Here is a 56,536-nt window from a genome sequence, read left to right on the forward strand (position 1 = left end):
CCTGGGCACGGGCAAGGAGCAGAAGATGACCGTCACCGGCGGCTCCTCGCTGCCGAAGGACGAGGTCGACCGGATGCGTGAGGAGGCCGAGCGCTACGCGGACGAGGACCACCGGCGCCGCGAGGCCGCCGAGACCCGCAACCAGGGCGAGCAGCTCGTCTACCAGACCGAGAAGCTGCTGCGCGACAACCCGGACAAGATCCCCGAAGAGATGAAGACCGAGGTCGAGACCGCCGTCGGCGAGCTGAAGGAGAAGCTCAAGGGCGAAGACACCGCTGAGATCCGCACCGCCACGGAGAAGGCCGCCGCCGTCGCGCAGAAGATCGGCTCCGCGATGTACGCCCAGGCGCAGGGCGCCGCCGGGGCGGGAGCCGCAGGCGGGCACACCGCGGGCACGGGCGACGGGGCGAAGACGGGCCCGGGCGGCGAGGAGGACGTCGTGGACGCGGAGATCGTCGACGACGAACGGAAGGACGACACCGGATGACCTTCCCCCGCGACCCCGCCGCCCCGGGCCTTGGGACCTCCGCCCCGGCCGGGCCGCCCCCCGAGCCTTCCGCCGGGACGGACCGGCTGCGGCGGCGGCTCGCCGAGCGGACGGCAGACCTGAAGCGCGTGAAGGCCGAGTACGACAACTACCGCAAGCGGGTGCACCGCGACCGGCTGGCGATACGGCAGATCGCGGTCTCCAATGTGCTGACCGCCCTGCTGTCCGTCCTGGACACCGTCGAGCAGGCGCGGGCGCACGGCGCGGACGACCGGGCCTTCGCCCTCGTCGCGGACTCACTGCGGCGGGAGACCGCCGCGCTCGGGCTGCTGCCCGTCGGGGAGGAGGGGGAGCCGTTCGACCCCCGCAGACATGAAGCGCTGGTCTACACCCCGTCCCACGACGCGACGGCGGCCGTGTGCACACGGGTGCTCCGGCGCGGCTACCGCGTCGGAGACCATCTGCTGCGGCCCGCGGAGGTCGCCGTCACCGGCCCGCCGAACGCAGCCGCGCGGCCTGCGCCGCCTCCCGCGGGGCGACGGTTCGGCGCGGTCGGCCCGGGGCAGGGCGCTGCACATCCGCTCCGTTGACCCGGGCCGCTCCGTTGACCCGGGCCGCTCCGTTGACCCGGCCGGCGGCCCACAGGCCGTGTGCCGCGACCGGCAATGTCTTCCCGTCGAGGAGCGTCGTCCGGTGCTGGGGGCGCTCCCACGCCCGAAGGACTGCGGGGGGAGATCGCAGGGCGGCCGGAATCCTCGCAGCGGAGCTGCTCGGGCTTCTGGCCAACGCATCGTGGGGGTGCCCCCACGCCCTCCCGGGCCTGCAGGGCCCAGGGGGTGGGGTCACGCCCATGCCGGAGGCTGTGGGGGAGCGTGCAGGGCGGCGCGAGTGGGCAAAGCCTGCCGGGAGGGGCACTGGTCCGCGGGCGCGGCGGCGTACTCGGCGTGGCCGCCGTGCACGTCCCGGCCCGGGTTCCCGGAAGCGGCACGGCAGCTCGGCACGCTCCACGGTTTCGGAGAGGCAGGCGGGTCCACCCGGGCCGCGTCGTCGTCGGAATCACGCCACGCGCCGTCGCCGTCTCCGCTCACCAGGCCCCTACCTTCAAGTAACTAACGAACCGGCCTCACTGGCATCTCGTTCGCGCCATCGATCTTGACGCCCCCTCCGGGGAAGGGTTGGCTTCCAGCCACCTCGGCCGTACGGCGCGGCCATGTCAGGGAGGCTGATTTCAACATATGAAGGCACATCTGCGACGGGCGGTCACCGCACTGGCTGCTTCCGCGCTGGCTCTGCCCCTCGCCGCCTGTGGCGGCTCCGAGGATTCGGGCGTACGGATGAGCGACGACATCACCGTCGGCCTGCTGCTGCCCGAGAACCAGGCGGCCCGCTATGAGAAGTTCGACAAGCCGGTCATCGAGGAGAAGATCGGGCAGCTGACGAACGGCAAGGGCAAAGTGGTCTATGCCAACGCCCGGCAGGATGCCGCTCTGCAGATGAAGCAGCTAGAGACCATGGTCGACGACCAGGTGGACGTGGTGATCCTGGGCGCCGTGGACGCCAAGGCCATCGCCGCCGGTGTCGAGAAGGCCGACAAGGCGGGCATCCCGGTCGTCGCCTTCGACCGTCTCGCCGAGGGCCCGATCGACGCCTACACCTCCTTCGACAACGAAGAGGTCGGCCGTGTCCAGGGCGAGGCGCTGCTCAAGGCGCTGGGCGACAAGGCCAAGGACGGCCAGATCGTGATGATGCACGGCGCGGTCACCGACCCGAACGCCGCGCTGTTCAAGAAGGGCGTCAAGTCCGTCCTCGACGGCAAGGTCAACGTCGGCAAGGAGTACGACACCAAGGAGTGGAAGCCGGAGAACGCCACCGCCAACATGGAGGAGGCGATCTCGGAGCTCGGCGCCGACGCGATCACCGGCGTGTACTCGGCCAACGACGGCATGGCGGGCGGCATCGTCACGGCCCTCAAGGCCGGGGGCCTCGGCAAGCTCCCGCCGATCACCGGTCAGGACGCCGAACTCGCCGGAGTGCAGCGGATCGTGGCGGGCGAGCAGTACATGACCGTCTACAAGCCGTACGCCCCCGAGGCCGCGGCCGCCGCCGAGATGGCCATCCTGCTGGCCCGCGGCATTTCCCTCGGCGCCATCGCCCAGGCCGACGTGGACAGCGCCACCGCCCAGGACGTTCCCTCGGTGCTGGTGCCCGTGGTCGCCCTGACGCAGGACAACATCAAGGACACCGTCCTCCAGGACGGCGTCTACTCCGTGGACGAGATCTGCACCGAGAAGTACAAGGACGACTGCGCGGCCCTCGGCCTCGCCTGACATCCCCGTCCTCGCCCGGCCCGAACCCGAGCCGGGCGACAGCCGCGTGCCGTGCGCCATCACCCCCGTGGCGCACGGCACGCGCGTCCCGTGACGGCCCTCGCAGCCTGGCGGGACCGTCCGCAGGACGCTCGGCGAACGCACCCGGCGCGGGCGGCGCCGCGGCGTCGGCGTATGAGCGCGCGCCCGCTCCCCGCCCGCGTGGACGGCGAGGCCGCCGCACCGCGCGCCGCCACTCCGCCGCCGACCGGGCGGCACGCTCACCGGTATTCGCTCGTGTCCTGCTCTCCGCTTCCGGCGCGGGATCTGTCCGGGGCGTGCTGTTCGGCCTCCCCGAAGCGAGCCAGGGCGAGCGCACCCGCGATCGACAGCACGAACCCGGTGACGGCGAGCGGCTCGAGTCCGGAACGCGTGGTGTCACCGAGCCAGACGACGCCGAAGAGAGCGGGCCAGAGCGTCTCCCCGATCACCATCGTCGCGGTCACCGCGGTGACCGAGCCCGACTGCAGCGCGTCGATCAGATAGACGAAGCCGGTGACGCCAGACAGGGCCAAGGCGTACGCCGCCGGCTCGGCGAGCACACCCGGCACCTCCAGATCCGGCATCATGCGCGCGCTGACCGCGACCACCCCGAAGCTGAGCCCGGCGACGCCGCCGAGGGCGACCGCGCGGCCCCGGCGCACAAACCGCCCCACGGCCCACCCGACCAGGGCCAGCCCGGCCGACGCCGCGAGCACTCCCAGACGCAGCGTCAGATCCCCTTCGCCCTCGCCCTCCCGGCCGGCCGCGAGGGCGAGCAGGGCGAGTCCACAGCACACCGCCGCCACCGCGACGACCTCCACGCGGCGCAACCGGATGCGCAGCACGACGGCGGCGACGACCGCGGTGACCGCGAGCGACGAGGCCAGCGCGGCCTCCACGGCGAAGATGGGCACCGAACGCAGCGCTGCCAGCTCCGCGACAAAACCCAGCATGTCCAGCCCGACCCCCGCGACGAACGGCCAGCGCCGCAGGGCGAGGAGCACCGTCCCCACGCCGGTGGTCGAGGACTCCTCGGCTGCCATCCGTGCACCCATGGCCTGCATCACGGTCGCCGTGCCCATGCACACGGCCGCGCCGAGCGCGAAGAGCATGCCGATTCCCATACCAGGACATTAGCGACCGAAGCTCTCTGAGGCGAGCGCACAACCCTGACCCGGCCTCATGGCTCTTGTCTGCTGAACACCGGATAGATTCCGTTATGTCAGGAAGCAGAGTGAAGTGCATGGTTCACCCCGCCGCCCTCCGCATCCGCCCCCGTCGGGACCATGTGCCGCCGCGGAGTCACCGCCACCGCCTCGCCGCATCCGCCGCGGTCCTCGGCTGGCGGCCTCACGCTCGCCGCAGCCGCCGACCCGGGAGTGCGGAGCATATGGGGCCGTCCCCGCCGCCACGGCGGGGACGGCCCCACCCCTCACATCAGCACTCGCCGCCCCACTTGGCGTGGTTCAGCGTGACGCTGCCGCTGACGGTGATCGAGTTGCCGGAGTCCGGCGGGTAGTGCAGGCACCCGGAAGCGGTCTGACCATTCGACCAGGTGACCTTCCACCAGATGTGGTCGGCGCCCGGATACCTGACGCCGTTGTTGAAAATCGACAGCCCGCCGGACGACTTCAGGTTGGCCAGGTTCCCCTTCGACTTCCACGTCGGCTTTCCCGAGTACGACGTGTTGTTCCACACGCAGACGTACTCCCTGGGACAGTCGCTCTTCGCGGCGTGGGCCGACGGCGCCACGGCCACACCCGCGGCCGTCAGAGCCAGTGCGGCCAGGCCGGTGCCTGCGCTGGTGCGGATACGAGATGTCACGGTTCACTCCCTGCTGGTCGGTGGAACGCTGTTGCGATGTCGGTGGCCGGACCCTGCGCCGGCCGGCGCAGTGTGTGTGGGGGGCGCGCGAAGCCCAGATATAGCCCCCGCCGGCTGTTCGGCGTCAGCGCCCTGGCAGCGAACAAACAATTCCTGAACAATCGCGAAGGGGGCGCGGCACCGTACGAAGGGAGCACAGGCGGCATGGCGCGCAAGGAGACCCCGCTGGACGGAGGCGACGGGCCCTTACTGCGTTTCGCCCACGATCTGCGCCGGCTGCGACGGTCGGCGGGAGCGCCCACGTACCGGATGCTGGCCGCCCAGGCGCACTACTCCATCGCCACCCTCTCCAGCGCCGCCTCCGGACGGCGGCTGCCCAGCCTGGACGTGGCGCTGTCCTATGTGCGCGCCTGCGGCGGCGACGTCGACGCCTGGGAGCGGCGATGGCACGAGGTCGCCGCCGAACTGTCCGCGGAACAGCGCGGCGCACCCGCCGGCGGCCGCCCTGCCGGCACGGCCCCCGGCGGCGACGCCGCGCACACGACCACGCAGGACCGGCCGCCCTACGCCGGCCTGGCCCCGCTCGACGCCGATGACGCGGACCGCTTCTTCGGCCGGGAACGGCCGCTGGAGGATCTGCTCGCCCTGCTGCGCCGGCACCGCCTGGTCGCGCTGCTCGGCGCATCGGGAGCGGGGAAGTCCTCGCTGCTGCACGCCGGCCTGCTGCCGCGGCTGCACGCCGAGAACCCCCGGCGCACCCTCCGGGTCATCACCCCCGGACAGCGCCCGCTGACGCGGCTGGCCGAGCTGCCGACGGACCCGTCCGGCCACTCGCCAGACGATGAAGGCCTTCTGATCGTCGACCAGTTCGAGGAGATCTTCACCCTGTGCCGCAGCGAGCAGGAGCGCCGCGCGTTCATCTCCGCCGTGGTGGAGGCGTCGCGCGGGCCGGACGCCCGCTGCCGCGCCGTTCTCGGCGTCCGCGCCGACTTCTACGGGCACTGCGCCCGCCACCCCGACCTCGTCGAGGTCCTGCGGGACGCACAGCTGCCGCTCGGCCCGATGCGCGCCGACGAACTGCGGCGAGCCGTCGTCCAGCCCGCCCGCCACGCCGGCCTGCATGTGGAAGGCGCGCTCCAGGCGACCCTCGTCGCCCATGCCCACGGCCGGGCGGGCGCGCTGCCGCTGCTCTCCCACGCCCTGCTGGAGACCTGGAGCCGCCGGCGCGGCACCACCCTCACACTGGACGGCTTCCGGGCCGCCGGAGGCCTCGACGGCGCACTCGCCCAGACCGCCGAGAGTTTCTACACCTCCCTCGCACCACGGCGGCAGCGCCTCGCCCAGGTGATCTTCGTGCGATTGGTCGCCCTCGGCGAAGGCACCCAGGACACCGGGCGCTCGCTCGCCCCCGGCGGACTGGACGACGACCCGGACACCGCCGCCGTGCTGGAACGCGCCGTCCACGCCCGGCTCCTGACGGCGGACCGCGGGCGGGTGCAGCTCGCCCACGAAGCCCTCATCGGCGCCTGGCCCCGTCTGCGCGGCTGGCTGGCGGAGGACCGCGACCGGCTGCGGATCCAGCACCGGCTGAGCGAGGCCGCACAGGCCTGGGAGGATGTGCGGCGCGACGCGGGCGCCCTGTACCGGGGCGTGCGCCTGGAGCTCGCCCGCGAACTCCTCACCGGCGCACGGCCCGGGCTCACCGCCAGGGAACGGGAGTTCATCGAGGCCAGCGCGGCCGCGGAAGCCGCCGCGAGCAGTTCGGCCCGCCGCCGCGTGCGGGTTCTGCGCAACCTCGTCGCCCTGCTCGCCGTGCTGGCGGCCGTCGCCGGGCTCGCGATCGTCCGGGCCGAACGCGCCCAGCACGAAGTCACCCGCCAGCGGGACAGCGCCGCCGCACGCGACCTGAGCGCCGCCGCCACCGGCCTGTACCACAGCGACCCGGGCCTGGCGGTCCAGCTTGCCCTGGTCGCCCATCGCCTCGCGCCCGGCCCCGCCACCCGCGACAGCCTGCTCAGCACCCTTGCGGCGGCTTGGACGGCCCACCCCAGCGAGGTCGGCTGGCTGGCGTTCGGGCCCGCCCGGGCAGACGGGACGCTGCTGGCGACCGCGAGCGGCGACCACACGGCACGGCTGTGGCGCCTCCGGGGCGCCCGCGCCCCCGCGGCCCCGGCCGGCACGCTCACCGGTCACCGCGACGACGTGCGCTCGGTGGCCGTCAGCCCCGAGGGGCGCACGGTCGCCACCGCGAGCGCCGACGCCACCGTACGGCTGTGGGAGGTGTCCCGTCCCGGCGGCCCGCGGCCGCTGGCGGTGCTGACCGCGCACCGCGACGATGTGCGCACCGTCGCGTTCGGCCCCGACGGCCGCATCCTCGCCACCGCGGGCGAGGACAAGACCGTACGGCTGTGGGAGGTGTCCCGTCCCGGCGGCCCGCGGCCGCTGGCGGTGCTGACCGCCCATCACGACACCGTACGCTCCGTGGCCTTCAGCCCCGACGGCCGCACTCTGGCCACCGCGGGCGAGGACAAGACCACCCGCCTGTGGGATCTGGCCGACCCCGGCAGCCCGACCGCCCTGGCCACCGTCGGCGGCCACACCACCACCGTGTTCTCCGTGGCCTTCAGCCCCGACGGCCGCACCCTGGCCACCGCCGGCGGACTGGACACCCCGGCGCGGCTGTGGGACATCACGCGCCGCTCCCACCCCGCCCCGCTCGCCACACTCACCGGCCACACCGACGTCGTCGGCTCTGTGGCCTTCAGCCCCGACGGCCGCACTCTGGCCACCGCGAGCGACGACCGGACGGCCCGTCTGTGGGACGTCACCCGCCCCGCCGGCCCCGAGCCGCTGGCCACCATCGGCGGATACACCACGGCCGTGGGCGCCGTGGCCTTCAGCCCCGACGGCGGCGCCCTGGCCGCCAGCGGCTACGACCACACCGTCCGGCTGCTGGACCTCGACTTCGAGCGGCTCGTCGCCCATGCCTGCACCCGCGCCCGCCCCACGATCACCCGCGCCCAGTGGGCGGCGCACGCCCCTTACCTCGACTACGACCCGCCCTGCGCGCAAGCCCCCTGAGCCGCACCGCAGCCGGGCCCGCCCCTCAGTACCAGATCGCGATCGGCCTGCCGTGCCGGTCGCGCTCCGGCGGATCGGGCAACGGACTCGCCGACCCCTGCGCGATCCGGTGCGCGCTCCACGCCGCGGCCGCCGCGTCCAGGACGTCGTCCGGCGGGACCCGGCCCGCCTCCCCGAGAGCGTCGGGCAGCGCGACCCCGGCGGCCTCGAGAAGCGACCGCCGGGCCATCTGCCCCGCCCAGCTCTTCTTGCGGAGCCCGAGCGGCGTCTTCCCGGCCAGCGCCCAGAACGAAACCTCGGGATGCACTTCGAAGAGACGCCCGCCGTCCTCCGCGCCGTCCCGGCACGCGTTCGCCTCGCGCAGCCTGGCGGCGAGCCCCCAGGTCTGCCGGCTCAGTCCGGCGCCGGTGAGCTCCCGGCACAGCCGGCCCGCGGCCTCATAGCTCTCTTCCCGCCACACCGCTCGGGGAGGCACCCGGAACACGCTGCTCCGCAACCCGCCCAGAAGTGCCGCCGCTTCGGCGTCCGCACGCCGCCACCCCGACTCCACCAGCCCCAGCGGCATGTCCACGCCCACTGTGCCGACCCCGCGGCCCACCGCGTCGGACAGCAGCGAGCGCAGTCCGGCGCTCACCGTCGCGCCGGCGAACCGCCCGTCGCACAGCTCCACGGCCACCCATCCGTCCCGGAACGCGTCGACCCCCAGCACCCTCACCCGTCCGCCGCCCATCTCAGTCGAGGCCGACGACCAGCCGGTCGGGGTGATCCGGCTTGCCCGCCATCTTCTCCGGCCGGCTGACCTCGACGGTCAGCCGGCCGGCCCGGATTCTCCCGGTGCTGGTCATCACGGTCTCCCGACTCCTTCGGACTCCTCCGGCGGACGGCGGCGGGCTGCAAGCGGCTCACCCCTTGCGGGCGGTCTGCCCGAGCGTAAGCCCGGTCCGCGGCCGAGCGGGCCCGGCGCGGGGCGGGAGCACCCCTGCGCGGTACATGGTCGCCCGCCTGACTGACCAGCAGCCGTACGGCCCGCTCCCCGCCGCGGCTGCCGGTGCGGATCCGCCCTCCCCCCCCAGATGGTCACGGTGCCGGCGCCGCACCGCCGCACCCCGGGAGGGCCGACGAGATGTGCCGGACGCCGGGCTGACGCACGCTGGATGGCATGACCGAAGCGCATGGACCAGACGCCACCCCCGCCCCGATCGTCGTCCTCGGCATCGTGCCGACCGACCCGCCGTTCAGGGTGGTGGAGATCCACGGAAACGTGGCCGGCACCGCTCACGACATCACCGATGTGATCAGACTGGCCCACCAGGCCGGGCTGACCCATGTCGACCTCGACGACCCGGCGGTCGTCCGCTGGGTCGGCGGCGGCAAGTACAAGTGGGCGCACTGACCGCTGCACGGCCCGCCGCCCCGGCCCGTCCGCCCGCCGCCTTGGCTCGTCCGGGCGCCGCCCGCGCCCCGGGCGGCGGCCCGGATGCCGTCGAACACCACGCTGCCCGCCTGCTCCGGCCGTGCGGCCGGGATGCGGCCGCCGCGGCCGTCGGAGACCCGCAGCCCGGCGGTCGTCCGCTCGGCCTGCCCCCCCCCGGTACGCGCGGTTCTCGGCCGACGCACGTCACCCCGGCCGCGCACCCGGCGGGCATGTGCCGCGCACCGGCCGTCAGCCGGCCGCTGCGGCCCCCACCGCGTCCAGACGCGCCTCGGCAGCCGCCGCCCCCGCCGTCCGTCCGGCCCCGAGTACGGCCGCGACGCTTTCGGCCAGATACGGAATGCGGTGGGCGGAGACGCCCGCGATGTTGATGCGCCCCGACGTCGTGCCGTACACGGCGAACTCCTCCCGGAGCCGCCGCATCTGGTCCGGCGTGAGCGGCATCGTCGAGAACATGCCCTTCTGCCGGGCGAGGGTCTGTGCGGCGACCGAGTGCCCCAGCGCGCGCAGCCGGCCGGCCAGATCGGACCGGTTGTCCGTGATCCGGGACCGCATGGCGTCCAGTTCCGCCCGCCACGCGGACCGCAGGCCGGGGTCCTCCAGCACCGCGGTCACCACGGCCGCGCCGTGCTCCGGCGGCATGGAGTACAGCGTCCGCGCGATGTTCTGCAGTGAGGTCTCCGCGTGGCGCAGCGCCTGCCGGGAGCGGCCGAGGACTATCGCGCAGCCGGTACGGTCGCTGTACAGGCCGAAGTTCTTCGAGCAGCTGACGGCGACCAGCATCTCCGGGACCCGCGACGCCAGCATCCGCGTGGGCCGCAGGTCCGCGTCCAGGCCGTCGCCGAGACCGTGGTAGGCGAGGTCGACGAAGGGAACCCAGCCGCGCCGCTCGGCCAGGTCCGCCAGCGCCTCCCAGGCCTCGGGCGACGGGTCGACGCCGGTCGGGTTGTGGCAGCAGCCCTGCAGCAGCACCACGTCGTCCCGGCGTGCCTCGCGCAGATCCCGCAGCATCCCCGGCAGGTCCGCGCGCCCCTCGGGGTCGCTCCAGCGGTACGTGCGCACCGTCAGCCCGGCGCCTTCCATGATCGGGCGGTGGTTGACGTAGGCGGGATCGCTGATCCAGACCGTGGCGCCCGGCCGCGTCTGCCGCACGAGGTCGGCCAGCAGCCGCAGCGCGCCGGTTCCTGCCACCGTCTGGACCGCGGCGGCCCGCCCGTCCACCTCGGAGCCGTCCGTCCCCAGGACCAGCGACACCATGGCCCGGTTGTAGGCGAGGTTGCCCGACAGGCCCCGGTACTCCTTGGACGCGGAGCCCTCCGCGAGTCGTATCTCGGCCTCCCGGACGGCCCGCATCACCGGAGTGACGCCGCTGTCGTCGCGGTAGACGCCGAGGACCAGGTTGAGCCGCTCGGGACGGGTGTCCGCGCCGAACGCGGCGGCCAGGTCCCACAGCGGGTCGGCGGGCGGGGGAGTGAGCAGCTCAAGCATCGGCGATGACCTTGCGTCGGAGGGAACGGAGTTGTCGGGGCCGTCGGTTGGCGAGCACCACGCCCGCGGTGATCAGGGGTACGCCTGCCAGCACGGCGAGCGTCGGGACCTCGTCCAGCAGCCAGACGGCGAGGAGGACGACGAGCACGGGGCTGAGGCTGCCCGTGACCGAGGCGCGCTCCGCGCCCAGCCGGCGGATCGCGAACGCGTACAGCAGCCCGGCGGCCAGCCCGACGCCCAGGCCCTGGACGACGGCGAACAGCGCGATGTCGCGCGCCGCGGCGTCCGCGAGCCCGGTGGGCAGCGCCCCGCTCAGCACCAGCAGCGCCAGCACGGCGAACGACGGCAGGCACAGCACGCCGATCGACCCGACCGGGTCAAGGCCGACCTCCTTGAGCCCCACCGTGTACAGCGCCCACAGCCCGCTGGCGACGAGGAGCACTCCGCTGCCGAGGAGCACCTCGGCGTCCAGCGCCACGGTATGGCGGCCGACCAGTGCCACGGCCCCGGCCGCGATCAGGACGAGCCCGACGGCCTGGGTGCCGCGGGGAGCGCCCCGGCCGCCCGCGACCATGATCGCGGAGACGAAGAGCGGGACCATGCCCGGGATCAGCGACCCCACGAAGGCCGCGGAGGTCAGCGCGCCCCCGTACATGGCCGCCAGGAAGAACGGCACCCCGGCGCCGCAGACGATCTTCAACGCGGCGGCGGGCCGCACGGCGGCGAGCTGCCGCCGTCGCCGCCACAGCGCGGGCGCCAGGATCAGGAGCGGCAGACCGAATCGCAGCAGCGCCGCGTCCGCGGGCAGCAGGGTGGAGGAGCTCAGCGCCCGTGCGCTGAGCGCGAAGCCGGCCCAGATGGCCACCGTGAGCAGCAGCGCCGCCACGGCCGCGGCGTTCGGGGGGAGAATGCGCCGTACCCGCGGTCGGGACGCCTCCGCCGCCGCTGCCGGAGGCGCACTCTGCGTCCCCATGGTGTTCGTCGCCGCCACCCGGTCTCCTCGCAATCGCTGATCCAAGCGGGGAGCAGCACCCGTGCTTGCCGGCTGGAAATCGCCCCCCACATTCACGGCAACGCTAGGTCAACCAGCGAGGCAGCCGATTGCTACTTCTGTCTTCCAGAGTTACCGTCGGGGCAGAATCTGCCAAGAATCGGCGAGGAAGAGACGATGGACGCAGTCGACCTCCAGATCATCCGCGAGCTGCAGGCGGACGGCCGGCTGTCCAACCAGGACCTTGCCGACCGCGTCCGCCTGTCGCCCTCTCCCTGTCTGCGCCGCGTCCGCCGGCTCGAACAGGCCGGTCTCATCAGCGGCTACACGGCGATGGTCGACCAGGTGGCCTTCGGGCTGCCCATCACCGTCTTCGTCCGCGTCCGCCTGGAGCGCCACACCGCCGAGGCGGTGAACGTCTTCGAGGAGCACGTCGGGCTCATCGAGCACATCCAGGACTGCTACCTGATGGCCGGCAGCAGCGACTATCTGCTGCGGGTCGTCATCGAGAGCCTGGAGGCCTACGAGATCCTCGTCCGCACCAGAATCCACGCCATTCCGGGCATCGCGTCGATCGAGTCCAGCTTCGCCTTCGGCAGCGTCAAGCAGTCCAGGACCTACCCTCGTCCCGTCGCCGCGGGCTGACCCGGCCCGTCCGTCGGGACCGCTCGGCGGGTCCGGTGAAGTCCGTCGCGGTTCGGCGGCGCACCGAAGGGGCGCGGGGCTGTACCGATACGCGGCTCCCGCGGCGTGGGCGCGACATGCCACGGCGTGCCCGCACGCTCTTGACGCCTGGTCGCGGCAGCCCCAGCGGGGCGAGCGCTCAGCAGCAGGCCGGCGCATCCCGTCCGCTGGTCGCCCCGTAGTACTGCAGATCCTGCACCTCCACCCGGTGCTCGACCGCGTACGGCAGCTCCACCCGCGCCGTGGTCCTCCCGCCGCGCAGCGCCTGCGCCGAACTCGTGCCGGGGCGCAGCGGCAGCAGCTCGGCGTGCACCCCGGCGGGTGCGTCGTACGCGGAATCGGCGGCCCCGACCTGAGTCCGGACCGAGGCGCGACCGGTCAGGAAACTCAGCACCTCCACCGTGTCCCGGGCAGCCGCGCTGCCTTTGCGCAGGGACATCACCCGCGACTGCCCGCCGGTCGGCCGCGCACCGGCGAACTGGGTGCGCGAGGTCAGATAGAGCGTGTCCCGGACGATCCTCGGCCAGGCGCCCGTCTTGAAGCGGGTGAGGTAGTACGAGGTGAGGTCCAGATAGGTGTGGCCGTTGTGCAGCGACGGTGCGAAGTGGGTGCCCTCGGAGTAGTCGTTCCAGGTGGTGAGCTGCACCCAGTCCGCGCCGTCCGCGATGGCGCGGTTCCAGGTGGTGCGCAGCGTCGCCGTGTTGCCCGCCTCGTCGTAGACGCCCTGGTTGGGCCGGGTGTCCTGGACGGACACCGGCTGCATCCAGATCTTGCCCGCCTCGTGGGCGCGCCGCACATCCCGTGCGGCGCCCTGCTGGCCGACGTAACTGCGGCTGCCCCACTCGGAGTAGCCGTGGCTGAGGGGAGCGAACTGCTCGTGGTGCGCGTCGAAGTCGAGGAAGAGCGGCACGAACGCCGTGCGGATCCCATGCCGCGCCTCAAGGGACTTCAGCATCCGCGACCACCATCCGGGGGACTTCTCCTCGGCCTTGAAGGGGGAGACGACCAGCCGCCCGTCGCCCAGCCGGTGCGCCGCGGGGGAGGCGCCCAGCGCGGCCACGGCGTCGGCCAGGACGTCGGGGTCGTCCGTCTTCAGCGAGGTCATGTCCGGCATCAGCATGATCGTGAAGTCGGGGTCGACCGAACGGGCCGCCTGGAGCAGCAGTTCGCACCGCTCCCGGTTCTTGCCCTCCAGGGACAGCATGTCGAGCGTGAAGCCGTCCAGCCCGGCGTCCCGGGCGGTGCGCACCTCCTGCCGGAGGTTGGCCAGCTCCCAGTTCCCGCCGCGGGGTTCGACGGGCAGCGGGCGGTCGCGCAGCAGCCCGCCGTACTCCTCGTGCTTGCCCTTCTCGCCCTCCGGGGTGAGGTAGTTGCGGCTGTAGTAGTCGCGGTCCGGACGGGCGTTGTCGAGGGAGAGCGGATACGGGGTGAAGTAGTGGGCGAACACCAGCTTCCCGCTCGCCTTCAGGGCGGCGGGGGAGGGCAGGTCGAACGGCAGCGGCCCGGTGCGGCGCACCTTCTGCGCGTCCTCGTCGGTGTCGCGTTTCCCTCCCTCGGCGGCGTCGCCCGGCTGCTGCCCGGCGACGGCCTTCTCCTCGGGGGCACTTGGCGACGCCGTGGCGCCGGATGTGGCGCCGGGCGTGGCGCCGGCGCTCGCCTCTTTGCCGGAACCGCCCTGCACGGCCCGCGGCTCGACGATGTCCGGGCCCGCGGCGTCGCCGGTCCGGGCTCCGGAGCGGAACGGATCCCATGCGACGCCGGCGGCGACACAGAGCCCGATCAGCAGGAAGCCCGATATCAGCAACGACAGTCTGCGCCCCCGTAAACCGCTGCGCCGACGGTGCGCTGCCCGCCGCCGGTGACTGTTGCCTCGCATGCTGCATCCCTCCCCTGGACACGCCCGCGCCTGCGGGACGACAGCAGTAGATCCGATCGGCCGCGATACGGACAACCGCTCCCCGGCACAACCGGTCCAAGGTCTCAGTGCGACACCGCGGGCGGCTGCGGACGTCCGGCGTATCAACCACTTGACACAGTTGCCGTATGCGGGAACACGGTGGTGCGGGCGTATCGCGAACTGGAGACCGCGGGGCTGGTCAGGAGCCGCCGGGGCTCGGGCACCCGGGTCATCGCCCTGCCCGACGCCGACGACGCGAAGGCCAGGCTCGCCGAACACGCCCTCAGCTATGCGCTCGCGGTCCGCCGGCTCGACGCCACCGACGAAGAGGCCCTTGCCGCCATCCGCCACGCGCTCGCCACGCAGCCGCCTTCCGGATGAACCGGGGCCGGGCCGGGGCGGACGGAAACCGGCCACGGCACCGTGCCGGAAGGCGTCGGGAGAACGAGGCGGCGGGCCGCGTCTATCTCGTCACGCCGGGTACGGAGGGGTCTCACCCCGCGCCGCACAGCTCCGCGAAGCGCCGCGCGTCCACGTTGCCGCCGGAGACGATCACCCCGATCCGGTCCGGCAGTCCGCCGAGCCGTCCGGCGAGCAGCGCGGCCAGGGCCGAGGCCCCGCTGGGCTCCAGGACGATCTTGAGGCGTTCAAAGGCGAAGCGCATGGCGTCGCGGATCTGCTCATCGCTGACCAGCGCGATCTCATCCACCAGGCGCTGATTGACCGAGAACGTCAGCTCCCCCGGAATGTCGGCGGCCTGACCGTCGGCGATGGTCCGGGGAACGGGGACGGACACCCGCGTGCCGGCTTCCAGCGACCGCTTGGTGTCGTCCCCGGCTTCCGGCTCGACCCCGATGACGCGTATGCCGGGGCACAGACCCTTCGCCGCGGTCGCGCAACCCGCGATCAGCCCTCCGCCGCCCACCGGTGCGAGGAGCGCGCCCAGATCGCCGGTCTCCTCGAGCAGTTCGAGCGCGGCCGTGCCCTGCCCGGCCATGATGTGCGGATGCTCATAGGGCGGAATGAGCGTCAGCCCCCGCTCCTCGGCCAGCGCTTCGCCGAGGGCGACACGGTCGCCCGTATAGCGGTCATAGGTGACGACCTCCGCCCCGTAGCCCGCAGTGGCCTCCACCTTGGACCGCGGCGTGTCCTCGGGCATCAGGATCACCGCGGTCGTGCCCAGCTCCCGCGCGGCCAGGGCGACGGCCTGAGCATGGTTGCCGGACGAGTACGCGGCGATCCCCCGCTCCAACTGCCCTGCCGACAGCCGTGAGGCGGCGTTGTACGCGCCGCGGAACTTGAAAGCGCCGACACGCTGGAAGTTCTCGCACTTGAGGAAGACCTCCGCGCCGACGAGGGCGTCGAGGGTACGGGAGCGCAGCACCGGAGTCCGGTGGGCGACGCCCTTGATCTGCGCGGCGGCGTCACGCACGTCGTCCAGAGTGACAGGTGATGTTGTCGACATGTTCACAGTCTTTCACGGGCCTCTCCGTCGCCGAGCGGCCGCTCACCGGCCCGCGGACCGGCCGGCGGACCGACCGGCGGCGCTGAAGAAGTCGAGGACCGCGGCGGTCGCGTCCAAGTACGTGCTCACCGGGCCGAAGCCGTCTGGTCGGTCGCACGCCGCCGCCGAGCGGCGCCGGCGATGAACGCGGCGGCCGGGCCGCACGTATGCGTAGACGCACCGTTGTCCCGCGGGGCCGGCGTCGCCGACGCCGTGTCGGAGCGGCTTTGAAGAGGGGGACGGAAACGGATGAGGCACGCACGACGCAGCCTGCAGCGCATCACGCGTTTCGCCGCCGTCGGCGGATTACTCTGCGGCGGGCTGTTGGTGACGACCGCGGCCGCCACCGAGCCGCCGGCTCGCGGCCAGGAGCAGACCGAGCCGGACGTCCCCGGCCCGGAGCAGACCGACCGCCCGTCCGGGCTGGGGGCCGGTCTGGTCGCACGCCTCGGGCCGTCGCGCACGGCGGGCACCTGGATCGGGGCGGACGGGAGGTCCGTCGTCGCCGTCACCGACGAGGACGCCGCCGTCGAGGTCGGCCGGTCGGGGGCGCGCGCCAAGGTCGTCGAACACAGCATGAGCCGTCTGCGCTCCGCCGTGGACGCGCTGAGCGCGGCGCCCAGAGTGCCGGGCACCGCCTGGTCGGTCGACTACGCCTCCAACCGCATCGTGGTGCAGGCCGACACCACGGTCTCGTCCGACGACTGGTCCCGCATGTCCCGTCTCGCGGAGCGGATCGGAGGCTTCGTCCACATGGAGCGGACCCCGGGCGCCCTGTCCCCCCGGCTCAACGGCGCGGATCCGGTCTTCTCCCGCACCGGCCGCTGCTCCGCGGGCTTCAATGTGACCGACGGAAGGCGTGCGTTCATCCTGACGGCGGGGCACTGCGGTCCTCCGGGCACCGCCTGGTTCCAGGATCCGCAGGGGACGAAGGGTGTCGGCACCACGACCGCCGGACGCTTCCCCGGCAGCGACTTCTCCCTCGTCGCCTACGGAAACGCCGATGCGACCGCAGCGGACAACGTCGTACGCCTCGCAGGACGGCAGGGCGTGCTGATCACGGCGGCCGCCGATCCCGTCGTCGGCCAGGAGGTGTTCCGCAGCGGCGGCACCACGGGGGTGCGCTCCGGCAAGGTGACCGCGCTCAACGCGACGGTCAACTACCCCGAAGGCACGGTCACCGGACTGATCCAGACCACCGCCTGCGCCGAACCGGGCGACAGCGGAGGGCCGTTGTTCGCGGGCGGCATGGCTCTCGGGGTGACGTCGGGCGGTATCGGCGACTGCAGCAGCGGAGGCACCACATACTTCCAGCCGGTCACCACGGCGATGGAGGCGCTCGGGGTGCGGCTCGCGGGGACGGCCGGCTCCGGGGACGGCGCAGGGGCCGCCTCTCCGCCCTTCACGGCGGGAGTCGGCGCTCTGCCGGGACGGCCGGACGTTCCCGCGCGCCGCACCGGAATCGTCGGCGTCCACACCGTCAAGCCGGGACTGGCGGTCATGGGGGTCAGTCTTGTGGTGCTGGTCGCCAACGGCCTGATCCGCTCGGCCTCCGACCGCAGGAACTACCGCCGGCAGTACTCCCAGATCTGGAGCTGACACCGGGAAGCCACAGGAAGACACAGGAAGACACAGGCAAGGCAGAGCGGAGGAAGGCAAGGCAAGAAGAAGGCGAGGCGCAGAGGCACAGCACATGACGGATGCTGAGGGGAGGGCCGCCAGAGGCGGCCCTCCCCTCAGCCTTGCGCCCGACCGACCGGCGCCGATGCATCAGCTCAGCGTCGCCGCCAGCCCCCTCGTCAGCAGCCCGCACCCCAGCGTCAGAACGACCGCCGCCGTGCCGAGCGGTGCGAACCGGTGGAACAGCGAGAACAGCCGGCCCTGCGGACGCCGGGCCAGCCGGCGCGCGGTGGTGTCCCGCAGCCGGATCACCGCCAGCCCGGCCCCCGCCAGGGTGAGCGCCAGCCCCGCTCCGTACGCCAGAACCAGCAGGAAGCCGAACCACGCCTGGCCGAGAGCCGCCGCGCCGACCAGCACGACGACGGCCGACGGGCTCGGCACAAGGCCCCCGGCCAGCCCCATGAGCACGACTCCGCGCACACCGGGCGCGGGCGGCACATGGCTGTGCCCGTGCCCGTGGTCGTGCCCGTGGTCGTGCTCGTGGTCGTGCCCGTGTCCGTGGTCGTGCGAATGGCGGTGCGGATGGCCGTGCCCGGCGCCGCTGGGGCGGGCGTCCGCGGCCGACTCCAGGACGGCCACGGGCCCCGCGGCAGCGCCCGGTGCGTCATGTCCGCTCCGGTGCGCGCCCGCCAGCGCGGGCGCCCGCGCCTCGTCGTGCCGGTGTTCGTGGGCGTGGTCGACCCCGTGGTCGTGCTCATGGTGCCCGTGACCGCGACCGTGGTCGTGCTCATGGCCGTGTTCATGGCCGTGCCCGTGAACATGTCCGTGACTGTGTCCGTGTCCGTGGGGGAGACGCCGCAGCCGCCAGGCCCGGCGCAGCAGCAGCGCCCCCGCGACGGCCACCGTCGCACCGCTCACCACGGTCAGCCAGGACACCACGGTCGGGGCCGCCGCCGACCCCGCGGTGATCAAGGCGCCCAGGAGGAACACGCCCAGTGTGTGCGTGACCGTCACCGATGCGCCGAGTGCCAGCACTTCCTTCGTGGAGCCGCGCCCACGGGCGGCCGCGGCGGCCGCCATCATGGTCTTGCCGTGCCCGGGGGCCAGCGCGTGCATCGCGCCGAGCAGCAGCGACACGCCGAGCGCCAGCGCCGCGAAGCCCGCGGTCAGTTCATGCCGCGCCACCAGCCCGGTCAGCGCCTGGGCCCAGCGGTCCGCGCCCCGTGGCAGCACGGCGGCCGCAGGGGACCCGCGATCCTCGTCCGCGCCGTGAGCGCCCGCCTCCAGCGGGGGGCCGCCGGAGCGGACGACGAGGGCCGCCGACCGGACCCCGGGAGGTGAGGAGAGAAGATCGTCGGGGTACGCGGTCAGCTCCCGCGAGACGGACGCCCGCGGCACATCCGACTCCGAGAGCGTCATCCGGTCGCCCTGAGCGGTGATCTCCCGCCACCCGGCCCCCGTGGAGACATCGGCCGGGACGTATGTCAGGCGCAGCGGCGCGCCATCGGACGACGGCGCGGTCAGCGGCGCGGTGAGTGTGCAGGCCGTCCTGAGCGTCGGCAGCCCGGCCTGTCCGGGGCGGACCTCTGCCCGTGCGCTTCCGGGAACCGGCGAGACGGCCGCCTCCGAGCCGGCAGCCGAGCCTCCGTCAGCCTGGCCGGCGACCGTCAGCCGGGCCTCTTGCGCCGCCGCGTCACACCGCGCCCGTGCCCACGCCGACAGCTCCGCCTCCGAGAGCCGGCCGTCCCCGTCCGCGTCGACGCGTTTCCGCTCCTGTGTGGCGGGGATCTCCGCGAGGTCCTCGACATGGCGCACGCTCAGCTTCCCGGGAGCGACCACGACGCCGTCGTACTGACTGACCGTGAAATTGCCCAGCGGATGGGCGTGCACCGCCCCGACGGGCAGCAGAACGAGCGCGGCCGCCGCGGCGAGCGTGGCGAGCGGGGCCAGGGCTCGGGCGGCGGCGCGGACCATCACGACCCCCCTCGGGCCGTGGAGGCCGCGGACCGTCCCGACCGCTTGGCCGGCTCGTCCATCGCGGCCTTCGCCTGCCGCGCCTGAGCCTGGGAGAAGCCGGGGTTGAGCTCCAGCGCCGCCCTCAGATGGCGGCGCGCCGCCGCATGCTCGCCGAGCGCCCGCTCGATCATGCCCCGGTGAAACAGGAAGGAAGCATTCCGGTAGCCGGGATCCGGGGCCGTCGCCTTCTTCGCATAGCCCAGCGCCTCCTTGTGCCGCCCGTTCGCGTGGAGCGCCCAGGCGAGCGCGTCGGCCGTGTGGACGCTGTGCCGGCGGGACCACTCGGCGCGCGCCGCGGTCAACGCCTCCGCGGCGTCTCCGTGTCCGGCCTCCACGAGAACGGACTCCGGGTCGGCGGCGACGCCGTTCGCCCGGGCGAGCCGGGTCCAGGCGTTCATAAGCGCGTACTGCTCCTTCGCGTCCCCCTGCCGGCCCTCCGCCTCGTACAGTTCCGCGAGCGCCGCCAGCCGGCCCGGCAGGGGACTGCGCCGTACGACCTCCTCCAGATCGCGCACGGCGCTCTTCATATCGCCCAGCGCCGCCCGGGAACGTCCCCGCCCCTCCAGCGCGGGCACATACTCCGGCTCCGCACGCAGCGCCGCGTCGAAGTGGCCCAGCGCCCGGCGGAAGTCCCCCTGACTCCACGACAGCTGCCCCAGCTCGGTCGCCACATAGGCCTTGTCGCCCGCGCTGAACGCGGAGTCCAGCGCACGCAGCAGCACCCGGCGCGCCCCCTTCACATCGCCGTGCAACTCCAGCACATACGCGTACCGGGTGAACACCGGCACACCGGGCCGCCGGCGGTCGGCCAGCTGCACGGCCTGCCGCGCCTCGCGGTAGCGGCCCAGCTCGACAAGGGCGTCGACCCGGACGGACAGGGCACGCTCGCTGTACGGGTTCACCTCCAGCGCCCGGTCCGCAAGCCGCAGCGCGGCCGTGAAGTCATGCCGCGCCGCGGCAAGGGCCGCCTGCCCAGCCAGCGCCGCATCGTTCTCACCGCCCCCACGGAGCCGCAGCGAACGGCCGAACGCCTTCTCCGCCTGCGGATAGCGCGTCGGGTCGCCGCTGGTCCTGGCCTGCTCGACATAGGCCGCACCCAGCGCCGCCCACCCGCCCGCGTCCCTGGGCTGCGCCTTGAGACGCCGCTGGAGGGCGTCGACGCCGCGTGCGAGGTCCCGTGACGTCAGCGCCGCAGCCGGGACATCCGCGGCGAGCGCGGACGCCGCCTGCCCGGACGCCGCCCGCCCGGCCCCGTCCGGCGTGCCATCAGGTCCGAAAGCCACCGAGACGGCGGTCAGCCCCACCGCCATCGCCGCGGCCGACGCGATCCGCCGCCCCCGCATCACCCCCCGCAGACGGCGCCATCGCGCGAACTGCGGCTTCCATGGAAGCATTCGATCTCAGCCTTCCTCGTTCTGCCGTACGAGCTCATCAGAGCTCTGGTGTCGGGCGGCCCCGCCGCGCCGTGCACGAGGCGACGACGCGTACGGGGCCGCCCGGGAGGGACGGTGCCGGGCCCGGCGTCAGCCCAGCCAGGACCGGCGCGCCGGGTGCCGGCGGCCGCGCAGCCAGCTCACGCCGAGGCCGACCAGCAGCACCCCCAAGGCCCCCGACGCGGCCGACACCAGCATCAGCGTGTCGCTGNGCCGACCAGCAGCACCCCCAAGGCCCCCGACGCGGCCGACACCAGCATCAGCGTGTCGCTGCCCCACGACGCGGCGACCGACGACAGCCCGCCCGTCAGCCCGGTGGCGCCCGACTTGGTCGCGGCCCCGTCCGCCCTCACGTCGGAACCGGCCGTGGGCAGGGCGACGTACGGGAAGTTGCCGCCGAACTCCTTGTCGTTGGCGTCGACCGCGTCGCCCAGGTCGTTCTCGGCGCCGACCAGCTCGCCCTCGACGGTCTGCAGCGCGATGTCCACCACGTCGTCCGTCAGCCGCCGACCGTTCGGGAAGCCCGCGTTGTCCCCGTCCAGCACGCCGAGCCGCTTCGGCTCCGCGACCGGCTTGACGGACGTGTTGAGGCGGAGCATTTCCGAAGGAGTGACGTTCGGCGGCTGGTTGAGGTCCTCGACGCCGGTCAGGAACACCGACACCAGATCGTTCCGAGGCTCTGCCGGCGCCTTGATCTTGTAGAGCTGTTCGATGAGCTTCGGCAGCTCCGGCTCCGTGACGTTCTTCAGGAACTGCCCGTCCTCCTCCGGCGAGGAGGCGTTGAACCTGTCCTTGTCCTTCACCGGGTTGACGACCTCGTTGACCAGCGGCATCCCCAGCCGCGACACCTGGGCGAAGTGCCCTTCGGCGTTCTTGCGCTCCGTCGTCGTGTACACCCCGATCACCGGCTGCTCCGCCGACTGGCGCAGGTAGGAGCTCGGCACCTGGAGGGCGATCGTGTTGACGTTGTAACCCCGCAGCGTGTCGTTCCCGACCTCCGACAGATCCCCTCCGTACAGCAGATCGAAGACCCGCAGATCGAGGAAGAACGGGTCGTCCGCCTGTCCGGCGAAGGCCTTCAGCCCCCCGGGGAGCTTACGCACCGCCTGGTCGCGCAGCTTCTGGTAGTCGGGCATCGACGCCTTGCCCACGTTCGACGGCGCGACCGGCAGATGCCGCCCCAGCACATGGCGGGAGACGACCTTCTTGTGCTTCAGCCGCAGCAGCTCTATGTCGTAGGTCTGGGTGAAGTTGAGATCCGGGTCGTCCAGGCTCTCCACCGCACCCGTGTTGTAGAGGAAGGTGTGCTCGTTCTTCCGGTGGTCCCGGAAAGTGAAGCGGTAGACGAGATCGTCCTGGGCGTCGCCGTCACTGTCGATGTGCAGGTTGTAGCGCGCGTCCTGGGCGAACGGGTAGAAGTTCGGCCCGCCGGCCGGTTCCTGGAACGGCAGCCAGTTCGCCACCAGCGTCGTGCTGTCGGGATGGTCGGGGCTGACGAACGCGTACAGGTCGGTGGTGTCGAACTGAGGCTGCCCGGAGATCAGCGGCGCCTCCCGATGGCTTGACGCGCTCGCCGTCTCCGGCACGGCCAGCCCCACTCCCGCCGCCGCGAGCCCCCCGGCGGCCAGCGCGGCGCCCGTGAGCAGCGCGACGCCCTTGAGCCCGCGCCGCGTCCGCCCGCCGGTCTCCCGCCCGGGCCGCCGCGTCCGCCCGCCTGTGCTGTGTGCAGTCATATCGCACGTCCTTCATCCGTCATCCCGTCTGTCCGGGCTTGCTTGACGTCAAGTACGCGCGCGGGGCCGTTCATGTTCGGAGCCGCACCGGCCGGCCGGCGCGGCGCGGGCTCCGGCGGCCGCTCCGGCACCGTCACAGGACGGCGGTGAACTGATGAAATCCGCGGTCCGCCCGCCAGTCGCGCCGCCCGGCGCGACGGCAAAGCCCCACCATCGGGTCTGGAAGCCGGAAGCGCCCCTTCCGGAGCCGATCACCGCGGAGCGTAACGGAGCGCCAGATGTCGCAGGACCAGCACCAGGCCGTCCCCGCCGGGCGGACTGCGACCGGCAGGCGGATCAGCGCCGGAGTCCGGGTGGCGGGCTGGCTGACCACCACCGACCACAAGGTCGTGGGCAATCTCTACATGGTCACCGCATTCGGGTTCTTCGTGTTCGCCGGCGTCCTCGCGATGCTGATGAGAGCCGAACTGGCCCGCCCGGGCCTGCAGATCTTCAGCGCCGAGCAGTACAACCAGCTGTTCACCGTGCACGGCACGGTGATGATGCTGCTGTTCGCCACCCCGATGTTCGCGGGCTTCGCCAACGCCGTGATGCCGCTGCAGATCGGTGCGCCCGATGTGGCCTTCCCCCGCCTCAACGCCCTCACCTACTGGCTCTTCCTCTTCGGCGGGCTGATCGTCGTCTCGGGGTTCATCATCCCCGGCGGCGCGGCCTCGTTCGGCTGGTTCGCCTACGCCCCCCTGAACGGGGCCGTCTTCTCACCCGGCCACGGCGGGGACCTGTGGGCGATGGGCCTGGTGCTGTCCGGCGCCAGCACCACACTCGGCGCCGTCAACTTCATCGCCACGATCGTCTGTCTGAGGGCCCCGGGCATGACGATGTTCCGGATGCCGATCTTCACCTGGAATGTGCTCTTCACCTCGATCCTGGTGCTGCTCGCCTTCCCGGTGCTCGCCGCCGCGCTGCTCGCGCTGATGTCCGACCGCACGTTCGGGTCGCATGTCTATGACTCCGCCAACGGGGGAGCGCTGCTGTGGCAGCACCTGTTCTGGTTCTTCGGGCATCCGGAGGTCTATATCGTCGCGCTGCCGTTCTTCGGTGTGGTGAGCGAGATCATCCCCGTGTTCAGCCGCAAACCCATGTTCGGCTATATCGGCATGGTCGGCGCCACCATCGCCATCACCATGCTCTCCGCAGTGGTCTGGGCGCACCACATGTTCGCCACCGGCGCCGTCCTCCTGCCGTTCTTCGCCGCCATGTCCTTCATCATCGCCGTGCCCACCGGGGTCAAGTTCTTCAACTGGATCGGCACGATGTGGGGCGGCAGCCTCTCCTTCGAAACCCCGATGCTCTTCTCGGCAGGCTTCCTGGTCACCTTTCTGCTCGGGGGGCTGAGCGGCGTGCTGATCGCGTCCCCGCCGCTGGACTTCCACCTCACCGACTCGTACTTCATCGTCGCCCATCTGCACTATGTGCTGTTCGGCACGGTGGTCTTCGCCATGTTCGCCGGCTTCTACTTCTGGTGGCCCAAATGGACGGGACGCATGCTCGACGAGCGCCTCGGCCGCATCCACTTCTGGACCCTCTTCACCGGATTCCAGGCGACCTTCCTCGTCCAGCACTGGCTCGGTGAGTCGGGAATGCCGCGGCGCTACGCCGACTACCTCGCCGCGGACGGTTTCACCCTGCTCAACTCGGTGTCGTCGATCGGCTCGTTCCTGCTGGGCCTGTCCACCCTGCCGTTCCTCTACAACGTGTGGCGGACACAGCGCCATGCGCCGAAGACCGGCGCGGACGACCCCTGGGGATTCGGCCGGTCGCTCGAATGGGCGACCACGAGCCCGCCGCCGCGCCAGAACTTCCACGCCATCCCGCGCGTGCGTTCCGACTCGCCCGCCTTTGACATGAACCACCCCGAGGTCCACGGCAGACGGTCGGGCGACATCGACCCCTCCGTCCCCACCCCGGACACATTCCAGGGGAGGAACCGATGAGGACCGAAGCAGCCGTGTTCGCCGTAGTCTCCGGCTTCTTCCTCGTCGTCGGCGTCCTGTACGGCGTGTGGTCGCAGGACCCCGCCGGCATCGCCGCCCTTACCGTCGCCCTCCTGATGTCCCTGCTCATCACCTTCTTCTTCGCCGTGAACTACGTGCGGAGGGGGCCGCGCCCCGAGGACCGCAAGAAGAGCGACGTGTCCGAGCGGGCCGGGTCGGTGGACTTCTTCCCGCCCAGCAGCCCCTGGCCGGTGACGACTGCCGCCGGGGCGGCCGTCCTCGCGCTCGGGGTGGTGTACGCCGTGTGGCTCTTCCTGATCGGCCTGGGGCTGGTGATGGCCGGCGTGTGCGCCATGGCCTTCCAGTACGCGGGGCGGGAGGGCTGACACGCCCCGCCGGACCCGGTACGACGTCAGCGCTCCCGGTGCTCCGCGAACTCCGGCGGCCGCGTCCGCTCCGCGATGGCGGCCCGCTGCTCGTCGGTGGCGGGAAGGTCGACGACATCGCCGTAGTACCAGCCGCTGAGCGCGACGCGCAGCCGCCTGCGCCGCGGCGGCCCTCCTTCCCCGGCCCGTGCGCCCTCCCCGCCCTCCCTGCGTTCCCGGGGCGCTCGAGGCTCCTCGAGGCCTTCGGGCTCTTCGTGTCCTTCGAGCTTCAGAGGCGCCGGGACATCGCGCATCAGAATCCGGTACCGGGCCGCGGGCGGAAGCGGCCGGTGGCCCTCCGACAGGCCACCCGACACCGACTGGGTCACCTCACCGGTCTCCACACCCCGGGCGAGCCGTCTGCGGTCCCGCTCCTGCAACGCCAGACAGAGTCGCTTGGCGATCACGAATGCCAGAGGCGGGGCGACCACCAGCGCCACCCGCAGCACCCAGGTGGTGGCCTCCAGGGACAGCAGGAAGCCGAAGGCCACGACGTCGTTGCCGCCGGCGACCAGCAGCACCGCGTAGAAGACGACACCCGCCACGCCCAGCCCGGTGCGCGTGGGAGCGTTGCGCGGGCGGTCGCACAGATGGCGTTCGCCCCTCTCGCCCGTCACCCACCTTTCGGCGTACGGGTAGAGATACAGCACGCCGAAGAGCAGACCCGGCAGCACCAATGCCGGAATGAACACATTCCACATCACGGTGTGGCCCGCGGCCTCGGTCTGCCAGGGCGGCATCAGCCGCAGTGCCCCCTCGAGAAAGCCCACGTACCAGTCGGGCTGCACATCGGTCGAGATCTGATCGGCACGGTAGGGGCCGTAGTTCCACACGGGGTTGATCTGCGCGACCGCGCCCAGCACCGTCAGCACGCCGAACACCAGGAAGAAGAAGCCGGTCGTCTTCGCGGTGAACTGCGGGAACATCGGCTGGCCCACCACGTTCCGGTTGGTCCTTCCCTGCCCGGCCCAGTGGGTGTGCTTGAGGTACACGACCAGGATCAGATGCGCCGCGATGAGCGCCAGCATCAGCCCCGGAACCAGCAGGACATGCACGATGTACAGCCGGGGGAGGATGACCTCGCCCGGAAACTGTCCGCCGAACACCGCCATCTCGAGATACGTCCCGACCACCGGGATCGACCGCACGATGGTGGCCGCCGTCCGCAGGCCGGTCCCCGACAGCAGGTCGTCGGGCAGCGAGTAGCCGGCGAACCCTTCGAGCATCGCCAGCATGAACAGGGTCACCCCGATCACCCAGTTGCCCTCCCGCGGCCTGCGGAAGGCCCCGGTGAAGAAGACCCGCAGCATATGGACGGCGACCGCCGCGACGAACACCAGTGCGGCCCAGTGGTGGATCTGACGGATGAGCAGCCCGCCCCGCACGGAGAAGCTGATCTCCATCGTCGAGGCGTACGCCTGCGTCACGCTCACACCCTGCAGCGGGGCGTAGGGCCCGTCGTAGACGCCCTCGGCCATGCTGGGGTCGAAGAACAGGGTGAGGTACACGCCCGTCAGCAGCAGCACGGCGAAGGAGTACAGGGCCACCTCGCCGAGCAGGAACGACCAGTGGTCGGGGAAGGCCTTGCGCATCAGCTGCCGGGACAGCTCGGCCACGGGCAGCCGGCGGTCCGCGCCGGTGAAGCCGCCCGCCGCGGCGGCGCGGGCCCGCTCCCGCATCCGGGCCCGGTGCCTGTGAAGGAGCATGCGCCACTCTCCCTGTCCGCGGTCCTGCCCGCAGGACGTCCGCCGCCGGTTAGCGCTCCATGGGTAACCGCCGGCGTGCCGGCTCAACCCCCCGCGCCGGACGGTCACCCCTCATCGAGTCGAGGACTTCCGGCCGTCTTGCCGTCTCCCCCGGCAGCCCTTCGGGCGCGGGGGCGCCCGAAGGCGCCGGACCGTGCTCCTCGACGGGCAGACCCCTGCCTGTCGCGGCATCCCCGGCGGGTCCGGCGCCGACGTCAACCGGCAGCGCCAGCATCCGCCGTACCCGCCCCGGGCGCCGCGTCGAGCAGGATCCGCGCCAGCTCGTCCGGCTGGGAGAACATGGGCCAGTGGCCGGTGTCCGCCTCCACCAGCCGCCAGTGCTCGCTCCGCAGCAGCTCGCTCACGACCGGGTTCGGCTCGGGGCCGTCGAGCAGGCACTTCACATATGTCGCCGGCAGCTCGCCGAGTGGACGCACCAGCGAGACCGACTCGGTCAGAGTGGCCCCGGGATGCGGTGTCGCGCCGCCCGTGATCCGGGCGATCTGCTCCTCGGTGAGACCCTGCCCCGCGAAGCCGTCCGATGCGAGCGGCGCCCAGAAGCCCCCGTCCCCGGCGAGCAGCGCCTCGAACGCCGCCTGCCCCTGCCACCAGCCGGAGGCGAACGACTCGCCCTCGACGGGCACCTCGGCGTCGACGAACACCACACGGGCCAGCCGGCCGCCGATCCGCGCCGCGGCCTGCCCGACCGGAATGCCCGAGTAGCTGTGCCCCACCAGGACGACGTCGCGCAGCTGACGGCGCTCGACCTCGCCGACGACGTCCTCAACGTGTGTCTGCTGCCCGGCGGGCGCCCCCTGCTTCTCGGCGAGGCCGGACAGCGTCACCGCATGCACGCCATGCCCGGCGTCCCGCAGCCGCGGAGCCACCTCGTCCCACGCCCACGCCCCGAGCCACGCCCCTGCGGTCAATACGAATTCAGCCATGCCGGCAATCTAATGAGGCGGACTGACAACCGGCCCGCCGCACCTGGTCCTGGGGACCCCCAGATCAGAGAGCGTTTCCGGAAAGTCACTCCACACCGGTGCCTGGGCCGGTCCCCAGCGAGACGTACACCTCCTGCACCTGAACCACCCCGCCCGCCGCTGTAGTCCCCTCCGCCCGGGTGCCGGGTGCCGGGTGCCGGGTGCCGGGGTTCCCCGTCCGGCCCGCGTGTCTGCGACGATGACGGGCCCGGAGCACTACGGTGATGCGGGTGACGACCAAGGCATCCGCGCGCCGTCCGTCAAGGGCGCCCGCATGACGTCGGCCCGCCCCCTGCCGAGCGGTGCACAGAGCGGCGCCGCCGACACCTCTCACGAGGCGCTGCGCGTATTCGTGCTGGCCGGCTCCTCCCGGGCGGACTCCCTGAACTCCAGGCTCGCCGAGCTGGTGACCGGGCTCGTCGACCGCAGTGAGGCGGTCGCCGACCTCGCCCACATCCGCGACTTCGCCGTTCCGCCCTACGACGGCGACGCCGAAGCCGCCCACGGGCCTCCCGAGGGCGCCACAGCGCTCCGCGACCGAGTGCGGCAGGCCCATGCCTTCGTCATCGCCTCCCCCGAGTACAACGCCTCGGTGCCCGGCACGGTGAAGAACGCGATCGACTGGGTCTCCCGCTTCCGGCCCCAGCCCTTCAAGGACAAGCAGACCCTGCTGGTGTCCGCGTCGCCTTCCATGGTCGGCGGCAACCGCGGCCTGTGGGCCCTGCGCGTCCCGCTGGAGCACCTCGGCGCACGCGTCTACCCCGACATGTTCAGCCTCGCCCGGGCCCACCAGGCGTTCGCCCCCGACGGCGGTCTGCTCGAATCCGGCCTGCACGAACGTCTGACGGCAACCGTCAAGGCGTTCCTCGAACTGGTCGAGGCCGATACGCGCTACCCCTGTCTGAGGCACCGCTGGTACGAGTTCCTGGGCGATCAGACGAACGCCCCCGTCACCCTTCGCGCCGAGGACTGACCGATGGCCGACGAGTTCCCCGCAGACACGGAGCTGACCCACATTCTGGTCGTCGAGGACCTGCGCCGGGCCGGCGACTTCTACCAGCGCGTCGTCGGCGCCGAGCTCGTACGCGAGTACGGCGGCACCAGCGCCGTGCTGCGGCTCTCCGGGACCTGGCTGCTGCTGGTCACGGGAGGGGGACCGACCGCGGACAAACCCGACGTCACCTTCTCCCCGCCCGCCGACCCCGGCCGGGTCAGCCATGCGATGACCTTCCGCGTCGACGACTGCCGTGCCGCCTACGACACGCTCGGCGCCCGGGGAGCGGAGTTCCTGACCCCTCCCGTCGATCACGGCCCCGAGATCCGCTGCTTCTTCCGCGACCCCGACGGCCATCTGCTCGAACTGAGCGAAGCGCGCTGATGCGTTCCGGCCGCGGGGCGCACAGGGCACGGGCCCGGGCGCGTACCCCGCGGTGCGCGCCCGGGCCCGTGCAGGGACAGACCGTCCCGACTACTCCCCGCCGCCGTCCTCACCCGGCGGCCGGCCGCTGCGGAACTCCACGCCGCTGCCCGAGGGATGAGACGCCAGCCGGGGCAGAAGCTGGGCGGTGACCAGGGTCGACAGCGCCGAGGCGTCGCCGCCCGCGCCGTCGGTCTTGACGACCACCGGCTGCGGCGCCTTCGTGGCGAGCTCGGCGCCCACCTCCAGACGCCTGCACGCCAGCTCGTACTGGAGCACCGCGCGGTTGTCCCGGTAGGCCTGCGCGAGGGCGCGCTGCGCCCGGGCCTCGTTCTCGGCGGAGATCAGCCCGCTTCGCCCCCGTGTCTCGATCTCGAACCGCACCCGCTGGGCATTGGTCTCCTGCTGTTCGAGCAGCTGGGCGACTTCCTCCCGGGCCCGGTTCAGGGCGGCCTTCACCTCCACGATGCGCGCGTCCCGCACCTTCTTCGCCCGCTCGATGTCCATGCCCAGGCTGTCGATGCGGCGCTTGCGGGTCAGACCCCACTCCTGCTCGTAGGCCGTGCGCTCCTTGGCGATCCGCTCGCGCGTCGCCAGATGCTGCTGGTACTGCGCGGGCAGTTGGACGTCAGGGATGTTGGATCCCGTGATGCGCACGCCATAGCGTGACAGTTGGCGGTTGAGCAGCTCCTGCATGTCGGCCACGTCCGAGCCGCGCAGATCGTAGGCGTGCTCGGTGCGCATCTTGCGGGCCCGCTGCCGGATGGCGTCCTGCACCGCGCTGGACAGCACCAGGTCGAAGTTGCCCGCGCCGATGGTGCGTACGAACAGCACCGCGTCCGTGATCCGGAACTTCAGGAAGAACTCGATCGACCGCAGCGGCACGTTCTCCTGCGTCGGGCAGGCCATCACCGGTGCGGAGTACGGGATCTCGGTCGCCGTGTCCACGACGAAGTCGACCCGCGACCAGGGGTGCCACAGATAGTGGCGGCCTGCGTCGAGGGTGCGGGTGACGGCGCCGTAGCGGGTCAGCACACCGTTCGTGCCCTGCTCGATCTCGACGATCGACGACCGCCACCACCAGAGCCCGCCCAACAGGATCAGCAGGACCCCCACGGTGTAGGACAGCGCTGCCAGCGCGCCGTACGCCACATCGGCGGCGCCGTCCGAGCCGGCCTCGCGCACACTCAGCATCACCCCGCTCAGCAGCGCGAACAGCCCGAGCCACAGCGGCAGCATCCACCACAGCCTGCGCCGGTGGCGGGGAATGATCACCGGGATCAGGGTGCCTGCCTCGCCGCCGCGCAGCAGCTGCGCGATCTCGCTCCATGGAGCGACGGCCTCGGAGATGACCGACCGGCGGCCGGTATGTGCGGTGCTCACTGTTCGGCCCCCTCGGACTCGTCGAACCGCCCGAACCGTTCGGGCGCCCCGGTCTGCTCGGCCGCGTCTTCGGCGGTCGCCACCGACTGCTCCGGCACCGCCGCCGACTGCTCCGGCACCGCTGCGGGCGCGGCGGGCACGGTCGGGCGGTCCGCCTCCAGCAGCGCGCTGATCTCCGCCTCGCGGGAGGCGATGCGGTCGGCGACCTCGTGGAGCCGCGCCCGCACCGCCGCCATGTCCGCGTCCGTGAACAACTCGACGCCACGCTCGCCGACGAGCTCACGGGCCAGCTGCAGGAAGTCGACCCCGGCCGAGCCTCCGCCGTCCGCGGAGCCGCCGATCCGCACCAGCCGCGGAAGATGGTCCGCGACCTGCTCCAGGGTGTCGAGCACCTGCTGCTGGTAGCGGTACTCCAGGATTTCCGGCGCCTCGGCCGCGGTCACCGCGCGGATGTCCAGGGCCTGTGCCTCCAGCAGGGCCGCGTTGGCCTTCGCCTCCGACTCGGCCTGCACATACCGCTGGCGGGCGAGCGCCTCCGCGCGGTTGGTCTCCCGCTCCACGGCCGTGTCCATCTGCGCCTGGTACTGGGCGATGTCGGCCTGGATCGCGGACAGCGTCTCCTGGCTGCTCGCCAGTTCCTTGCTCAGGTCGCCCTCGTCCTGTTCCTTGCGGAGCATCAGCGCGTACTCGTGGGTGTACGCCTCCTTCGCCATCCGCACCATCTCCGTGGCCGCCAGGTCCATGCGGTAGTTGCGGTCGGACGGCTCGGCGTGCGTGATGTTGGCGTTGGTCAGCTCCACCGCAGGACGGAACTGCCGGTTCAGCTGCTCCAGCAGCCGCCCCGTGTCCTCGCCCACCATGTCGTAGATCCCAGCGGCCTCCTGCTCGTAGATGAGGCTTCGGATCGTCTCGCTCACCGCGTTGCTCAGCTTCTCCTCGAAGCCGCGCACCGCGCCCAGCGTGTAGACGAACTCGGTCGGGTCGCTGATCCGGAACTGGATGAACAGATCGATCGACGCCTTCACGCCGCCCTTGGTCGGCGCCTCGCGCACCGGCGCGTTGAACGGGTACTCGCGGGTCGTGTTGACGATGTACGAGACCCGCTTCCACGGGCTGAGCAGGAACACACGCCCGGGCCCGACCACCTTCTCCAGCTTTCCGAACCGGGTGATCATCGCCTGGCTGCCGTCCGGCACCATCACCATGCCCTGACGCCACCACACGAACACCACGGCGAGTACCGCGATGACCCAGTAGTGGACGCCGAAGAGCGGGTGGGTCAGCGGGGAGTCGTCCACGGCCGAGACGACCGCGGCGCCCACGGCGCCCACCACGAGCAGCGACAGCACGGGCAGCATGGACAGCAGCGAGCGGCCCTTCGGCAGCACCATGGGGCAGATGGCGTGGACCTGCTCCCCGTCCACGCGCTCCTGTTCGCTGCGGCCCAGCGCCTCACCGGCGTCATCCAGGGCCACGGTCTTCTGGGTCATGACGGTGGCGATCGAGCCGCCCTGTTCCCGCGCGGCCGGGAAGTCCGCCGGGTCCATGCCCTCCTCCTGCGGCTGGTACGGCTCGTCGGCGTCGTCCGCCGCCTGCTGCCGCTGTCCGCCCGAACGCCCGGTGCGCCGCCGCAACTCCTCCTCAGCCGCCGCCCGTGGATCGGTTCCGGAGGCCACCGCCTGGGCGACTCGCCGTAGGCTCTGAGCCCGCGATCGTGCCACGATCCCCCCTCCTTGTCCCTTGCCGTGCCGTTTTTGCCGTGCCGTTTTTCCGGGGGCGTCGTGCCGAGCACCCCCAGCCCACATCCCACACCATGCGCACGGACTCCGGTAAGGAGGGTGCACGGATCGTGGACCACTCCGGCGCGGGACACGCCAGAGCGTGCGCAGGCGGACGCGGAAGGTCAGCGAAGCCCTTCCTCAGGGCGCGCCGCGGACGCTGCCGCGCAGTTCGGTCAGCGGTGTCGCGCGCCGTTCCGCACCGGCCGGCGGCCCCGAGGGCGCTACGGCAGGTGCGGCCAGACCAGTGCCTGGGCGACGATGACTCTCTCACCGTTGAAGGTCACGGCGGGGCCCTCGTGCAGTTTGTAGCCAAGGCCGATGAGCTCGCTCACCCGTTGGCAGAACGCGGCGTCGTCGGGGCCGGTCAGGACGCGGTAGACGGGCAGTCCGTCCGGTGGTGTGCTCATGCGGAAAGGGTCTCAGACCGCCCCGCCGGCCAAGGCGATGGGTCCTCAGGTCAGTGCCGGGCCCGGCGGTCGCCTTCCCAGGCCGTCGTCGGCTCCCGGCGGCAGGTCAGCGCCGGGCGCCGGGGCCGAGGACCGTGGCGGTGAAGCTCGCCAGCCGCTCTCGCAGTTCTTCGCGGGGCGCGCCCCTCTCGTCGGCCAGATATGCGACGAGGTCGGCCCGGGTGGCGGCGAGCAGGGCGTGGGCGGTGAAGTCGGCGTCGGCCGGTCCGGGGATCTGCTCAAGGAGTTCCCGGAGCAGGGTGTGCCAGCGTTCGTAGTGCTCGGTCCGGTAGGGGCTGTCCGCGCCGGTTCCCTCCAGGGCCAGTGCGAGGTGGCGGTTGTCGAGCTTGAAGCACAGGACGGCGTCGAGCAGGGCCGGCACGCGCACCGGCGGCGGGGTGCCCGGCCCCAGGGGCTGCGGGCCCTCTTCGACGGCGATGCTGATCGGTTCGAGCCGCGCCTCGTACAGCGCGCGGATCAGCCCGGTGCGATCCCCGAAGGCGCGGAAGAGGGTTGCCTTTCCGACGCCCGCCGCGGCCGCGATGTCGGCCATGGTGACGCTCTGGGGGCTCTGGCACTCGGCGAAGAGCGCGTCTGCGGCGGCGAAGACGGCCGCCCGGTTGCGCGCTGCGTCCTTGCGTTGTCTGCGCTCGGTCACGCGGTTTCCTCCTTGCGATCCGGACCCGCGGTCCGTATTGTTTACCAAAGCGGACCGCCGGTCCGTATTGTACGGGATGGAGGAATCGATGCCCGCTCACACCTCGCCGGAAGAGCTCTACCGGCACAGCCTGTGCCTGCTCCTCGACAAGGACATTCCCGCCTGGGTCGGCCTGTGGGCCGAGGACGGCGTCATGGAGTTCCCCTTCGCGCCCCCGGGCTGGCCCGCGTGGCTGGAGGGCCGCGAGGCCGTCGCCGCCTATATGCGCGACTACCCGGACCGCATCGACCTGCACGACTTCCCCGACCTGCGGATCCACCGGACCGAGCGCCCGGAGACCATCGTTGTCGAGATGCGCGGCGTGGGCAGCCTGGTCGGCACAGGAGCCCCCTTCGACATGACCTATATCGCCGTCGTGTCCGTCCGGGACGGGCGCTTCACCTCCTACCGCGACTACTGGAACCCCCTCGCCGTCCATGAGTACGGCCTCGACTTCGCAGGGAGCGGCATCCGATGAGCGTCACCGGCGCCACCCTGGTCATCGGGGCCACCGGCACCACCGGCAGCCGAACCGCCACCGGGCTCATCACCGCAGGCCACCGCGTCAGAGCCGCCAGCCGCCGGGCCGCCCGGCTCCCGGGCGCGGAGCCGGTCCGCTTTGACTGGTACGACCCCGCCACCTTCGGCGACGCCCTCGCCGGAGCCGAACGCCTCTACCTCGTCCCGCCGGTCGGCGACCCGGACCCGGCCGCGGTCATGCTGCCCTTCCTCCGCCGGGCCCGCGCCGCGGGCGTACAGCGCGCCGTACTCCTCAGCTCCTCGGCCATACCCGAAGGGGGCCCCGGGGTGGGAGCGGTGCACCAGGCCCTGCGCGGTCTGTTCGGCCAGTGGGCGGTACTGCGGCCCTCCTGGTTCATGCAGAACTTCACCGGCGCGCACCTCCACGCCCGAAGCATCCGGGAAGACGGCGTCATCCTGACCGCGACGGGGGCCGGCCGGGTCGCGTTCGTCGACGCCGACGACATCGCCGCCGTCGCCGTCCGCACCCTGACCGACGACCGCGCGCCCAATGCCGACCTGCTTCTGACCGGGCCGGAAGCGCTCAGCTACGACGACATCGCCACGATCGTCACGGAGACCCTCGCCCGCCCCGTCGTGCACCGGCAACTGACATACGAGCAGATGCGCGACCGCCTGACCGCACAGATGCCGCAGGAGTTCGCCGCGATGCTGGCGGGGATGGACCACGCCATCGCCCAGGGCGCAGAGGACCGCACCACCGACACCGTCCAGCGCGTCACCGGCCGCCCGCCCCGAGGCTTCCGGGTCTTCGCCGAACGGGAGCTGACACGGGGACAGGCCGACGGCCGCGCCCACGACTCGAGAGCCGTGTAGTCGCCGTCAGCCGGACCGCACCGGGGATCGACCCGATGGAGCACGGCAACGCGGGTGAACGCCGCCGGCGTCCCTCCTCCTCACATCTGCGCTGACTGCCGGGGCACTTGACGCCGCACACGGCTCACCTCCACTATTCCATCGCGAAGAGATCAGGAGAGATCACAACCATCGTTCCGGACAGAGCGGTCCATGTCGTCCCGGTCATCTCCTCCTCAGAACAACCACCTCGGAACAACCACCTCAGTGATCAACCCATCGGGCCCGGCCGGCGCGCCTTCCCTTGAACAAGCAGGACCAGCAACACCAGCAAGATCGCTTGAGCACATGCACGAGGAGCACCGTGACCCCGATGGCCGCCGAAGACCCCCTGCTCCTGCGCGCCTTCCGCAGTCTGCATCCGACCGCCCGGGCAGTTCTGCGCCCCGACCTGGCAGGGACATCCGAAGACGCCGCATCAGCCCCCGGGACCGACACGAAGAGCCCCGCCGCCGCCTCCGCGCGACGGCAGCTGAGCGACGCATATCTGAGGTCCTACGCAGCCGAGGCGCCCAGCCGAACCTGCCGCCACCTCACGGCGGTGATGGACGACGCGGTCAGGGGCGGCGTCTCCCACCGCTCCCAGGACCTCGACGTGCACGCCGAAGCCTGCCGGAGCTGCGCCCGGGTCCGCGCCGAGCTGACCGTCGTCCACAGGGCAACTGCGTCCGCCCTCGCCGAAGTTCTCGCCGACGCCGAGAGCGCCGCCGCCGCGCGGACGGAGAGCGCCGCCGCAGCCGCCGCGCGGACGGAGGGCGGCGACGAGAACCCCCCGGCCCCCGGGGATCCGATGCAGGGCGCGACCGCGGCCGCCGGGCGGACCGTCGCGCCGGGCCGCACCCGCCAGCTGCCGGCGCTGGTCGCGGCCTCGCCGTCGCGTGCCGCGGCCGTGGCAGGAGTGACCGTCGCGGCGCTCGCGGCAGCAGCCGTCGCCTTCTCGACCGCCGCCGAGGACACCAGGAGGCCACTGGCCCGCGCGACCGCCGCGCCTCCGGGACCTGCTCTCCCGGCCGACGAGCCTCCCGCGGTCCCACCCGCCTCTCCTTCCCGGCCCGGTGGCGGCGCCTCCGGGTCGGCGTCGCCCTCTCGCACCCCGACCGCTCCTGCAACGACCAAGGCGCCGGCCGCTGCTGCCAAGGCCAACGCCAACGCCAAGTCCAACGCCAAGGCCAGCGCCAAAGCTTCGCCCGCTCCCACTGTGTCCACGCCGCCCCCTCGCCCCGTCGGCTTTCAACTCGTCAACAGGGCCACCGGACTCTGCGTGGGAGTGCAGAGTGCGTTCGACGGAGCGATGCTGCGCCTCGAGGACTGCAACACGGGCACCCGGCAGCGATGGGAGACCGTGGCGGCCGGCTACGGCGCGTACCAGTTCCGCAACGTAGGCACGCGCAAGTGCCTCGACGGCACCGGCGGCGGTGGGAACGTCGTCAGGGTCGTCCAGAACGAGTGCCGCGACAGCTACTCCTCCCAGCGCACCGTTCAGCTGTGGGTGATCAAGCCGGAGACGGATGGCGTCGCCTTCCGCCTGCAGTTCGTGCCCCCCGTCCCCGCAAGCGACTACTCCTCCCACCTCCTCGGCCCGGAGGACTGGTGGCGCGAGAACCCGCCCCGGAAGGGTTCGTATCTCGCCCAACTCCCCAACTACTACAACTCCGAGAGTTTCGTCTTCACCCTGAACCGGGGTGTGTGACGGCACGGTCGGCGCTCGACAGCCCGGCCCCGCCCGATGGAAGAAACGAGATGCACGGCCCCTCACAGGCCGCGGCGCGTGCGCTCGGTCGACGCCTGCTCCCGGTCGGCCTTCATATACGTCGACCACACACGCAGGGGCAGTGTGTCGCCCCTGCCCGCCGTATCCGTGACGGGCTCGTCGAGCGGCAGCAGCCCGCCGCCCTCCGAGTCGCTGCGGAAGACGGTGACGGCAGTCGACAGCTCCTCGCCGTAGCCGACGAACCACGCCGCCGGCAGCCGGTCCCCGTCATCCGTGCGCCCGGCCGCGATGGGTCCCAGACTGCGCAGGGTGCCGGCGTCGACGGCGTCCACGGCGACGTCCCGCAACGCCCGCGTCAGCTCGCGGGCCGTCTGCGGGGCCATCACCTGCCTGCCGCCCGGCCGTTCCAGGCCCTCCAGCGGCGCACCCCGGTAGGTCGCCGAAGCCACCGAGTACGGCGCCGTCCGCCGCCCCTCGCGGGCGAACGTCGCATAGGCCCCGGCCATCCGGATGGCGCTCGGCGTGGACGTGCCCAGCGCGAACGACGAGTCCGGCTCGGCCATGCTGTGCGGCAGCAGCCCCGAGGCGATCGCGACGTTCCGCACCTGACGCGGTCCGACGGCCGAGCCCAGCCGGCGGAAGGCGTCCGGGTCGCCGCGGACCAGCGCCCTGCGAAGCGCAAGAGTGCCGCTCGAGGTGACCTCGTCGACGCCCGCGAGCGGAGGCACGGCGGTGTCGAGCAGCCCGGAACCGGCCACTGCGCGGTCCTCGCCCCTCGCGGCGTCGCCCTGCTCGAGTGCCGCTGCCAGGACGAAGGGCTTGAACGCGGACCCCACCGGCACTCCGGCCGTGTCGGCGTTGCTGGCGAAGTGCCGGGTGGCGTCGGGCCCGCCGTATAGGGCGAGCACCGAGCCGTCTGCGGTCCGGACGGACGCGGCGCCGAACTGGACGTCCCCGTCCGCCGCCCGCAGGGCCGGGTCCAGCGCCTCGTCGGCGGCTCCCTCCACCGCCCGACGCAGCCGTTCCACAGCGGCCCGGTCAAAGGTGGTGCGGATGTGGTAGCCGCCCCTCCCCAGCGCCTCGGGCGTCAGCCCCGCACGGTTCCGGAGATCCTTGTTGGCCGCGTCGACCAGGTAGCCGACCTGCCCCGCGAGGCCGTTGGCCACCTCACGCGGCCGGGGTTCGGGGAAGACGGAGTAGGCCGCCCGTTCCTCCCGCGTCATCAGCCCGAGCTCCACCTGCCGGTCAAGGACGTACCGCCAGCGTGTCTCCGCCCTGCGGCGATGCTCCTCGCCGAGGGCCGGATCGTGCAGGTCCCCGTTCTTGAGGAGCGCGACCAGCAGGGCACTGCGGGACGGGTCGAGCTGCCGGACATCCGTGCCGTAGTACGCCCGTGCCGCCGCCTGAACCCCATAGGAGTTCCGTCCGAACCAGCTGGTGTTCAGGTATCCCTGGAGGATCTGGTCCTTGGACCGGCTCCGCGACAGCTTGACCGCCAGACACAGTTCGCGGAGCTTGCGTTCCACGGACTGCTCCTGGGTCAGGAACGTGTTCTTCACATACTGCTGCGTGATCGTGGAGCCGCCCTGGAGCTCTCCGCCCCGCACGACGTTGACCGCGGCCCGAGCCAGCCCGCTGACGGAGAAGCCCGGGTCGCTGCGGAAGTCGGCGTTCTCCGCGGCGATCGCCGCGTTCTGCAGGGAGAGCGGGATCTCCGACAGCGGGACGCTCTGCCGGTTGACGGGACCCGTGCTCACCATCTGCGTGCCGTCGGCCCAGTAGTAGACGGTGGCCTCGGCCTGCGCGTCGGCGTTCGGGTCCGGGATGGTCGTCGTCGCGTAGACCCAGCCGACCAGCCCTGCGACGGCGGCGAACCCTAAGAGCACAAGACCGAGAAGCTGCCGCCAGGACGGCAGGAAGCGAGCCGGTCCGCGCCGTCCCCGGCGAGGGTAGTCGACACGGAAACGGAGCAGGCCGACCGGGGCGGCGGACCGGCCCGGCGCCCAGGTGCTGCGACCCCTGCGACGTATCACGGTGGAGGACCTCTTTCGTATGGCAAATGCATGTGCCCTCTTTCCTACGAGGCGCGACGACCGCCCGTTCAGGGCTGCCGCTGGTCGGCCGACGCACGCCGGGGCCGGGGAAGGCGTCGCGGGCCAGGCTCTCCGGCCTTGTGCCGTCAGGTGACCCCCTGCCCCGCACGGCTCCGCCGCCCGCGCGCGAAGGGGCGCTCGCTCGTTCGGGCGCATCGGGCAGGGCGTGGGCGGCGGTCTGCGGCCAGGATGGGGGTGCTGTCCCACGGGCGAGGGAGACGTATGACCGAGACCTGGACCGAGACCGACTCCGAGGGAGCCGGGGCAGGCCGGCCCTCGGGGCGCCGTGCTCCGGATGCGGGCGGGGCCGACCTCCGACGTGTCGGGCTGAGCCCGGACTTCTGGTATCCCGTCGCGTTGTCGAGAAGCGTACGCACGGGGCGGGTGCTGGCGACGGCGTTCGCCGGCGAGCGCATCGCGCTCTACCGCGGCGTGAGCGGCGCCGTCTACGCGGTGGAGGACCGGTGCGCCCATCGGCAGGTGCCGCTCAGCATGGGCGTCGTGGAAGGCGAGACGCTCCGTTGCTGCTATCACGCGTGGGCTTATCGCGGCGACGGCCGGATCTCGCAGATCCCGTACCTGTCCAAGGGCGACGGCCGGCCTCCGCGCGGCGTGCGCGGTTACCCCGTCCGCGAGGCGTACGGCCTGGTGTTCGTCTTCCCGGGCGACCGGGAGCGGGCGGCGGCGACCGCGCTGCCCGAACTGCCGTCTCTCGGCTCGACGGAGTACCGGACGATGACCTTCTCCCGGACGGTGCGCTGCCACTACTCGTTCATGCACGAGAACCTGCTCGACATGAACCACCAGTTCCTCCACCGGGGCGTCGTCGGCAGGCTCCGCCCCGAACTGCTCGACTACCGGGCGGGCCCGCGGTCAGTGGAGGCCAGGTACCTGTTCACCCATGCCGGGGGGAAGCGGAACCGCGGCGCCAGCCTGCTGGCAGCCCAGGGCATCGGCGGCGGCGACACCCCCGACGTCATGACCATCCGCACGGAGTACCCGTACCAGACCCTCGACCTGGTCCCGGAGAACGCCCAGCGTCCGGCCTTCAGCCTCTGGGCCGCGTACGTGCCCGAGGACGCCGAGCAGCGCACCTGCCACGCCTACGGCCTGCTCATGATCAACAAGCCTGCCGTCCCCGGCCTCCTCCCCCTGGCCTGGCCGCTCATCAGGCGCTTCGCCGAGCGGGTCTTCTCCGAGGACCGCATGGCCGTCGAAGCCGAGCAGCGCGCTTGGGAGGAGCAGGGCGAGGACCGCAACCATGAGGTCTTCCCCCTGATCCTGGACGTCCGCCAAGTGCTGCGCGCCAATGGCGTCCCCCTTCGCCCCCGGGCCGGGGCGGTGTGCGACGGCCCGGCGCCGGCCGCCGGTCACGGCCCCGAAGGACCGGACGGCCCCGCGGACCCCGAGCGGTCCGCCGGACGTCCTGGCACATGATGGCCGTCGACGACTCCGTAGACCTCGACGACTCCGTACCTCGACGACTCCGCGGACCTCGGGGACTCCGCGGACGGCGCGGGCCGTCGGCTCCGGTGACCGCGCGGTGGCGGCTCAGAGGCGGGTGTGCGGCCGGGCGAGGTTGTCGGGGCGCAGGATGCGGCGCAGCTCGTCCTGCGTCAGCAGCCCCTTCTCCAGGACGAGTTCGCGGACTCCGCGACCGCTGTCGAGGGCTTCCTGCGCGATGGCGGTGGCCTGCTCGTACCCGATGTGCGGGTTGAGCGCGGTCACCAGTCCGATGGAGTGGTCGACCAGCCGCGCGAGGTGGTCGCGGTTGGCGGTGATTCCGCGGACGCAGCGCTCCGCCAGCGTGAGGCAGCCGGCCCGCAGATGGGTGAGGCTCTTGAGGAGGCTGTGGGCGATCACCGGCTCGAAGGCGTTGAGCTGGAGCTGCCCGGCTTCGGCGGCCATGGTCACGGTCGTGTCGTTGCCGATGACTTCGAAGGCGATCTGGTTGACGGCTTCGGGCACGACCGGGTTGACCTTGCCTGGCATGATGCTGGAACCGGCCTGTACGGGCGGGAGGTTGATTTCGCCGAGACCGGCGCGCGGTCCGCAGGACAGCAGGCGCAGGTCGTTGCAGGTCTTGGAGAGTTTGACGGCGATCCGCTTGAGCACGCCGGAGAGCTGGACGAACGCCCCGGCGTCCTGGGTGGCCTCGACGAGGTCGTCGGCGACGGTCAGCGGCAGGCCGGTGATGTCGCGCAGATGCCGGGCGGCCAGCGCGGTGTAGCCGGGATGGGCGTTGAGTCCGGTGCCGATGGCGGTGCCGCCGATGTTGATCTCGCGGATGAGGGCGCATGCCTCGCTCAGCCGCTTGCGGTCCTCCTCCAGCATGATCGCGTACGAGGCGAACTCCTGGCCCAGCGTCATGGGGACGGCGTCCTGGAGCTGGGTGCGGCCCATCTTCAGGACGTCAGCGAACTCCTCGGCCTTGGCGGCGAAGGCGTCCCGCAGCAGCTCCATGGCGTCCAGCAGGCGCTGGGCGGTGAGGTCGAGGGCTATCTTGACGGCGGTCGGATAGACGTCGTTGGTGCTCTGGCCGAGGTTGACGTCCTCCAGCGGGTGCAGCCGTGCGTATTCCCCCTTGCCGTGGCCGAGGAGTTCCAGGGCGCGGTTGGCTATGACCTCGTTCGCGTTCATGTTGGTGGACGTGCCGGCGCCGCCCTGGATGACGTCCACGGTGAAGGCGTCGTGGAGCTTTCCGCCGCGGATTTCCTCGCAGGCGGCGGTGATGGCTTCGGCCTTGCGGGCGTCGAGCAGCCCGAGGTCCCGGTTGGCGAGGGCTGCGGCCTGCTTGACGCAGGCGAGGGCGGTGACGAGTTCGGGATGCGCGGACACGGGGGTGCCGGTGATGGGGAAGTTCTCGACGGCGCGGAGCGTGTGGACGCCGTAGTAGGCGCCCGCGGGGACGTCGCGGTCGCCGAGCAGATCATGCTCGGTGCGGAAGCCGCCGCAGGCGGCCGGAAGATCGGCGGGGGAGGGGCCGGAAGCGTGGGCCATGGCAGTGCGTCTCCTGGGTGATCGGGGAGGCGGGCGGCTGGGGTCGGGGCAGGTGGTTCGAGGCCCTACGCCCGGACGAGCGCGGCGGCTTCGGCGGTGGGGGAGGCGGCCTCGGCGTTCTCGGCGGCGGGGAGTGCCAGGGCGTGGCGCAGCACCCGTTCCCTCTCGTACGGCTCGGGCGCTGCGAGGAGGGCGGAGAGGACGGCGATCCGGGCCTGGCCAGCGCGGAGCGTCCCGGTGGGCACGGCCCCGGCGGCGACGAGGTCGACGGCGCCGCCGTGGGTGTACATCTCGGTGACGGGCCCGGAGTGGACCCGGGTGGTGAGCGCGACCAGCACGCCTCGGGAGCGGGCGGCGGCGACCGCCTCGACGGTCTCGGGGGTGGCGTTGCCGGCGCCGGTCGCGACCAGGACGATGCCCTGTGCGCCGGCGTCCACGGCGGCGTTCAGCAGCAGGGGGTCGCCGTCGGCGTGGTGCATCACCATGTCGACGCGCGGCAGACCGCCCCGAACGTCGAGCCCGGCGGGCAGCGGCAGCGGGGCGGGCCGCTGCGGGTGCCGCAGGACGGAGACCTTTCCGAACCCGATGGCGCCGATCCGCGGGCCGGACGGGTCGGCGAAGGCGTCGGCGGCGACCGTCTGCGTCTTGACGACGCCCCGGGCGGCGTGCAGCTTGCCGTCGAAGGCGACGAGCACACCGAGGCCGCGAGTGCGGGCGGCGGTGAGCAGGGCGTCGTGGAGGTTGCGGGGCCCGTCGCCGTCCTCGGTGTCGAGCGGCAACTGGGCGCCGGTGAACACGACCGGCCGCGGATCGTCGTGGTGAAGGTCGACGAGGAACGCGGACTCCTCCAGGGTGTCGGTGCCATGCGTCACGACCACGCCGTCCACCCCGGGGTCGCCCAGCGCCCCGTGGACGGCGCGCAGCAGCGTCAGCTGATGGGCGGTGGTGAGGCGCGGGCTGTTGACGCTGAACAGATCGACGACCTCGACGGTGACCCCCTCGGGCACGGGAGCGGTCGCCATGACCTCCCGCCCGCCCGCGGCGGCGGCGAAGCCGGAACCCTGCCAGCGGCTGGCTATGGTGCCGCCGGTGCTGATCACAACGATCCGACCCACGATGTCCACCTCTTCTCGCGCAGAACAACTGGCCGCAAGGATAGAGAAATCCCCTCGCAATTTGATTGCTACATCAACTCGGCATCCCGGTCTTTCCCGGTGAATAATTGCTCTATGGACGCGATCGACAGAGCAATCTTGCGTGAGCTTCAGAACGACGGACGGCTGAGCAACCAGGAGCTGGCCCAGCGGGTGGGCCTGACGCCATCTCCCTGCATGCGCCGGGTCCGCCAACTGGAGCAGGACGGGGTGATCCAGGGCTATCGCGCGGTGATCGACCCGGAGGCGGTGGACCGGGGCTTCGAGGTCCTGGTGTCGATCGAGGTGAATCGGGACCGCGAGGCGGTGGAGGCGTTCGAGGCGGCAGTGCAGGACATCCCGGATGTGATCGAGGCCTACCGCCTCTTCGGCAGCCCCGGCTGCCTGCTGCGGATCGCGGTGGCGGATCTCCGCGCGTACGAACGCCTCTGGATCGAGAAGCTGACGGCCCTCACGGGCGTCACCGAGGTCAACTCCCAGATCATCATGAAGCGCGTAAAGGAACCGCGCGGCCTGCCCGTGGACGCCTGACCGCGCGCGCCGGGTCGCGGCGTGAGGCGCGGCGCGACTTCCTGGATCTCATGCCTCCAGTCGTATCCCGGCCGCCTCCAGCAGCGCGGCGAGATCCCCGGGAATCGGCATGGGGGTGTTCAGTCCGGCCCGGGTCCGGCCGGTGTTTCCGCTCGGGTACTTCCCCGCCGCCGACCCCACCCCGGCGACGGCCAGGCGTGCCAACTGCCCCAATACCTCGACGAGATCACGCTCGGCCACCCCCAGGCGCAGCATCACGGCGTGCGTGCGGGTGTGCGGCCCCGGCCATGGCTGGGACACGATGTGGGCACGCTCCGCTGCCCGCCACCGCTCGTTGATCGGGCCCGGGCGGCGGGCGGCGGCCATCTCGGCGGCGAACACGGCGCGTACGGGCGCGGGCATGGCGGTACGGCGCAGCACGAGCACTCTCCCTCGATAGTTCACTGTTTCTTGGATTCAAGCATATGTGTATGGTCGTGGTCATGCTGACCCTCGCCGACGACCTCGACGCGCTGACCCGGTTCGGCCGGGCGCTGGCCGACCCGATCCGCTGCCGCATCCTGCTCGCCCTGCGCGAGGCCCACGCCTACCCCTCCGACCTCGCCGACGCACTCGGCGTCTCCCGCACCCGGCTGTCCAACCAGCTGGCCTGCCTGCGCGACTGCGGTCTCGTCGTCGCCGTCCCCGAAGGGCGGCGCACCCGCTACGAACTGGCCGACGAGCGCCTCGGCCACGCTCTGGACGACCTGCGCACCGCCGTGGCAGCCGTCGAGACCGACCGCACCTGCCCGGACGCCGCAGACAAGGGATGCTGCTGACCATGACCGCAGAGGCATCCGCACCCCTCGGCCCGTCTCCGGTCCGCCGCGACGCACTCACCAAGCGCATTCGCCTGCTGGTCGCCGCCGCCATCGCCTACAACGTCGTCGAGGCGATCGTCGCCATCACCGCCGGCACGATCGCCTCCTCCACCGCCCTGATCGGCTTCGGCCTCGACTCGGTCATCGAAGTCTCCTCCGCCGCCGCAGTCGCCTGGCAGTTCTCCGCGGCCGACCACCCCGTACGCGAGGCCCGCGAGGAGACCACCCTGCGCATCATCGCGTTGTCGTTCCTCGCGCTCGCCGCCTACGTCACCTTCGACGCCGTCCGAGCCCTGGCCGGCGCCGGCGAAGCCGAACCCTCCGTCCCCGGCATCATCCTCGCCGCGCTCTCCCTCACGATCATGCCGTTCCTCTCCTTCGCCCAGCGCAGGGCCGGACGCGAACTCGGCTCCGCCAGCGCGGTCGCCGACTCCAAGCAGACCCTGCTGTGCACCTATCTCTCCGCCGCCCTCCTCGTCGGCCTCGTCCTCAACGCCACCCTGGGCTGGTCCTGGGCCGACCCCGTCGCCGCCCTCGTCATCGCCGCCGTCGCCGTCAAGGAAGGCCGCGACGCCTGGCAGGGCAGGGGCTGCTGCACACCCGCCGCCTCTGCTGCGGCCGTCGGCGTCCAGACGGATGCCTGCGGATGCCGCCCCGGATGCGACTGCTGCAACTGAATCCCGGGAGACATCCGGCAGGAGAAGTCCGAGCGTCGACCGTCACCGACGCCCGCGGGTGTCGAGCCGGGCGGCCTGGCATGTCAGATGGTCGCGCCCGGCGAGGTCGGGCGCCCTCCGGGCCGCCTCGGCGTACAGCCGTGGAGCGGTCTCCATGTGGCCGTCGCGTTCGTGGAGGCATGCCGCCACCGCGGCGTGTCGGGGGAGAGAGACATCCAGCGCCGCGAGCGCCGCCAGGCCGGCGCGCGGTCCGTCGGCCTCGCCGACCGCGACTGCGCGGTTGAGCCGGACGACCGGGCTGTCGGTCGGACGCGGGTTCTCGACGTACCCGTCCAGAGCCCGTGCTCTAACGGTCATATCCCGGGCGGTGTGAATCCATGGATAACCAAGCTTCAAATCCATGGATAAGAATTCGGTAGTCTTCCGGTGGAGGTGAGGCATGCCGACCGAGGAAGAGCTGTTCGCGGCCGTCGACGCGCTTCTGGAGGGCGAACCGCAGCTGCCGCCGCCCGATGAGCGGGCTCGGCTGCGAGAAGCCGCCGGCATCCCGCAGGCCCGTCTCGCCCAGGTGCTGCAGACGTCGACTCAGACGGTGAAGAACTGGGAGTCCGGACGGAGCGAGCCGAGGCCCCCGCGCCGCCAGGCCTACCTGCGGCTGCTGGAGGGCTGGGCGGAGAAGTACCCGGCCGACCCCGAAGCCTCGCCCGCCCCCGAGGCGTTCACCGGCGAGCCCGCCCCGGCTCCGCGAGCGCGCGCTCTGCCCGCAGGGCAGACGTCCGACGCTGCGGCCCCGCCCTCCGAAGCGGACACCCGGCCCCGCGCAGGGAGCGCCAGGGCCGCGGCTCGGGCAGCCGCGTCGACTTCGCCCACCGCCGGGCCGCCGTCGACGTCGCACCGCCCGGTTGCGAGGAAGACGGCCCCGGCCGGCCCTCCCGCGGGCGCCGACCCGCGCTTCGCCAACGGCCCGCTCGCAGTCGTCGACGTCGCCGCGGACGGCCAGGCTCTGGCGTACTGCACCGGCGGCCTCGTCCTGGACGTACCCGCGAAGTCCATCCCGGCCCTGGTCGACTGGACGCTGCGCGAGGCGCTGCTCGGCCAGCCGAAGCTGTCCGGCTCCGGGAAGGACGCCGACCCGCTGCTTGTGCTCACCGAGGCCGCGCTGGAGCGCTACGGCCTGCCGGTCCGCCTCACCAAGGAGCAGAGGCTCGCCGGGCGGATCCCGGAGGGCCACAAGGTCATCAAGCAGCTGGCGCGCGCGAACTGGAAACTGACCAGGCGCGGGTTCGGGCCCTGGGCGCGGATCTACCGCCCGGCGCAGGGCTCGGAGCGCTCGTGCGTCCAGCTGTGCATTCCGTCGTGGGACGCACTCGACACCCGCCACTGGGGCCAGGCCGGCCAGCTTCCGCCGGCGGAACTCGCCCAGCTCCTGGGCGTGTACGCCTCCCGAGTGATCACGCCGCGCGGTTCTGCCGCCGTCACAGGCCTGGAGCTGATGACCGCGCTGCACCCCGCGACCCGCGCCTCCGAGCCCGACGCCGCCGGCAAGCGGCACTCCGAGCACAACCCCGGCTCGCTGGGGAAGGACCCGGTCGACTGCGCGCCGTGCGAGGCGCCGGACGGGCACCCGCTGCTCGCCGATCTCCCCCGCTTCCACCAGCGCACCCCGGCCGAGATGCTGATGGAGGAGGCGTACGACTGGGCGAGGCCGCTGACCGACGCCGAGTGCACCCGCCGGTTCCTGGTGGGCATCGACGTCAACATGGCCTTCGCCGCCGGCGCGAACGGTCTGATCGTGGGCCTCGGCGCACCCGTCCACGTCAAGCGGCCGGCGTTTGACCCCAAGCTGCCCGGTTCCTGGCTGGTCGACCTCGGCCACGTGGACCTCTCCCGCGTGAAGGTCGGCAGGGAATGGGCCGAGCTGAACGGCGAGCTGCTCCCCAGCCCCTTCACGCCGAACGGCGGCAAGCCCGAGGGGCCGGCCTGGTATGCCACGCCGACCGTCGCCTACGCGGTGGAGCTCGGCTACGACGTACGCCCGATCGAGGCATACGTGCGGTACGACAACGGCCGCTACCTGGACGCCTGGTACAGCCGGCTCCGCGACGCCTACGTCGCCACGATGGCCGACCTCGGTGTGCCGGCCGACGCCGACCCGGAGGAGTTCCTGGCGGCGATGGACGGATACCGGGAGCGCGACCCGCAGCTCGCGATCGTGGTCACCGCGATCAAAGCGACCGTCAAGGGCGGCATCGGCAAACTGCGGGAGAGGCCCCGCGGCGAGGACTGGAAGCCCGGCCGGCCGTGGCGGGCCCTCGCACGGCCGACATGGCGCCCGGACATCCGCGCCGCCGTCATCTCCCGCACCCGGGTCAACATGCACCGCAAACTCGTCAAGCACGCAGCCTTCACCGGCCAGTACCCCGTCGCGATCCTCTCCGACTGCGCCGTGTACGCGGCCGACGGACCGAGCCCGCTGAACGTCCTCCCCTACCGTGAGGGCAAACCCCTGCCGGGCGGCTTCCGGATCGGCGTGAGCCCCGGGATGGTCAAGCACGAAGGCACCCAGACCGTGCTGTGGGGCGAGGGCGTCCGCGAGCAGGCCGACGCCCCGGAGCTCAACCTCGCCCGGTACATCAAGGACGGCGACACCGCCGCCCGGGACAACGGGGAGTAGAGGGATGGCTGCACGGCTCGGCGACGGCCTCGACGAAGCGGTACAGAAGACGTTCACCCGACCCATCCCGAAATCCGCCGGCGCCCGGATGCGCTACCTGGTCAAGCAGCACAAGGCCACGAAACCCGTCGCCGACCTGCTCGGGATCACCCAGCGCACCGTCGAGCGGTATGTGAAGGACGAGATCAGAAGCCCCCGCGCCAAGCTCGCCGCCCGCATGGAGCGTGAGGTCAAGAAGCGGTGGCAGCCGCAGATCCGGGCGAAAGCCAGGCAGCAGGCCGCCACTGTCGGCGGCATCGTCGTCGACACCCGCGCCCGCTTCGGGTACACCGCCGCACCCGGAAGCACCGACGACAGCCGACTGCGCCACCTCACCGTGGCACTGCCGCCCGAATACGCCGCCCGGCTCTTCGACGCCCGGGAACAGGGCGCCACCGAGCGGCAGCTGCGCGAGATCGCCGCCGAGGGTCTCCAGGAGATCTACTTCAAAGACCGCGGCCGGCGCGCCGAAGGCCTCCTGATCGAGTTCACCGACGTCCAGCACATCGAGTTCGATCTGTAGGCACGCCCACGCCCCGCGCCCTCACTCATCCGCCACCTTGAGGACGAGCTTTCCGGTGTTGTCGCCGTTGAACAGCCGGAGCAGGGTGTCGGGGAACGCCTGCACGCCCCCGTCCACCACGTCCTCCAGCGAGCGCAGCTTCCCGGCCGACAGCCACTCGGCGAGTTCGGCGGCGGCCTCGGGATACCGCTCGGCGTAGTCAAAGACCACCATCCCGGTCATGGAGGCGCGGTTGACCAGGAGCGACATGTAGTTGGCCGGGCCCTTGACCTGGCCGGTCGCGTTGTACTGCGAGATCGCTCCGCAGATGACGATGCGGGCGCCCCGAGCCAGGCGGCTCAGCACGGCGTCGAGGACGTCGCCGCCGACGTTGTCGAAGTAGACGTCCACCCCCTCCGGCGCGTGCTCCCGCAGCGCCTTGCGCACGTCTTCGGACTTGTAGTCGATGCAGGCGTCAAAGCCGAACTCCTCCACGACCAGACGGCACTTGCTCTCACCGCCGGCGATGCCGATGACCCGGCAGCCCTTGATCTTGGCGATCTGGCCCACCACGCTGCCGACCGCCCCGGCCGCGCCGGAGACCACGACGGTCTGCCCGGGCTCGGGCCGCCCGATGTCGAGCAGCCCGAAGTAGGCGGTCATGCCCGTCATGCCGAGGGTGCCCAGGTACACCGGCAGCGGCGCCAGCGCCGGATCGACCTTGGTCAGGCCTCGGCCGTCCGACAGGCAGTACTCCTGCACGTTGAGCATGCCCGACACGTGGTCGCCGACGGCGAACTGCGCGTTGCGGGAGGCGATCACCTGCCCGACGCCGCCCGCGCGCATGACCTCCCCGATCTCCACGGGGCGGATGTAGGACTTGCCCTCGTTCATCCAGCCGCGCATGGCCGGGTCCAGCGAAAGGAAGTTCACCTTGACCAGTACTTCGCCTTCGCCGGGCTCGGTGACCGGCTCCTCGACATACTCCCAGTCGGAGGGCCTGGGCAGCCCGACCGGTCGCGCGGCAAGCCGGTACTGGTGATTGGTGCGGCTCATGGGGACGGCTCCTCACACTGTCGGCGCCGATCCCCGTGCGGAGGGGCCCGTCCGCACGGCGGCGTTTCGCCGGGACACCCTGCAGTGGCGGGGCCCGGCCGGCCTCATCGAGACACCGACTGGTCGGTATGGACATCGTGAGGCTAGCCCCAGGGTGCGCCGCCGGGCAAGGCCCGCCCGGCGGCGGATGCCGTCCCGATGCTCCTCGCCCAAGGAGGCGAGCACGGCTCACGCCGCGGGCGCCGGTGTGCTCGCGGCGTGAGCCCCGGCGGCCGAGGCGGTACTGCGCCATGGCGTCGTCGCGACGTGGGAGCCGCGTCCGGCGGAGGCGGCCGCGGCTCTGCGACGGGCCGCCGGCGGGCCCGGCGGTGAGCAGGTCGCCCGCGCCGGCCGTCCCGCCTGCTGCCCTCGGGCCGGGGTGGTGTGACGGTCATCTCACGAGGCTGCCGGTTGACGTCCGGGGCCGCTCGGTGCAGGTTGAACCTCAACCCCTGACCAACCGCTTAGTATGTCGGAAGGAGCATCGATGCCGGAAGCCGTGATCGTCACCACCGCCCGCTCACCGATCGGCCGGGCCGTGAAGGGTTCACTCAAGGACCTGCGGCCCGACGACCTGACCGTCCAGATGGTGCGGGCCGCGCTGGCGAAGGTGCCCGAGCTGGACCCGACCGAAATCGACGACCTGGTCCTCGGCTGCGGCCAGCCGGCCGGCGAGTCGGGCTTCAACATGGCGCGCGTCGTCGCGGTGCTGGCGGGCATGGACCATCTGCCCGGTACGACGGTGAACCGCTACTGCTCCTCGAGCCTGCAGAGCACCAGGATGGCGATGCACGCGATCCGCGCAGGCGAGGGCGAGGTGTTCGTCTCCGCCGGGGTCGAGACGGTGAGCCGCTACGCCAAGGGCAACGCCGACGGGCTGCCCGACACCGGGAACCCGCTCTTCGCCGAGGCGCAGGCGCGCACCGGAAAGCTCGCCGGCGGAGGCGTGGACTGGGTCGATCCGCGGACCGAAGGGCTGCTCCCCGACGCCTACATCACGATGGGGCAGACGGCCGAGAACGTCGCCCGGCTCATGGGCGTCAGCCGCGCGGACCAGGACGCGTTCGGCGTACGCAGCCAGAACCTCGCGGAGCGGGCCATCGCCGACGGCTTCTGGGCCCGTGACATCACTCCGGTGACCCTGCCCGACGGCAGCCGGGTCACCCGGGACGACGGCCCGCGCGCCGGCGTCACGATCGAGGCTGTCTCCGCACTCAAGCCCGTCTTCCGCCCCGACGGCACCGTGACGGCCGGCAACTGCTGCCCGCTCAACGACGGCGCCGCGGCCGTCGTGATCATGTCCGACAGCAAGGCGAAGCAGCTCGGCCTCACGCCGCTGGCGCGCATCGTCAGCACCGGCGTCACGGGTCTCTCACCCGAGATCATGGGCCTCGGCCCGGTCGAGGCATCGCGCCGGGCGCTGTCCCGGGCCGGCCTGACCATCGACGACATCGACCTCGTCGAGATCAACGAGGCGTTCGCCGCACAGGTGATCCCCTCCGCCCGGGAGCTGGGCATCGACGAGGACAAGCTCAACGTCAACGGCGGCGCGATCGCCGTCGGGCATCCGTTCGGCATGACCGGCGCCCGCATCACCAGCACATTGATCAACTCCCTGAGGTTCCACGACAAGCAGTTCGGCCTCGAAACCATGTGCGTCGGCGGCGGACAGGGCATGGCCATGGTGCTCGAGCGGCTGAGCTGAGAGGCAGGACGAAGAGATGGACACGAGGTTCGCAGGACGTACGGCGATCGTGACCGGCGCCAGCCGGGGGATCGGCCTGGCCGTCGCCGAGCGGCTTGTGGCCGACGGCGCGAAGGTCGTCGTCACCGCCCGCAAGCAGGAGGCGCTCGACGAGGCGGTCGCCCGGCTGGGTGGCTCCGAGCACGCGATCGGCGTGGCCGGCCACGCCGACGACGCCGACCACCAGGCCGAGGTCCTCAGGCGCGCGGTCGACACATTCGGCAGCGCCGACCTGCTGGTGAACAACACCGGTGTCAACCCGGCGTACGGCCCTATGGTCGAGCTGGACCTGGCCGCGGCTCGCAAGATCGTCGAGGTCAACTGCCTCGCCGCACTGTCATGGGTGCAGCAGGCGCACCGGGTCTGGATGAAGGAGCACGGAGGCGCGGTCGTCAACGTCTCGTCGGTGGCCGGCATCCGGCCCGCGCCGGGGATCGGCTTCTACGGAGCCAGCAAGGCGATGCTCACCCACATCACGCAGGAGCTCGCGGTCGAGCTCGGTCCGGACATCCGCGTCAACGCGGTCGCCCCGGCCGTGGTGAAGACCAAGTTCGCCACCGCGCTGTACGACGGCCGTGAGGAGGAGGTCGCCGCGGCGTACCCGCTCAAGCGGCTTGGCGTCCCGGAGGACATAGGCGGCGTCGTCGCCTTCCTGCTCTCCGACGACGCCGCCTGGGTGACCGGGCAGTTGGTGGTCGTGGACGGCGGCGTGACCCTCACCGGCGGTGTGGCGTGAACACAAGGGGCCGGGGCGCCGTCGTCACCGGCGCCGGGCATGTCACCGGCGGCGCCGGCGCCACCGTCCAACCGGCGGCGGTCACACCATGAGCGTCGAGGCGGTCGTCTTTGACTACGGCGGCGTGCTGACCACCCCGGTTCGCGACTCGATCGCGGCCTGGCTGGCCGCCGACGGCATCGAGCCGGCGTCGTTCTCCCGCACGCTCAAGACCTGGCTCTCCCGCACCAGCCCGGACGGGACCCCGATCCACCGGCTGGAGACCGGTGAGCTGTCCGTCGCGGAGTTCGACTCCCTGCTCGCCGCCGAGCTCAGCACCGTCCACGGCGGCCCGGTCGACCCGGTCGGAGTCCTCGGCAGGCTCTTCGCCGGCATGCGCTCCGACCCGGCGATGTACGAGCTCGCCGACGACCTGCGCGCCCTGGGCGTCCGGGTGGGTCTGCTCTCGAACAGCTGGGGCAACACCTACCCGCGCGAGCGGATCGACGCCCTGTTCGACCCCGTCGTCATCTCCGGCGAGGTCGGGCTGCGCAAGCCGCTCGCCCCCGTCTACCAGCTGACGCTCGAGCGCCTCGGCCTGCCCGCTGACCGGGTGCTGTTCGTCGACGACGCCGAGCCCAACGTGCTCGGCGCCCGCGCGGTCGGGATGCAGGCGCTGCTGCACGCCGAGGCCGCCGCCACCCGCGCCGCCATGGCGGCCCTCATCCCGGAACTGGCCTCTCACCGACAGGAGTGACCCCATGACCACCACCTCCCGCACCGCCGTCGTCACGGGCGCGGCCCGCGGCATCGGCGCCGACGTGGCCAAGCGGCTCGCCGCCGACGGCTTCGCGGTCGCCGCCGTCGACCTCGACGAGGCGGCCTGCAAGACCGTCGTCGAGGCCATCGAGGGAGCCGGCGGCCGCGCCCTCGCCGTCGGCGTCGACGTGTCCGACGAAAACGGCGTCCAGGCCGCCGTGGAACGGATCGCGGCGGAGCTCGGCGAGCCGGCCGTCCTGGTCAACAACGCCGGCATCACCCGCGACAACCTGCTCTTCAAGATGTCCGTCGACGACTGGGACGCGGTCATGGACGTCCACCTCCGCGGCTCGTTCCTGATGGCGCGTGCGGTCCAGGGCTACATGACGAAGGCCGGCTGGGGCCGGATCGTCAATCTGTCCAGCACCTCGGCGCTGGGCAACCGCGGCCAGGCCAACTACGCCGCTGCCAAGGCCGGTCTGCAGGGCTTCACCAAGACGCTCGCGCTGGAACTCGGCAGGTTCGGGGTCACCGCGAACGCCATCGCCCCCGGCTTCATCGAGACCGAGATGACCGCCGCCACGGCCGAGCGGATGGGCGTGCCGTTCGAGGAGCTCAAGGCCGGCGCCGCCGCACAGATCCCGGTGGGCCGGACCGGCAAGCCCGAGGACATCGCGCACGCCGTCTCCTTCCTCGCCGGCGAGGGCGCGGGCTTCGTCTCCGGCCAGGTGCTGTACGTCGCGGGAGGGCCGCAGGCATGAAGACCTTCCACGGCCTCGCCGAACTCGAGCAGGCGGTCGGCACCCATCTCGGGCACTCCGACTGGCACACCGTCACCCAGCGGCAGATCGACATGTTCGCCGAGGCGACGGGCGACCACCAGTGGATCCACGTCGACCCCGAGAGGGCCGCGCAGGGCCCGTTCGGCACCACCATCGCGCACGGCTATCTGACCCTGTCCCTGGTGCCGCGGCTGGTCTGGCAGGTCTACAGCGTCGAGGGCATGCGCATGGGCGTCAACTACGGCGCCGACAGACTGCGCTTCCCCGCCCCGCTGCCGGCCGGCTCGAAGGTGCGCGCGGGCGTCGAGCTCCTCTCGGTCACCCCGGGCGCCGGCGGGCATCAGGTCACCACCCGGGTCACCGTCGAGCGGGACGGCGGGACCAAGCCGGTCTGCGTCGTCGACGCCGTCAGCGTGCTGGTGCCTTGATGCCCACGACACAGCAGCTGCCCGGTCTCGACCCGGCCCGCCTCGCCCCCTGGTTCCGCAGGACCGTGGCGGGCGCCGGCGGCGACCTGACCGCGCGGCTGATCGCCGGCGGCAGGTCCAACCTGACCTACGAGGTCACCGACGGGCTCCGGACCTGGATCGTCCGGCGGCCGCCGCTGGGCCATGTGCTCGCGACCGCGCACGACATGTCGCGCGAGTACCGCGTCATGACGGCGCTGCGGAACACGGGCGTGCCGGTGCCCGCGACGTACGCGCTGTGCACCGACGAGCAGGTCCTCGGCGCCCCGTTCTACGTGATGGAGCGGGTCGCCGGCACGCCCTACCGACACGCCGCCGAGCTGGAACGCCTCGGCCGGGAGCGGACCCGGGTGATCTCGACCCGGCTGGTCGACACCCTGAGCACCCTGCACGAGGTCGACCCCGACGCGGTGGACCTGGCCGGCTTTGGCCGACCGGAGGGTTTCGCGGGCCGCCAGGTGGGCCGCTGGAAGAAGCAGCTCGACGCGTCGTACACCCGCCACCTGCCGGCCGCGGCCGAACTCCACGCACGGCTCCGCGCCGACGTCCCCCCGGATTCGGCGCCGGGCATCGTGCACGGCGACTACCGGCTCGACAACGTCCTCACCGATGACCGCGACCGGCCGGCCGCGGTCGTCGACTGGGAGATGGCCACCCTCGGCGACCCGCTGACCGACCTGGCGCTGATGGTGCTCTACCAGCGGCTCGGCACGCTGCTCGGCCCCAACGCGGTCACCGACGCCTCGTCGGCGCCCGGTTTCCTCACCGAGGGTGAAATCGTCGAGCGGTACGCCGCGAACAGCACACGCGACCTGTCCCGCTTCGGCTTCTACCTCGGACTCGCCTCGTTCAAGCTCGCAGCGATCGTCGAGGGCATCCACTGCCGCCATCTGCACGGCCAGACCGTCGGCCCGGGCTTCGAGTCCATCGGCGAGGCGGTCACCCCGCTGCTCGAGGCAGGACTCACCTCACTCAAGGAGTACCGCTGATGGAATTCGTCTTCGACGCCAGGACCGAGGAACTGCGCGCCCGCCTGCTGGAGTTCATGGACGACCACGTCCATCCGGCCGAGCCGGTCTTCCAGGAGCAGCTCGCCCGGCTGGAGGACAAGTGGGACTGGGACTCGGTCCCGGTGCTGGCCGAACTGCGCGCCGAGGCGCGCCGCCGCGGCCTGTGGAACCTCTTCCTGCCCGGCGAACACGGCGCGGGCCTGACCAATCTGCAGTACGCCCCGCTCGCGGAGATCACGGGTCGCAGCAGCGCTCTCGCCCCGCCCGCGCTCAACTGCTCCGCGCCCGACACCGGGAACATGGAGGTGCTGGCGTCGTTCGGCACCGACCAGCAGAAGAAGGAGTGGCTGGAGCCACTGCTCGACGGCAGGATCCGGTCCTCGTTCGCGATGACCGAACCCGACGTCGCGTCGTCGGACGCCACCAACATCTCCACCAGGATCGAGAGGGACGGCGACGACTACGTACTCAACGGCCGCAAGTGGTGGATCACCGGCGCGATGAGCCCGAACGCGCGGATCCTCATCGTGATGGGCAAGACCGACCCGACTGCGGAACGGCACCGTCAGCAGTCGATGATCCTGGTCCCGCGCGACACCCCCGGACTGGAGATCAAGCGCGGCACGGAGGTGTTCGGTTACGACGACCGCGACCACGGCGGCCATGCGGAGCTCTCCTTCGACGACGTCAGGGTCCCGGCCGGCCACCTGATCGGGGCCGAGGGCGACGGGTTCGCGATCGCCCAGGCTCGCCTCGGACCGGGGCGCATCCACCACTGCATGCGCTCGATCGGGGTCGCGGAGCGCGCGATCGAGCTGATGTGCGCACGTGCCGAGCAGCGGGTGACGTTCGGCAAGCCGCTGTCGGAGCAGGGCGTGGTACGCGACTGGATCGCGGAGTCGCGGGTGCGGATCGAGCAACTGCGTCTGCTGGTGCTCAAGGCGGCGTGGCTGATGGACACGGTGGGCAACAAGGGCGCGCACACAGAGATCCAGGCAATCAAGATCGCCACCCCGGCTGCGGTGCAGTGGATTCTCGACAAGGCCATCCAGGTGCACGGCGCCGGCGGCCTCTCCCAGGACTTCCCCCTCGCCGGGGCGTACGCCGGCATCCGCACCCTGCGCTTCGCCGACGGCCCGGACGAGGTGCACAAGAACGCCCTGGCCGGCAACGAGCTGCGCCGCCAGGCCGACGCGAGGAGGGCTCGATGACTGCCGACGAGACGGCCCTGCGTGAGGATCTGCGGCGTCGCGTCGCCGACTTCCTCGCCGCCCACGACCCCGTGACCAGCGACCGGCTGGAGTTCCTCCGGGCGAGGTACGACGCCGGGCTGGCCTGGGTGTCCTTCCCGGACGGGCACGGCGGCCTCGGCCTGCCCCAGGCCCTGCAGCCCGAGGTGGACCAGCTCTTCGAGCAGGCCGGCGCCCCGGACAACAACCACCAGGCCAACGGCATCGGCTTGGGCATGGCCGCCCCGACCATCCTCGCGTTCGGCGCCGAGGCCCAGAAGCGGCGCTTCCTCAAGCCGCTGTGGACCGGTGAGGAGGTCTGGTGCCAGCTGTTCAGCGAGCCCGGCGCCGGCTCCGATCTCGCGGGCGTCGCCACTCGGGCCGTGCGCGACGGCGACGCGTGGGTGGTAAACGGCCAGAAGGTGTGGACCTCGGGCGCCCACGGCGCGCGCTTCGCGATCCTGATCGCCCGCACCGACCCGGACCTCCCGAAACACTTCGGCCTGACCTACTTCCTGTGCGACATGACCGATCCGGGAGTGGAGGTCCGGCCGCTGCGCCAGATCACCGGCGAGGCGGAGTTCAACGAGGTCTTTCTGACCGACGTACGGGTGCCCGACAGCCAGCGGCTCGGCGCCGAGGGCGAGGGCTGGAGAATCGCCAACGCCACGCTGAACAACGAGCGGGTGT

The 56,536-nt window shown here is 72.2% G+C and carries 50 protein-coding genes and 1 pseudogene (1 of these 51 cut by a window edge); 29 read left to right on the forward strand and 22 right to left on the reverse strand.

The features are described from left to right. The 3 genes from QCN29_RS27960 to QCN29_RS27970 form a co-directional block, all read left to right on the forward strand. Nucleotides 1–487: Hsp70 family protein (locus QCN29_RS27960; RefSeq protein ID WP_279931650.1), on the forward strand; the 487-nt coding region annotated here is incomplete at its 5' end. Continuing rightward, nucleotides 484–1,077 carry a nucleotide exchange factor GrpE gene (gene grpE / locus QCN29_RS27965; protein ID WP_279931651.1) on the forward strand — a complete coding sequence of 198 codons (594 nt, stop codon included), beginning with the start codon at nt 484–486 and terminating at the stop codon, nt 1,075–1,077. The genes QCN29_RS27960 and grpE, both read left to right, overlap by 4 nt. A gap of 645 nt (nt 1,078–1,722) precedes the next feature. Further along, nucleotides 1,723–2,814, forward strand: coding sequence for a sugar ABC transporter substrate-binding protein (locus QCN29_RS27970; RefSeq protein WP_279931653.1), 1,092 nt, complete (start codon nt 1,723–1,725; stop codon nt 2,812–2,814). A 260-nt stretch (nt 2,815–3,074) separates the two neighbouring features. Here QCN29_RS27970 and QCN29_RS27975 read toward each other — a convergent pair whose 3' ends face one another. After that, nucleotides 3,075–3,959 (reverse strand): DMT family protein, encoded by an 885-nt coding sequence (locus QCN29_RS27975; protein ID WP_279931654.1) that lies wholly within the window; start codon nt 3,957–3,959, stop codon nt 3,075–3,077. A gap of 313 nt (nt 3,960–4,272) precedes the next feature. After that, nucleotides 4,273–4,659 (reverse strand): peptidase inhibitor family I36 protein, encoded by a 387-nt coding sequence (locus QCN29_RS27980; RefSeq protein ID WP_279931655.1) that lies wholly within the window; start codon nt 4,657–4,659, stop codon nt 4,273–4,275. 204 nt (nt 4,660–4,863) lie between these two features. Between QCN29_RS27980 and QCN29_RS27985 the strand changes: the two genes are divergently transcribed. Further along, nucleotides 4,864–7,740, forward strand: coding sequence for an nSTAND1 domain-containing NTPase (locus QCN29_RS27985; RefSeq protein ID WP_279931656.1), 2,877 nt, complete (start codon nt 4,864–4,866; stop codon nt 7,738–7,740). Between the two features lie 25 nt (nt 7,741–7,765). Here QCN29_RS27985 and QCN29_RS27990 read toward each other — a convergent pair whose 3' ends face one another. Then, nucleotides 7,766–8,449 carry a DUF429 domain-containing protein gene (locus tag QCN29_RS27990; protein WP_279931658.1) on the reverse strand — a complete coding sequence of 228 codons (684 nt, stop codon included), beginning with the start codon at nt 8,447–8,449 and terminating at the stop codon, nt 7,766–7,768. Nucleotides 8,450–8,899: 450 nt separating this feature from the next. Between QCN29_RS27990 and QCN29_RS27995 the strand changes: the two genes are divergently transcribed. Further along, nucleotides 8,900–9,133: a hypothetical protein gene (locus QCN29_RS27995; RefSeq protein WP_279931659.1), complete on the forward strand. Its 234-nt coding sequence runs from the start codon at nt 8,900–8,902 to the stop codon at nt 9,131–9,133. A 270-nt stretch (nt 9,134–9,403) separates the two neighbouring features. On the opposite strand, the gene QCN29_RS28000 is transcribed toward QCN29_RS27995, so the two are convergent. Next, complete coding sequence (locus QCN29_RS28000) at nt 9,404–10,660, reverse strand: amino acid aminotransferase (protein WP_279931660.1); 1,257 nt, start codon at nt 10,658–10,660, stop codon at nt 9,404–9,406. Continuing rightward, the gene (locus QCN29_RS28005; RefSeq protein ID WP_279931662.1) at nt 10,653–11,651 is read right to left on the reverse strand and encodes a DMT family transporter; all 999 of its coding nucleotides are present in this window, start codon (nt 11,649–11,651) and stop codon (nt 10,653–10,655) included. The genes QCN29_RS28000 and QCN29_RS28005 overlap by 8 nt, the downstream gene beginning before the upstream one ends. A 177-nt stretch (nt 11,652–11,828) precedes the next feature. Between QCN29_RS28005 and QCN29_RS28010 the strand changes: the two genes are divergently transcribed. Beyond that, nucleotides 11,829–12,296, forward strand: a complete 468-nt coding sequence (locus tag QCN29_RS28010) for an Lrp/AsnC family transcriptional regulator (protein WP_279931663.1) — start codon at nt 11,829–11,831, stop codon at nt 12,294–12,296. Between the two features lie 178 nt (nt 12,297–12,474). Here the strand turns inward: QCN29_RS28010 and QCN29_RS28015 are convergent, their stop codons facing one another. Further along, on the reverse strand, nt 12,475–14,211 hold the full coding sequence (locus QCN29_RS28015; RefSeq protein WP_279931664.1) for a glycoside hydrolase family 71 protein: 1,737 nt from the start codon (nt 14,209–14,211) through the stop codon (nt 12,475–12,477). Between the two features lie 180 nt (nt 14,212–14,391). Here QCN29_RS28015 and QCN29_RS28020 point away from each other — a divergent pair, with 180 nt between their 5' ends. Beyond that, nucleotides 14,392–14,613 (forward strand): GntR family transcriptional regulator, encoded by a 222-nt coding sequence (locus tag QCN29_RS28020; protein ID WP_279931665.1) that lies wholly within the window; start codon nt 14,392–14,394, stop codon nt 14,611–14,613. Between the two features lie 112 nt (nt 14,614–14,725). Here QCN29_RS28020 and QCN29_RS28025 read toward each other — a convergent pair whose 3' ends face one another. Beyond that, nucleotides 14,726–15,697 (reverse strand): threo-3-hydroxy-L-aspartate ammonia-lyase, encoded by a 972-nt coding sequence (locus tag QCN29_RS28025; protein WP_279931666.1) that lies wholly within the window; start codon nt 15,695–15,697, stop codon nt 14,726–14,728. Between the two features lie 288 nt (nt 15,698–15,985). On the opposite strand from QCN29_RS28025, the gene QCN29_RS28030 reads away from it, so the two are divergent. After that, on the forward strand, nt 15,986–17,335 hold the full coding sequence (locus QCN29_RS28030) for a S1 family peptidase (protein WP_279931667.1): 1,350 nt from the start codon (nt 15,986–15,988) through the stop codon (nt 17,333–17,335). A gap of 171 nt (nt 17,336–17,506) precedes the next feature. On the opposite strand, the gene QCN29_RS28035 is transcribed toward QCN29_RS28030, so the two are convergent. The 3 genes from QCN29_RS28035 to QCN29_RS28045 form a co-directional block, all read right to left on the reverse strand. Continuing rightward, nucleotides 17,507–19,330, reverse strand: coding sequence for a nickel transporter (locus QCN29_RS28035; protein WP_279931668.1), 1,824 nt, complete (start codon nt 19,328–19,330; stop codon nt 17,507–17,509). Then, nucleotides 19,330–20,766, reverse strand: coding sequence for a tetratricopeptide repeat protein (locus tag QCN29_RS28040; RefSeq protein WP_279931669.1), 1,437 nt, complete (start codon nt 20,764–20,766; stop codon nt 19,330–19,332). Before QCN29_RS28040 ends, QCN29_RS28035 begins: the two co-directional genes overlap by 1 nt. A 236-nt stretch (nt 20,767–21,002) precedes the next feature. Further along, entirely contained in the window at nt 21,003–22,538 is a 1,536-nt protein-coding gene (locus QCN29_RS28045; RefSeq protein ID WP_279931671.1) for a DUF4331 domain-containing protein, read from the reverse strand. 278 nt (nt 22,539–22,816) lie between these two features. Here QCN29_RS28045 and ctaD point away from each other — a divergent pair, with 278 nt between their 5' ends. Both ctaD and ctaF read left to right on the forward strand, forming a co-directional pair. After that, on the forward strand, nt 22,817–24,532 hold the full coding sequence (ctaD, locus tag QCN29_RS28050; protein WP_279931672.1) for an aa3-type cytochrome oxidase subunit I: 1,716 nt from the start codon (nt 22,817–22,819) through the stop codon (nt 24,530–24,532). Beyond that, nucleotides 24,529–24,918, forward strand: coding sequence for an aa3-type cytochrome oxidase subunit IV (ctaF, locus tag QCN29_RS28055; protein WP_279931674.1), 390 nt, complete (start codon nt 24,529–24,531; stop codon nt 24,916–24,918). The genes ctaD and ctaF overlap by 4 nt, the downstream gene beginning before the upstream one ends. A gap of 26 nt (nt 24,919–24,944) precedes the next feature. On the opposite strand, the gene qcrB is transcribed toward ctaF, so the two are convergent. Continuing rightward, complete coding sequence (gene qcrB / locus QCN29_RS28060; protein WP_279931676.1) at nt 24,945–26,663, reverse strand: cytochrome bc1 complex cytochrome b subunit; 1,719 nt, start codon at nt 26,661–26,663, stop codon at nt 24,945–24,947. A 254-nt stretch (nt 26,664–26,917) separates the two neighbouring features. After that, on the reverse strand, nt 26,918–27,646 hold the full coding sequence (locus tag QCN29_RS28065) for an alpha/beta fold hydrolase (RefSeq protein ID WP_279931678.1): 729 nt from the start codon (nt 27,644–27,646) through the stop codon (nt 26,918–26,920). A gap of 379 nt (nt 27,647–28,025) precedes the next feature. On the opposite strand from QCN29_RS28065, the gene QCN29_RS28070 reads away from it, so the two are divergent. Further along, nucleotides 28,026–28,658 (forward strand): NADPH-dependent FMN reductase, encoded by a 633-nt coding sequence (locus QCN29_RS28070; RefSeq protein ID WP_279931723.1) that lies wholly within the window; start codon nt 28,026–28,028, stop codon nt 28,656–28,658. Between the two features lie 3 nt (nt 28,659–28,661). Further along, nucleotides 28,662–29,063, forward strand: coding sequence for a VOC family protein (locus QCN29_RS28075; protein WP_240136394.1), 402 nt, complete (start codon nt 28,662–28,664; stop codon nt 29,061–29,063). A gap of 90 nt (nt 29,064–29,153) precedes the next feature. On the opposite strand, the gene QCN29_RS28080 is transcribed toward QCN29_RS28075, so the two are convergent. From QCN29_RS28080 to QCN29_RS28095, 4 genes are all read right to left on the reverse strand, one after another. Then, nucleotides 29,154–30,485: an SPFH domain-containing protein gene (locus QCN29_RS28080; RefSeq protein ID WP_279931679.1), complete on the reverse strand. Its 1,332-nt coding sequence runs from the start codon at nt 30,483–30,485 to the stop codon at nt 29,154–29,156. Beyond that, entirely contained in the window at nt 30,482–32,206 is a 1,725-nt protein-coding gene (locus QCN29_RS28085) for an SPFH domain-containing protein (RefSeq protein WP_279931680.1), read from the reverse strand. The genes QCN29_RS28080 and QCN29_RS28085 overlap by 4 nt, the downstream gene beginning before the upstream one ends. Before the next feature lie 281 nt (nt 32,207–32,487). Then, a complete protein-coding gene (locus QCN29_RS28090; RefSeq protein WP_279931681.1) occupies nt 32,488–32,673 on the reverse strand; it encodes a DUF1737 domain-containing protein in 186 nt (61 codons plus the stop codon). Between the two features lie 106 nt (nt 32,674–32,779). Next, nucleotides 32,780–33,370: a TetR/AcrR family transcriptional regulator gene (locus QCN29_RS28095; RefSeq protein ID WP_279931682.1), complete on the reverse strand. Its 591-nt coding sequence runs from the start codon at nt 33,368–33,370 to the stop codon at nt 32,780–32,782. 88 nt (nt 33,371–33,458) lie between these two features. Here QCN29_RS28095 and QCN29_RS28100 point away from each other — a divergent pair, with 88 nt between their 5' ends. From QCN29_RS28100 to QCN29_RS28110, 3 genes are all read left to right on the forward strand, one after another. Beyond that, a complete protein-coding gene (locus QCN29_RS28100) occupies nt 33,459–33,887 on the forward strand; it encodes a nuclear transport factor 2 family protein (RefSeq protein ID WP_279931684.1) in 429 nt (142 codons plus the stop codon). Then, nucleotides 33,884–34,765: an NAD(P)H-binding protein gene (locus QCN29_RS28105; RefSeq protein WP_279931686.1), complete on the forward strand. Its 882-nt coding sequence runs from the start codon at nt 33,884–33,886 to the stop codon at nt 34,763–34,765. Before QCN29_RS28100 ends, QCN29_RS28105 begins: the two co-directional genes overlap by 4 nt. Before the next feature lie 352 nt (nt 34,766–35,117). Continuing rightward, nucleotides 35,118–36,494, forward strand: a complete 1,377-nt coding sequence (locus QCN29_RS28110; RefSeq protein ID WP_279931687.1) for an RICIN domain-containing protein — start codon at nt 35,118–35,120, stop codon at nt 36,492–36,494. A 62-nt stretch (nt 36,495–36,556) separates the two neighbouring features. Here the strand turns inward: QCN29_RS28110 and QCN29_RS28115 are convergent, their stop codons facing one another. Next, nucleotides 36,557–38,548 (reverse strand): transglycosylase domain-containing protein, encoded by a 1,992-nt coding sequence (locus tag QCN29_RS28115; RefSeq protein ID WP_279931689.1) that lies wholly within the window; start codon nt 38,546–38,548, stop codon nt 36,557–36,559. 282 nt (nt 38,549–38,830) lie between these two features. Here QCN29_RS28115 and QCN29_RS28120 point away from each other — a divergent pair, with 282 nt between their 5' ends. After that, entirely contained in the window at nt 38,831–40,045 is a 1,215-nt protein-coding gene (locus tag QCN29_RS28120) for an aromatic ring-hydroxylating dioxygenase subunit alpha (protein ID WP_279931691.1), read from the forward strand. A gap of 114 nt (nt 40,046–40,159) precedes the next feature. On the opposite strand, the gene aspA is transcribed toward QCN29_RS28120, so the two are convergent. Both aspA and QCN29_RS28130 read right to left on the reverse strand, forming a co-directional pair. Beyond that, nucleotides 40,160–41,608, reverse strand: a complete 1,449-nt coding sequence (gene aspA, locus QCN29_RS28125) for an aspartate ammonia-lyase (RefSeq protein WP_279931692.1) — start codon at nt 41,606–41,608, stop codon at nt 40,160–40,162. Nucleotides 41,609–41,673: 65 nt separating this feature from the next. Then, nucleotides 41,674–42,723 carry an asparaginase gene (locus tag QCN29_RS28130; protein WP_279931693.1) on the reverse strand — a complete coding sequence of 350 codons (1,050 nt, stop codon included), beginning with the start codon at nt 42,721–42,723 and terminating at the stop codon, nt 41,674–41,676. A 114-nt stretch (nt 42,724–42,837) separates the two neighbouring features. On the opposite strand from QCN29_RS28130, the gene QCN29_RS28135 reads away from it, so the two are divergent. After that, nucleotides 42,838–43,293 (forward strand): Lrp/AsnC family transcriptional regulator, encoded by a 456-nt coding sequence (locus QCN29_RS28135; protein WP_279931694.1) that lies wholly within the window; start codon nt 42,838–42,840, stop codon nt 43,291–43,293. 48 nt (nt 43,294–43,341) lie between these two features. Here QCN29_RS28135 and QCN29_RS28140 read toward each other — a convergent pair whose 3' ends face one another. Then, on the reverse strand, nt 43,342–43,713 hold the full coding sequence (locus tag QCN29_RS28140; protein WP_279931696.1) for a DUF3703 domain-containing protein: 372 nt from the start codon (nt 43,711–43,713) through the stop codon (nt 43,342–43,344). Nucleotides 43,714–43,775: 62 nt separating this feature from the next. On the opposite strand from QCN29_RS28140, the gene QCN29_RS28145 reads away from it, so the two are divergent. Continuing rightward, nucleotides 43,776–44,111: an ArsR/SmtB family transcription factor gene (locus tag QCN29_RS28145; protein WP_240136407.1), complete on the forward strand. Its 336-nt coding sequence runs from the start codon at nt 43,776–43,778 to the stop codon at nt 44,109–44,111. A gap of 2 nt (nt 44,112–44,113) precedes the next feature. Beyond that, nucleotides 44,114–44,830, forward strand: a complete 717-nt coding sequence (locus tag QCN29_RS28150) for a cation transporter (RefSeq protein WP_279931698.1) — start codon at nt 44,114–44,116, stop codon at nt 44,828–44,830. Between the two features lie 42 nt (nt 44,831–44,872). Here the strand turns inward: QCN29_RS28150 and QCN29_RS28155 are convergent. After that, nucleotides 44,873–45,151, reverse strand: a pseudogene (locus tag QCN29_RS28155) (RNA polymerase subunit sigma-24); the annotation flags it as partial. Nucleotides 45,152–45,269: 118 nt separating this feature from the next. Between QCN29_RS28155 and tap the strand changes: the two are divergent. Then, nucleotides 45,270–47,504, forward strand: coding sequence for a telomere-associated protein Tap (tap, locus tag QCN29_RS28160; protein WP_279931699.1), 2,235 nt, complete (start codon nt 45,270–45,272; stop codon nt 47,502–47,504). 4 nt (nt 47,505–47,508) lie between these two features. After that, a complete protein-coding gene (tpg, locus tag QCN29_RS28165; protein WP_279931701.1) occupies nt 47,509–48,066 on the forward strand; it encodes a telomere-protecting terminal protein Tpg in 558 nt (185 codons plus the stop codon). Between the two features lie 21 nt (nt 48,067–48,087). Here tpg and QCN29_RS28170 read toward each other — a convergent pair whose 3' ends face one another. Next, complete coding sequence (locus tag QCN29_RS28170) at nt 48,088–49,101, reverse strand: NADP-dependent oxidoreductase (RefSeq protein ID WP_279931703.1); 1,014 nt, start codon at nt 49,099–49,101, stop codon at nt 48,088–48,090. Between the two features lie 526 nt (nt 49,102–49,627). On the opposite strand from QCN29_RS28170, the gene QCN29_RS28175 reads away from it, so the two are divergent. From QCN29_RS28175 to QCN29_RS28210, 8 genes are all read left to right on the forward strand, one after another. Then, nucleotides 49,628–50,845, forward strand: a complete 1,218-nt coding sequence (locus QCN29_RS28175; protein ID WP_279931705.1) for an acetyl-CoA C-acetyltransferase — start codon at nt 49,628–49,630, stop codon at nt 50,843–50,845. Nucleotides 50,846–50,861: 16 nt separating this feature from the next. Next, entirely contained in the window at nt 50,862–51,620 is a 759-nt protein-coding gene (locus QCN29_RS28180) for an SDR family oxidoreductase (RefSeq protein ID WP_279931707.1), read from the forward strand. Nucleotides 51,621–51,708: 88 nt separating this feature from the next. Further along, complete coding sequence (locus tag QCN29_RS28185; RefSeq protein ID WP_279931709.1) at nt 51,709–52,356, forward strand: HAD family hydrolase; 648 nt, start codon at nt 51,709–51,711, stop codon at nt 52,354–52,356. A gap of 4 nt (nt 52,357–52,360) precedes the next feature. Beyond that, nucleotides 52,361–53,119 carry a 3-oxoacyl-ACP reductase FabG gene (gene fabG, locus QCN29_RS28190; RefSeq protein WP_279931710.1) on the forward strand — a complete coding sequence of 253 codons (759 nt, stop codon included), beginning with the start codon at nt 52,361–52,363 and terminating at the stop codon, nt 53,117–53,119. Further along, on the forward strand, nt 53,116–53,568 hold the full coding sequence (locus tag QCN29_RS28195; RefSeq protein ID WP_240136415.1) for a MaoC family dehydratase: 453 nt from the start codon (nt 53,116–53,118) through the stop codon (nt 53,566–53,568). The genes fabG and QCN29_RS28195 overlap by 4 nt, the downstream gene beginning before the upstream one ends. Further along, nucleotides 53,568–54,596 (forward strand): phosphotransferase family protein, encoded by a 1,029-nt coding sequence (locus tag QCN29_RS28200; protein ID WP_279931713.1) that lies wholly within the window; start codon nt 53,568–53,570, stop codon nt 54,594–54,596. The genes QCN29_RS28195 and QCN29_RS28200 overlap by 1 nt, the downstream gene beginning before the upstream one ends. Beyond that, nucleotides 54,596–55,828 (forward strand): acyl-CoA dehydrogenase family protein, encoded by a 1,233-nt coding sequence (locus QCN29_RS28205; protein WP_279931714.1) that lies wholly within the window; start codon nt 54,596–54,598, stop codon nt 55,826–55,828. Before QCN29_RS28200 ends, QCN29_RS28205 begins: the two co-directional genes overlap by 1 nt. Continuing rightward, nucleotides 55,825–56,536 carry the 5' portion of an acyl-CoA dehydrogenase family protein gene (locus QCN29_RS28210; RefSeq protein WP_279931715.1) on the forward strand. It continues 482 nt past the right edge of the window, so 712 of the gene's 1,194 nt are visible here — the first part of the coding sequence; the start codon lies at nt 55,825–55,827; its stop codon lies beyond the right edge, outside the window. Before QCN29_RS28205 ends, QCN29_RS28210 begins: the two co-directional genes overlap by 4 nt.

The organism is Streptomyces chengmaiensis (genome assembly GCF_029846775.1).
Classification (GTDB): Bacteria; Actinomycetota; Actinomycetes; order Streptomycetales; family Streptomycetaceae; genus Streptomyces; species Streptomyces chengmaiensis.

Bases quoted from the DNA above. Each gene is read 5' to 3' on its own strand.
- QCN29_RS28000 (WP_279931660.1), bottom strand. From the start codon at position 10,660: ATGCTTGAGCTGCTCACTCCCCCGCCCGCCGACCCGCTGTGGGACCTG.
- ctaD (WP_279931672.1), top strand. From the start codon at position 22,817: ATGTCGCAGGACCAGCACCAGGCCGTCCCCGCCGGGCGGACTGCGACC.
- QCN29_RS28150 (WP_279931698.1), top strand. From the start codon at position 44,114: ATGACCGCAGAGGCATCCGCACCCCTCGGCCCGTCTCCGGTCCGCCGC.
- QCN29_RS28180 (WP_279931707.1), top strand. From the start codon at position 50,862: ATGGACACGAGGTTCGCAGGACGTACGGCGATCGTGACCGGCGCCAGC.
- QCN29_RS28185 (WP_279931709.1), top strand. From the start codon at position 51,709: ATGAGCGTCGAGGCGGTCGTCTTTGACTACGGCGGCGTGCTGACCACC.
- tap (WP_279931699.1), top strand. From the start codon at position 45,270: ATGCCGACCGAGGAAGAGCTGTTCGCGGCCGTCGACGCGCTTCTGGAG.
- aspA (WP_279931692.1), bottom strand. From the start codon at position 41,608: ATGGCCCACGCTTCCGGCCCCTCCCCCGCCGATCTTCCGGCCGCCTGC.
- QCN29_RS28135 (WP_279931694.1), top strand. From the start codon at position 42,838: ATGGACGCGATCGACAGAGCAATCTTGCGTGAGCTTCAGAACGACGGA.
- QCN29_RS28075 (WP_240136394.1), top strand. From the start codon at position 28,662: ATGGCCGACGAGTTCCCCGCAGACACGGAGCTGACCCACATTCTGGTC.
- QCN29_RS28200 (WP_279931713.1), top strand. From the start codon at position 53,568: ATGCCCACGACACAGCAGCTGCCCGGTCTCGACCCGGCCCGCCTCGCC.
- QCN29_RS28205 (WP_279931714.1), top strand. From the start codon at position 54,596: ATGGAATTCGTCTTCGACGCCAGGACCGAGGAACTGCGCGCCCGCCTG.
- QCN29_RS28040 (WP_279931669.1), bottom strand. From the start codon at position 20,766: ATGCTTCCATGGAAGCCGCAGTTCGCGCGATGGCGCCGTCTGCGGGGG.
- QCN29_RS28100 (WP_279931684.1), top strand. From the start codon at position 33,459: ATGCCCGCTCACACCTCGCCGGAAGAGCTCTACCGGCACAGCCTGTGC.
- QCN29_RS28170 (WP_279931703.1), bottom strand. From the start codon at position 49,101: ATGAGCCGCACCAATCACCAGTACCGGCTTGCCGCGCGACCGGTCGGG.
- QCN29_RS27975 (WP_279931654.1), bottom strand. From the start codon at position 3,959: ATGGGAATCGGCATGCTCTTCGCGCTCGGCGCGGCCGTGTGCATGGGC.
- QCN29_RS28175 (WP_279931705.1), top strand. From the start codon at position 49,628: ATGCCGGAAGCCGTGATCGTCACCACCGCCCGCTCACCGATCGGCCGG.
- tpg (WP_279931701.1), top strand. From the start codon at position 47,509: ATGGCTGCACGGCTCGGCGACGGCCTCGACGAAGCGGTACAGAAGACG.
- QCN29_RS28145 (WP_240136407.1), top strand. From the start codon at position 43,776: ATGCTGACCCTCGCCGACGACCTCGACGCGCTGACCCGGTTCGGCCGG.
- QCN29_RS28065 (WP_279931678.1), bottom strand. From the start codon at position 27,646: ATGGCTGAATTCGTATTGACCGCAGGGGCGTGGCTCGGGGCGTGGGCG.
- QCN29_RS28015 (WP_279931664.1), bottom strand. From the start codon at position 14,211: ATGCGAGGCAACAGTCACCGGCGGCGGGCAGCGCACCGTCGGCGCAGC.
- QCN29_RS27985 (WP_279931656.1), top strand. From the start codon at position 4,864: ATGGCGCGCAAGGAGACCCCGCTGGACGGAGGCGACGGGCCCTTACTG.
- QCN29_RS28010 (WP_279931663.1), top strand. From the start codon at position 11,829: ATGGACGCAGTCGACCTCCAGATCATCCGCGAGCTGCAGGCGGACGGC.
- QCN29_RS27995 (WP_279931659.1), top strand. From the start codon at position 8,900: ATGACCGAAGCGCATGGACCAGACGCCACCCCCGCCCCGATCGTCGTC.
- grpE (WP_279931651.1), top strand. From the start codon at position 484: ATGACCTTCCCCCGCGACCCCGCCGCCCCGGGCCTTGGGACCTCCGCC.
- QCN29_RS28110 (WP_279931687.1), top strand. From the start codon at position 35,118: ATGGCCGCCGAAGACCCCCTGCTCCTGCGCGCCTTCCGCAGTCTGCAT.
- QCN29_RS28090 (WP_279931681.1), bottom strand. From the start codon at position 32,673: ATGAGCACACCACCGGACGGACTGCCCGTCTACCGCGTCCTGACCGGC.
- QCN29_RS28035 (WP_279931668.1), bottom strand. From the start codon at position 19,330: ATGGTCCGCGCCGCCGCCCGAGCCCTGGCCCCGCTCGCCACGCTCGCC.
- ctaF (WP_279931674.1), top strand. From the start codon at position 24,529: ATGAGGACCGAAGCAGCCGTGTTCGCCGTAGTCTCCGGCTTCTTCCTC.
- QCN29_RS28105 (WP_279931686.1), top strand. From the start codon at position 33,884: ATGAGCGTCACCGGCGCCACCCTGGTCATCGGGGCCACCGGCACCACC.
- QCN29_RS28120 (WP_279931691.1), top strand. From the start codon at position 38,831: ATGACCGAGACCTGGACCGAGACCGACTCCGAGGGAGCCGGGGCAGGC.
- QCN29_RS28030 (WP_279931667.1), top strand. From the start codon at position 15,986: ATGAGGCACGCACGACGCAGCCTGCAGCGCATCACGCGTTTCGCCGCC.
- qcrB (WP_279931676.1), bottom strand. From the start codon at position 26,663: ATGCTCCTTCACAGGCACCGGGCCCGGATGCGGGAGCGGGCCCGCGCC.
- QCN29_RS28195 (WP_240136415.1), top strand. From the start codon at position 53,116: ATGAAGACCTTCCACGGCCTCGCCGAACTCGAGCAGGCGGTCGGCACC.
- QCN29_RS28025 (WP_279931666.1), bottom strand. From the start codon at position 15,697: ATGTCGACAACATCACCTGTCACTCTGGACGACGTGCGTGACGCCGCC.
- QCN29_RS27970 (WP_279931653.1), top strand. From the start codon at position 1,723: ATGAAGGCACATCTGCGACGGGCGGTCACCGCACTGGCTGCTTCCGCG.
- fabG (WP_279931710.1), top strand. From the start codon at position 52,361: ATGACCACCACCTCCCGCACCGCCGTCGTCACGGGCGCGGCCCGCGGC.